This window comes from Sphingomonas sp. SL1004 (assembly GCF_057815015.1).
On sequence record NZ_JBYMUX010000001.1, the window covers coordinates 3,649,680 to 3,707,350 of the forward strand.

At 66.3% G+C, this 57,671-nt stretch carries 45 protein-coding genes (2 of these 45 cut by a window edge); 29 read left to right on the forward strand and 16 right to left on the reverse strand.

Going from position 1 to position 57,671, the window contains the following annotated elements; all coding sequences use genetic code 11:
- The 5 genes from AC3D24_RS16755 to AC3D24_RS16775 all read right to left on the reverse strand — a co-directional run.
- Window positions 1–1,086, reverse strand: partial view of a hybrid sensor histidine kinase/response regulator gene (locus tag AC3D24_RS16755; protein ID WP_489032273.1) — the 5' portion only. It extends 1,023 nt beyond the left edge of the window; the window shows 1,086 of its 2,109 coding nt (coding positions 1–1,086); the start codon lies at window positions 1,084–1,086; its stop codon lies off the left edge, out of view.
- Window positions 1,087–1,167: 81 nt separating this feature from the next.
- Entirely contained in the window at window positions 1,168–1,890 is a 723-nt protein-coding gene (locus AC3D24_RS16760; protein ID WP_489032274.1) for a haloacid dehalogenase type II, read from the reverse strand.
- A 665-nt stretch (window positions 1,891–2,555) separates the two neighbouring features.
- Window positions 2,556–5,198 carry an EAL domain-containing protein gene (locus AC3D24_RS16765; protein ID WP_489032275.1) on the reverse strand — a complete coding sequence of 881 codons (2,643 nt, stop codon included), beginning with the start codon at window positions 5,196–5,198 and terminating at the stop codon, window positions 2,556–2,558.
- A gap of 75 nt (window positions 5,199–5,273) precedes the next feature.
- Window positions 5,274–5,741 carry a group I truncated hemoglobin gene (locus AC3D24_RS16770; protein WP_489032276.1) on the reverse strand — a complete coding sequence of 156 codons (468 nt, stop codon included), beginning with the start codon at window positions 5,739–5,741 and terminating at the stop codon, window positions 5,274–5,276.
- A gap of 10 nt (window positions 5,742–5,751) precedes the next feature.
- A complete protein-coding gene (locus AC3D24_RS16775) occupies window positions 5,752–6,621 on the reverse strand; it encodes a DUF3034 family protein (RefSeq protein WP_489032277.1) in 870 nt (289 codons plus the stop codon).
- Window positions 6,622–6,782: 161 nt separating this feature from the next.
- Here AC3D24_RS16775 and AC3D24_RS16780 point away from each other — a divergent pair, with 161 nt between their 5' ends.
- The 4 genes from AC3D24_RS16780 to AC3D24_RS16795 all read left to right on the forward strand — a co-directional run bounded on the left by AC3D24_RS16780 (window position 6,783) and on the right by AC3D24_RS16795 (window position 11,467).
- A complete protein-coding gene (locus AC3D24_RS16780; RefSeq protein ID WP_489032278.1) occupies window positions 6,783–7,382 on the forward strand; it encodes a methylamine utilization protein in 600 nt (199 codons plus the stop codon).
- Window positions 7,379–9,751 carry a bifunctional diguanylate cyclase/phosphodiesterase gene (locus AC3D24_RS16785; RefSeq protein WP_489032279.1) on the forward strand — a complete coding sequence of 791 codons (2,373 nt, stop codon included), beginning with the start codon at window positions 7,379–7,381 and terminating at the stop codon, window positions 9,749–9,751. The genes AC3D24_RS16780 and AC3D24_RS16785 overlap by 4 nt, the downstream gene beginning before the upstream one ends.
- A gap of 67 nt (window positions 9,752–9,818) precedes the next feature.
- Window positions 9,819–10,955, forward strand: coding sequence for a Gfo/Idh/MocA family protein (locus tag AC3D24_RS16790; protein ID WP_489032280.1), 1,137 nt, complete (start codon window positions 9,819–9,821; stop codon window positions 10,953–10,955).
- A 5-nt stretch (window positions 10,956–10,960) separates the two neighbouring features.
- The gene (locus AC3D24_RS16795; RefSeq protein WP_489032281.1) at window positions 10,961–11,467 is read left to right on the forward strand and encodes a 3'-5' exonuclease; all 507 of its coding nucleotides are present in this window, start codon (window positions 10,961–10,963) and stop codon (window positions 11,465–11,467) included.
- Between the two features lie 349 nt (window positions 11,468–11,816).
- On the opposite strand, the gene AC3D24_RS16800 is transcribed toward AC3D24_RS16795, so the two are convergent.
- The 3 genes from AC3D24_RS16800 to AC3D24_RS16810 are packed head-to-tail and all read right to left on the reverse strand — an operon-like array spanning window position 11,817 to window position 17,917.
- On the reverse strand, window positions 11,817–13,400 hold the full coding sequence (locus tag AC3D24_RS16800) for an efflux transporter outer membrane subunit (protein ID WP_489032282.1): 1,584 nt from the start codon (window positions 13,398–13,400) through the stop codon (window positions 11,817–11,819).
- Window positions 13,397–16,690, reverse strand: a complete 3,294-nt coding sequence (locus AC3D24_RS16805) for a multidrug efflux RND transporter permease subunit (protein ID WP_489032283.1) — start codon at window positions 16,688–16,690, stop codon at window positions 13,397–13,399. The genes AC3D24_RS16800 and AC3D24_RS16805 overlap by 4 nt, the downstream gene beginning before the upstream one ends.
- A gap of 6 nt (window positions 16,691–16,696) precedes the next feature.
- Window positions 16,697–17,917, reverse strand: coding sequence for an efflux RND transporter periplasmic adaptor subunit (locus AC3D24_RS16810; RefSeq protein ID WP_489033194.1), 1,221 nt, complete (start codon window positions 17,915–17,917; stop codon window positions 16,697–16,699).
- Between the two features lie 496 nt (window positions 17,918–18,413).
- On the opposite strand from AC3D24_RS16810, the gene rpiA reads away from it, so the two are divergent.
- The 15 genes from rpiA to AC3D24_RS16885 all read left to right on the forward strand — a co-directional run bounded on the left by rpiA (window position 18,414) and on the right by AC3D24_RS16885 (window position 36,265).
- On the forward strand, window positions 18,414–19,094 hold the full coding sequence (rpiA, locus tag AC3D24_RS16815) for a ribose-5-phosphate isomerase RpiA (RefSeq protein ID WP_489032284.1): 681 nt from the start codon (window positions 18,414–18,416) through the stop codon (window positions 19,092–19,094).
- A 71-nt stretch (window positions 19,095–19,165) separates the two neighbouring features.
- Complete coding sequence (gene tkt, locus AC3D24_RS16820; RefSeq protein WP_489032285.1) at window positions 19,166–21,259, forward strand: transketolase; 2,094 nt, start codon at window positions 19,166–19,168, stop codon at window positions 21,257–21,259.
- Window positions 21,259–22,383 (forward strand): transaldolase, encoded by a 1,125-nt coding sequence (gene tal, locus AC3D24_RS16825; protein ID WP_133018639.1) that lies wholly within the window; start codon window positions 21,259–21,261, stop codon window positions 22,381–22,383. Before tkt ends, tal begins: the two co-directional genes overlap by 1 nt.
- 138 nt (window positions 22,384–22,521) lie before the next feature.
- The gene (gene gnd / locus AC3D24_RS16830; protein WP_056060803.1) at window positions 22,522–23,505 is read left to right on the forward strand and encodes a phosphogluconate dehydrogenase (NAD(+)-dependent, decarboxylating); all 984 of its coding nucleotides are present in this window, start codon (window positions 22,522–22,524) and stop codon (window positions 23,503–23,505) included.
- Window positions 23,502–24,314, forward strand: coding sequence for a Cof-type HAD-IIB family hydrolase (locus AC3D24_RS16835; protein WP_489032286.1), 813 nt, complete (start codon window positions 23,502–23,504; stop codon window positions 24,312–24,314). Before gnd ends, AC3D24_RS16835 begins: the two co-directional genes overlap by 4 nt.
- On the forward strand, window positions 24,311–25,054 hold the full coding sequence (locus AC3D24_RS16840) for an HAD-IIB family hydrolase (RefSeq protein WP_060527242.1): 744 nt from the start codon (window positions 24,311–24,313) through the stop codon (window positions 25,052–25,054). The genes AC3D24_RS16835 and AC3D24_RS16840 overlap by 4 nt, the downstream gene beginning before the upstream one ends.
- A gap of 4 nt (window positions 25,055–25,058) precedes the next feature.
- Complete coding sequence (locus AC3D24_RS16845) at window positions 25,059–25,526, forward strand: GreA/GreB family elongation factor (protein ID WP_489032287.1); 468 nt, start codon at window positions 25,059–25,061, stop codon at window positions 25,524–25,526.
- Window positions 25,526–25,708, forward strand: a complete 183-nt coding sequence (locus tag AC3D24_RS16850) for a hypothetical protein (RefSeq protein WP_333928656.1) — start codon at window positions 25,526–25,528, stop codon at window positions 25,706–25,708. Before AC3D24_RS16845 ends, AC3D24_RS16850 begins: the two co-directional genes overlap by 1 nt.
- Window positions 25,709–26,122: 414 nt before the next feature.
- Window positions 26,123–27,295, forward strand: coding sequence for a BaiN/RdsA family NAD(P)/FAD-dependent oxidoreductase (locus AC3D24_RS16855; RefSeq protein ID WP_489032288.1), 1,173 nt, complete (start codon window positions 26,123–26,125; stop codon window positions 27,293–27,295).
- A gap of 56 nt (window positions 27,296–27,351) precedes the next feature.
- Window positions 27,352–29,121 (forward strand): DEAD/DEAH box helicase, encoded by a 1,770-nt coding sequence (locus tag AC3D24_RS16860; RefSeq protein ID WP_056055171.1) that lies wholly within the window; start codon window positions 27,352–27,354, stop codon window positions 29,119–29,121.
- Between the two features lie 135 nt (window positions 29,122–29,256).
- On the forward strand, window positions 29,257–29,718 hold the full coding sequence (locus AC3D24_RS16865; protein ID WP_489032289.1) for a YaiI/YqxD family protein: 462 nt from the start codon (window positions 29,257–29,259) through the stop codon (window positions 29,716–29,718).
- A gap of 49 nt (window positions 29,719–29,767) precedes the next feature.
- A complete protein-coding gene (locus tag AC3D24_RS16870) occupies window positions 29,768–33,019 on the forward strand; it encodes a PAS domain-containing protein (RefSeq protein WP_489032290.1) in 3,252 nt (1,083 codons plus the stop codon).
- A gap of 233 nt (window positions 33,020–33,252) precedes the next feature.
- Complete coding sequence (locus tag AC3D24_RS16875) at window positions 33,253–34,551, forward strand: Hsp70 family protein (protein ID WP_489032291.1); 1,299 nt, start codon at window positions 33,253–33,255, stop codon at window positions 34,549–34,551.
- Entirely contained in the window at window positions 34,548–35,210 is a 663-nt protein-coding gene (locus tag AC3D24_RS16880) for a spermidine synthase (RefSeq protein ID WP_489032292.1), read from the forward strand. Before AC3D24_RS16875 ends, AC3D24_RS16880 begins: the two co-directional genes overlap by 4 nt.
- Window positions 35,207–36,265, forward strand: a complete 1,059-nt coding sequence (locus AC3D24_RS16885; RefSeq protein ID WP_489032293.1) for an AbrB family transcriptional regulator — start codon at window positions 35,207–35,209, stop codon at window positions 36,263–36,265. Before AC3D24_RS16880 ends, AC3D24_RS16885 begins: the two co-directional genes overlap by 4 nt.
- A gap of 170 nt (window positions 36,266–36,435) precedes the next feature.
- Here the strand turns inward: AC3D24_RS16885 and AC3D24_RS16890 are convergent, their stop codons facing one another.
- Both AC3D24_RS16890 and AC3D24_RS16895 read right to left on the reverse strand, forming a co-directional pair.
- Window positions 36,436–37,761 carry a sigma-54-dependent transcriptional regulator gene (locus tag AC3D24_RS16890; protein ID WP_489032294.1) on the reverse strand — a complete coding sequence of 442 codons (1,326 nt, stop codon included), beginning with the start codon at window positions 37,759–37,761 and terminating at the stop codon, window positions 36,436–36,438.
- On the reverse strand, window positions 37,758–39,542 hold the full coding sequence (locus AC3D24_RS16895) for a sensor histidine kinase (protein ID WP_489032295.1): 1,785 nt from the start codon (window positions 39,540–39,542) through the stop codon (window positions 37,758–37,760). Before AC3D24_RS16895 ends, AC3D24_RS16890 begins: the two co-directional genes overlap by 4 nt.
- A 211-nt stretch (window positions 39,543–39,753) precedes the next feature.
- On the opposite strand from AC3D24_RS16895, the gene AC3D24_RS16900 reads away from it, so the two are divergent.
- From AC3D24_RS16900 to AC3D24_RS16915, 4 genes are all read left to right on the forward strand, one after another.
- A complete protein-coding gene (locus AC3D24_RS16900; protein WP_489033196.1) occupies window positions 39,754–41,103 on the forward strand; it encodes a dicarboxylate/amino acid:cation symporter in 1,350 nt (449 codons plus the stop codon).
- 60 nt (window positions 41,104–41,163) lie between these two features.
- Window positions 41,164–42,693: an alginate export family protein gene (locus tag AC3D24_RS16905; RefSeq protein WP_489033198.1), complete on the forward strand. Its 1,530-nt coding sequence runs from the start codon at window positions 41,164–41,166 to the stop codon at window positions 42,691–42,693.
- A 165-nt stretch (window positions 42,694–42,858) separates the two neighbouring features.
- Window positions 42,859–44,055 carry an acyl-CoA dehydrogenase family protein gene (locus AC3D24_RS16910; protein ID WP_489033200.1) on the forward strand — a complete coding sequence of 399 codons (1,197 nt, stop codon included), beginning with the start codon at window positions 42,859–42,861 and terminating at the stop codon, window positions 44,053–44,055.
- A gap of 4 nt (window positions 44,056–44,059) precedes the next feature.
- On the forward strand, window positions 44,060–45,142 hold the full coding sequence (locus tag AC3D24_RS16915) for an acyl-CoA dehydrogenase family protein (protein WP_489032296.1): 1,083 nt from the start codon (window positions 44,060–44,062) through the stop codon (window positions 45,140–45,142).
- Window positions 45,143–45,285: 143 nt separating this feature from the next.
- Here the strand turns inward: AC3D24_RS16915 and AC3D24_RS16920 are convergent, their stop codons facing one another.
- Together AC3D24_RS16920 and AC3D24_RS16925 are read right to left on the reverse strand one after the other, a co-directional pair.
- Complete coding sequence (locus AC3D24_RS16920) at window positions 45,286–45,672, reverse strand: hypothetical protein (protein WP_489032297.1); 387 nt, start codon at window positions 45,670–45,672, stop codon at window positions 45,286–45,288.
- Window positions 45,673–45,724: 52 nt separating this feature from the next.
- Window positions 45,725–46,642, reverse strand: a complete 918-nt coding sequence (locus AC3D24_RS16925) for a LysR family transcriptional regulator (protein WP_489032298.1) — start codon at window positions 46,640–46,642, stop codon at window positions 45,725–45,727.
- Window positions 46,643–46,749: 107 nt separating this feature from the next.
- On the opposite strand from AC3D24_RS16925, the gene AC3D24_RS16930 reads away from it, so the two are divergent.
- The 6 genes from AC3D24_RS16930 (at window position 46,750) to mmsB (ending at window position 53,649) form a co-directional block, all read left to right on the forward strand.
- Window positions 46,750–48,276, forward strand: a complete 1,527-nt coding sequence (locus tag AC3D24_RS16930; protein WP_489032299.1) for a CoA-acylating methylmalonate-semialdehyde dehydrogenase — start codon at window positions 46,750–46,752, stop codon at window positions 48,274–48,276.
- Window positions 48,277–48,556: 280 nt separating this feature from the next.
- Window positions 48,557–49,402, forward strand: a complete 846-nt coding sequence (purU, locus tag AC3D24_RS16935; protein WP_489032300.1) for a formyltetrahydrofolate deformylase — start codon at window positions 48,557–48,559, stop codon at window positions 49,400–49,402.
- Window positions 49,403–49,454: 52 nt separating this feature from the next.
- Window positions 49,455–50,615 (forward strand): acyl-CoA dehydrogenase family protein, encoded by a 1,161-nt coding sequence (locus AC3D24_RS16940; protein ID WP_489032301.1) that lies wholly within the window; start codon window positions 49,455–49,457, stop codon window positions 50,613–50,615.
- A 114-nt stretch (window positions 50,616–50,729) separates the two neighbouring features.
- Window positions 50,730–51,773 carry an enoyl-CoA hydratase/isomerase family protein gene (locus AC3D24_RS16945; protein ID WP_489032302.1) on the forward strand — a complete coding sequence of 348 codons (1,044 nt, stop codon included), beginning with the start codon at window positions 50,730–50,732 and terminating at the stop codon, window positions 51,771–51,773.
- 93 nt (window positions 51,774–51,866) lie between these two features.
- A complete protein-coding gene (locus AC3D24_RS16950; protein WP_489032303.1) occupies window positions 51,867–52,643 on the forward strand; it encodes an enoyl-CoA hydratase in 777 nt (258 codons plus the stop codon).
- A gap of 130 nt (window positions 52,644–52,773) precedes the next feature.
- A complete protein-coding gene (gene mmsB, locus AC3D24_RS16955) occupies window positions 52,774–53,649 on the forward strand; it encodes a 3-hydroxyisobutyrate dehydrogenase (RefSeq protein ID WP_489032304.1) in 876 nt (291 codons plus the stop codon).
- A 135-nt stretch (window positions 53,650–53,784) separates the two neighbouring features.
- Here mmsB and AC3D24_RS16960 read toward each other — a convergent pair whose 3' ends face one another.
- The 4 genes from AC3D24_RS16960 to AC3D24_RS16975 all read right to left on the reverse strand — a co-directional run.
- Window positions 53,785–54,021: a hypothetical protein gene (locus tag AC3D24_RS16960; protein ID WP_489032305.1), complete on the reverse strand. Its 237-nt coding sequence runs from the start codon at window positions 54,019–54,021 to the stop codon at window positions 53,785–53,787.
- An 86-nt stretch (window positions 54,022–54,107) separates the two neighbouring features.
- Window positions 54,108–55,481 carry an MATE family efflux transporter gene (locus AC3D24_RS16965; RefSeq protein WP_489032306.1) on the reverse strand — a complete coding sequence of 458 codons (1,374 nt, stop codon included), beginning with the start codon at window positions 55,479–55,481 and terminating at the stop codon, window positions 54,108–54,110.
- A 323-nt stretch (window positions 55,482–55,804) separates the two neighbouring features.
- Window positions 55,805–56,923: an extracellular catalytic domain type 1 short-chain-length polyhydroxyalkanoate depolymerase gene (locus tag AC3D24_RS16970; RefSeq protein WP_489032307.1), complete on the reverse strand. Its 1,119-nt coding sequence runs from the start codon at window positions 56,921–56,923 to the stop codon at window positions 55,805–55,807.
- Between the two features lie 90 nt (window positions 56,924–57,013).
- Window positions 57,014–57,671, reverse strand: the 3' portion of a protein-coding gene (locus AC3D24_RS16975) for an adenosylmethionine--8-amino-7-oxononanoate transaminase (protein WP_489032308.1). 602 nt of this gene lie beyond the right edge of the window; the window shows 658 of its 1,260 coding nt (coding positions 603–1,260); its start codon lies beyond the right edge, outside the window; its stop codon occupies window positions 57,014–57,016.

A 57,671-nucleotide genomic window follows, 5' to 3' on the forward strand; every position in this document is an offset into this window, starting at 1 on the left:
CTGCGCGACACGGCGCTGGACGATCTCCAGGCTGCCGGTGATGCCTTGCAGCAGATTGTTGAAATCGTGCGCGATCCCGCCGGTCAGCTGGCCGACCGCCTCCATCTTCTGCGCCTGGCGCAGCGCTTCCTGCGCCTCGACGAGCTCCTCGGTGCGATCGCGGACGCGCTGTTCGAGGTCCGCGTTGAGCGCCTGCAGATCGCGTTCGAGCCGCTTGCGATCGGTGACGTCGGCACCCTCGACGAAGATCCCGACGACCGCGCCGGTCGCGTCGCGGATCGGCTGGTAGACGAAGTCGACATAGCGATCGTTGACCGGGCCGCCGGGCTGCGCCTGGACCGCGTAGAGCATACCGGACGCGGTAAACGGTTCGCCCGTCGCATAGACGTGGTCGAGCAAGTCGAGAAAACCCTGTTCGACCGCGTCGGGTAGCGCCTCGGCAACGGTGCGGCCCAGCACGGGGCGGTGGCCCACCAGCTTGCCATAGCCGGGGTTGCTCAACTCGAAGCGGTGGTCGGAGCCGCGCAGCATCGCCATGAAGGTCGGCGCCTGTGCGAACATCTGGCCCATCCGCTCGCGTTCGTCGCGGAGTGCGCGTTCGATGAGGACTCGCTCGGTACTTTCGTAGGTCGAGCAGAACATGCCGGCGACGGCACCGCTCTCGTCGCGCACCGGCGAGTAGGAGAAGGTGAACCAGGTCTGCTCGTCATAGCCCTTCCGGTTCGTGAGCAACGGCAGGTTTTCGAAGAACGACGCCTTGCCGGCGAGTGCGCGATCGGCCAGCGGGCCGATATCGGACCAGAGTTCCGACCATATGACATCGAGCCGCCCGCCGAGCGCGGCCGGATGCTTGTCATACAAGATCCGCGCATAATGATCATTGTAGAGGAAGCCGAGTTCCGGCCCCCATGCGACGCACATCGCGAATTCAGATGCGAGCATCAGCGAAACGATCGAGCGCAGCGACGGCGGCCAGCTCTCGATCGGACCAAGCGGCGAGTGCGACCAGTCGTGGGTTCGGATCATCGCGGCCATTTCACCGCCGCCGGTCAGAAAATCGGCGTTCGCCGCGCTCTCTGGTGTCATCTCAGGTCCTTGGGCGTGTGTCGGCGACCGGATAGCTACTCATGGCAGCGTGATCCATCGGCGAGATGCACATATTTGCGCTCATCCGCACAGTATGTCGGCGAGACCCGCAAGGCTGGTGACGCCGTGGTCCCAATCCTGTGCGGAATCGGCATCGGGCGCGGGACGGCCGCCATATTCCTGCGGGCGGTCGACATAGGCGGTCTGCAGCCCGGCGGCCCGCGCGGCGGCGAGGTCGCTATGGTGCGCGGCGACCAGGCAGAGTTCGGCAGGGTCGATGCTCAGGAACCGGGCTGTGGCGAGATAGGATTCGGGAAGTGGCTTGTAGACCCGGCTGACTTCGGCGCCGAGGATCGCATCCCAGGGGAGCCGCGCACGGCGGGCCATCTCCAGCATCAGCGCGATGTTGCCGTTGCTGAGCGTGACGATCGGGAAGCACGCCTTGAGACGGGTAAGGCCTTCGACGGAGTCGGGCCACGGATCGAGCCGGTGCCAAGCGCGTGTCAGGTCGGCGAGTGTCGCTTCGCCCAGCGTGGCGGGATCGATGGCGTGATGGCGGAGCAGATCTTCGAGGGCCTCGCGGTGCAGCGTGTCGAGGATCACGAACGGCCGCCGGCCACTGCGGACCTCCTCCAGCGCGGGCTGATAACGCTTGCGCCAGCCGTCCGCGAACCGATGCGGGTCGATGTCGGTGCGGCCGAGCCGCGCGAGCACGGGCGCTGCGTCGCGGGCGATGCCCGAGCGCCAGTCGACCACGGTGCCGAACACGTCGAAGGCGAGGGCTTTGATCGGGGGGTGAGGCATGGAGGAAAGACGGTGGTGGGGGCGGTTGGTTCCCGGGGGCGGGGTTGGGGTTTGTCGTCGTTGACGTTTCGCCTGGTTTTGGTCGCCGCGCCGCGCCGCGCTGCAACGTTGCCACCCTGCCACCCCGGCGGGGGCCGTGGCCCAATTGGGAGAGGTAGGTTGGCGGAAGGTCATCTTTCGTTTTCGCGACCTTTCCGATTGGGCCCCGGTCTTCGCCGGGGTGGAGGCTTCCAGGGTTTAGCTGGCGAGCAACGGGATGGGTTCGACGCGGACCGTGGCCTGACCCGCAGCCGTCCTCTCAAACGCTGTCCTTCCCTAAATCGCCGTTCTTCCGCAAATCGCCGTTACCGCCCAAATCGCCATAGCCTCTCACCGCCGTCACCCCAGCGGACGCTCGGGTATCTGGGTAAGGGAGCGCGTTCTTGCCGCGCGAGACCCCAGCTTTCGCTGGGGTGACGGGGTGGGGGTGACGGGTGGGGAGACGGGGTGGGGGTGACATTGCGGTGACGAGAGCGGGGAGGGGTGACGGGAGGGCGTGGCGGTGGGGATGAGGCGAGGCCCGCTTCATGTCCGTTCTGCCGCGGGGCGGGGCGTTCAGGAGCTGCGAGCGATGGCGCTGCTGGCGTCCGGGACCCCGCCACAAGTCGGAGCGCATTGCCCCCCGCTCAGCCAGCGCGGCGGGCGCGGTAGGTTTGGGTTTGGTTCAGGCGATCGAGGTTGAAGGCTTCGTGGAATTCGATCCCCGCCTTGCCGCCGCGCGCCCAGCGAATGCGCGCCGCGATCATCTGGTCTTCGAGCAGTTCGATCTGCATTTCCATGCCGTCGGGGTTGCCGTCGATTTTCAGGCCGTCGAGCATCGCGCCGGTCGTCGAGATGTCACGGATCCTGACGTCGCCGCGGACGCCGTCGATCATGATCCGGGCGGAGCGGAGCATCTTGGTGCGCGGCGCGCGGCTGACCTTGAAACCGCTGGCGGTGGCGGTGCCGTTCTCGACGCCCAACTGGCGCAGCGCTTCGTCGGCGCGGACCGGGCGGCCGTAGACATAGCCCTGGATATGGCTGCACCCGAGATCGCGGACGAGGTCGATCTCGTCCTGGATCTCGACACCTTCGGCGGTGGTCTCCATCCCGAGCGTGTCGGCGAGCGTGACGATCGCCTTGATGATCGCGGCGTTGCGGTTGCCCGGTTCGGCGGCGCCCTTCACGAACGACTGGTCGATCTTGATCTTGTCGAACGGGGCGTTGCGCAGATAGCCGAGCGACGAATAGCCGGTGCCGAAATCGTCGAGCGCAAGCCGCACGCCGACGCCTTTGAGCGCCTTGAACATCTGTTCGGACGAGCGCGTCTCGTCGAGGAACACGCCCTCCGTGATCTCGAGTTCGAGCCGGCCGGGCGCGATCCCCGACTGCGCGAGCGCGTTGGTGACGAGCGCGGGCAGGACCGGGTTGGCGAACTGGATCGGCGACACGTTGACGGCGACGCGGATGCTGTCGGGCCAGCGTGCAGCCTCGATACAGGCGGTCCGCAACACCCATTCGCCGATCGCCTCGATCAGCCCGCATTCCTCCGCCACCGGAATGAAATCGGCCGGCGAGACGAGCCCACGCGTTGGGTGTTCCCAACGGATCAGCGCCTCGTAGCCGACGATTCGGGTCGTCCTGGTGCTGACGACGGGCTGGTAGCAGAGGTGGAACGCGCCCTCCGACACGGCGGTGCGCAGATCGTCTTCGAGCAGTTTGCGCGTGCGGGCGCCGGTCAGCATGTCGTCCGAATAGAAGCGATGCACGCCGCGGCCATCGGCCTTGGCGGCGTAGAGCGCGAGATCGGCGTTGCGGACCAGCGTCTCCGAAGTCTCGCCGTCCTCGGGCGCGATCGCGACGCCGATCGAGCAGCCGATCGTGACTGCGGTGCCGCTGATGAAATAGGGTTGCGACAGCGAGGCGATCAGCTCGCGGGCGAGCGCGGACAGCGTGTCGCGGCTGTCGATGCCGGGAAGGACGACCTTGAACTCGTCGCCGCCCAGTCGTCCGACCAGCCCGGCGTCGCCGACCCCGCGCTGGAGGCGCTGGGCGACCTGTTTCAGGAGCGCGTCGCCGGCCTGATGGCCGAGCGTGTCGTTGACCGCCTTGAACCGATCGAGATCCATCAGGAACAGCGAAGTCGCGCGGTAGGGCCCGGCGTTCTGCGCGAGCGTCTTGTCGAGCGACAGCCGCATCCGCTGGCGATTGGCGAGCCCGGTCAGCGCGTCGAACAGTGCGAGGCGGGTGATCTCGGCCTCCGACTTGCGCTTTTCGGTCAGGTCGCTGCCCGAGCCGATAAAGCCCTGGAACCGGCCGAGATCGTCGACCACCGGGCGGCCCGAGATCGACCACCAGCGTTCGCAAGCGGGCGTGGCGGCGGCGCAGACCGAATAGTCGGAGAACGAGGTGCGCGACGAGATGTGGAAGGCAAGCGTGCGTTCGGTGCCGGGCGCGTCGCTGTCCATCCGGAACAAATCGGTCAGCGCCTGGCCGACCGCGGTACCCGACGGCACGAGTTCGCCGGCGACCTTGGCGGAGAGATAGGTGACGCGGCCCTGGCGATCGGCCTCCCAGAACCAGCCGGTACCGTGATCCTCGAACTCGGCGATCATCTTCGACGCGAGCCGGCCGTCGCTGGAGGCGGTGGCGCGATCGAGTTCGAGCGCGTGATCGATCCGCGCGAGGCTGAACGTGGCGACCGCGAGGCACCCGAGGAACACGACCGCGACGACGAACGGGATGCCGAGGCCGGACAGCACCGCCAGCATCAGGACGAGGCCGATGCCGAAGCCGAGCGTGGCGGCGCGGACCGCATGGACGCTGACCGCGGTAATGCCGATCGCGGCGGCGACCGCGACGAAGCCGCCAAGCTGCCAGGCGCCGCTCGGCATGAGCGTCGTGGTCCATAGCAGGGACAACAAGGCCGCCGACATCGCCGCCGCACACAGCGCGACGATGCGGTTGCGGTGAAAGGCGGGCCACGCGGTCATCGGCTGCAGGCGGACGGTCGCGAACACCAACAGCGATACAGCGGCCAAGATGCCGGCATGGACGGCGATGACCGGGACCAGCGCGGCGAGCCCGCCGACCGCCGCGATCCCGAGCAGCAGCGCGCAGGCGAGCAATTGCGTAGCCAGCGTGAACGGCCAGACCGCCGCCACCTGCGCGAGCTTCAGCGCGAACAGATCGGAGACCTCGTCGCGCTCGTCCTCGGTCAACCCGAACAGCCCGCGGACGGCCGGTCGGTTGCAGGCACGGCGATCGGCGGTGGGAAGCGGGGCGTACATCGGGGACATCCTAAAGGCTCAAGCCTTGCCAAACTGCACGGTGGGCGTGGTTAACCGCGGGGCACGTGACGGCGGTCAGCGGGTAACGATGGCGCGCTTCATCGGCGCGAGCTTGGCGAGCAGCGCGTTCTGGGCATGGAACGCGACATGCTCGCGGGACATCGCCGCCTGGAGATTCTCGACCAGCGCGTTCATGTCCTTGGCCTGGATGCCGAGATCCTTGTGCGCGGTCGTCATGTCGCGACCGGAATAGCCGCAGCCACCCGCCAGGAGGTAGCAGAACTGCTCCTTCAGCGTGCGGCGGAGGCGGACCATGTCCTGGCCCTTGAAGATGTCGCCGATCCGCGGGTCCGCCTGGTTGGTCGCGACGAGATCGTCGACGATCCGGTCGATCCCCGCGCGGCCGTGAAACGCGTCGAGCAGATTGGTCCCTTGGGCGGGACGCGCGCCGGCGTTGGCGTCGGTCATCGCATAGGGCGCGACCGGGTCTTCGCCGGGCATCGCAGGGGCGGTTTGCAGGAGAACCAGCAGGAGCGGGAGCATCGTCATGTCCTCAGAATGCCGCCTGGAGCGACAGGAAGCCGCCGCGCTGGCGATCGGCGGTGGCGATCGAGCCGAGATCGACATAGGCGGCGGTCGCGGTCAGGTTCCTGGTCAGCGCATAGGCGGCATAGGCGGTCGCCCAATCATCCTCCTTGGCAAAACCGAGATAGTCGGGCTTCGAGCGATATTCGCCGCCGACCAGCAGGCGGCGCGAGAATTGATAGCCGAGCGAGCCTTCGAACTGGAGCGTGCGGTTCTGTCCCGCATCGCCGCCGAAGCCGAGCAGGCCGTTCTGGTTCGCCTTGGTATAGCGCGCGGTCGCGCCGACCAGGATGCTCTGCCGCAGCAGGAGCTTGGTTGCGGCGACGTAAAAGTCGGTGCCGCTCGCGTGCCTGGCACCGACCGCTGCGGTGATCGGCGCGTCGAGATTGTGCTTGTACTGCAGGCCGATCGCGATCTGCGGCAGGTACGCGCTGCCATAGACCGCGTCGCTCGCCAGCCGGACCTTGGCGCCGAACACGTCCTGATCGAGCGTATAGCCGCGACCGATGCCGAGCTTTGCACCAACGCGGCGGGTGTCGAGCGACTGGCGGGCATAGCTCAGCTCCAGCCGGTCCTCGACGCCGATCGCCGCGCCGTAGCTGGCAAAGCGGAAGTCGGGGAGGGCTATGCCCGAGACGTGCAACGAGCCGCCGATGCCGTCCGCGGTCTCGTTGCCCGCGATCAGCGCCCAGGTGGAGATGCCACCGCCCGAGCTGCCCTCGATCGTCGAGACGCCGTTGGTCAGCATCAGCTTGCCCCCTGCGCGACCGTCCTGGGCAAGCACGGGGGTGGCCGAAACGGCTGCCAGCAGAAGAATACAAGCGATCGATCGGCGCATCGGCGGGTCTACATCATGGGGGGTCGGCGACCGGTTGTGGGACGACGAACGCGGGCGAGCCGGAACATCGGAATTGGACGCTTAATCCACCCGAAATGGTTTCTTCCGTGTAAACAACGTCTTCACGAGTTCGAAAGCGGCCGGCGTTAACTCCCGACGGTATGTCGTACCGCGTTTTCCCGCTTGCCTGTGTGCCGCTCGCCTTGAGCCTCTCGTCGATCGGCCAAGCCGCGACCGTGTCGATCGACCTGCGCGGGATCGATGGCCAGCCGCTCGCGGGCGCGGTCGTGACGATCGAAACGCCCAAGGCGCCGCCGGTAACCGTGCGCGGGCCCTATAGTGTCGAGCAGCGCGATATCGCGTTTCAGCCGCACGTCCTGATCGTGCCGGTCGGCGCGACGGTCGGTTTTCCGAATCGCGACAAGGTGCGGCACCATGTCTATTCCTTTTCCAAGGCGAAGAAGTTCGACCTGAAGCTGTACGGGCGCGAGGACGCACGGACGGTGACGTTCGACCGGCCCGGCGTGGTGCCGCTTGGCTGCAATATTCACGATTCGATGAACGGGTTCGTCTACGTCACTGCGACTCCGTTCGCGGCGCTGACCGATGGCGCCGGGCACGTCACGATCGATGGCGTACCGGCGGGCGGTGCGACCGTCCGCGTCTGGCACCCCTCGATCCGCGCGCCGGGCAGCCTCGCATCGCAGCCGGTGACGGTCGCCGTGTCGGGTCTCTCGACGACGTTCGCGTTGCATAGATGACGGGGGCTCGTCGCTTCCTGCTTCTGCGGCCCCGGTTCCGGCGGCTGCGGACCAAGCTGTCCGTGCTGTACGCAGGGCTGTTCGCGATCGCGCTCATCGTGCTGGCGGTCGTCGCGCAGGCGATGATCTGGACGCACGCGCGCGATTCGGTCCGCGCCGAACTGACCACCAGCGGCAGCGTATACGACCGGCTGTGGGCGTTGCGCGCGCAATCGCTGTCGAGTTCGGCCGACGTGCTGGCGCGCGATTTCGGCTTTCGCGCCGCGGTGGCGAGCGGCGACCGACCGACCATCGCCTCCGCACTCGCCAATCTCGCGACCCGCGCATCGGTATCGGCGGCGTATGTCGTCGATGGCGACGGACAGGTCACGGGACCGCCCGGGCCACTCGAATCCGCGATCGCGCCCTTCCCGTTCGCGCTTGCCGAAGGGCGCAACGACGCGGTGGTCGCGGTCGGCGGCCAGGTCTACCGCCTGGTGCTGTCGCCGGTGATGGCGCCGACGCGGATCGGCTGGGTGGTTTTCGCGGTCCGGCTCGACGCCGCCGAAATGGACGCGCTCGAACGGCTGTCGTCGATCCCGCTGGTCGCGACGATGATGCGGCGCGATCCGCAAGGGCATTGGCAGGCGCTCGATCGCTCGATCGACGCCTCCCCGGCCATCGACGCACTGGTCGCCCGATCGCGATCGACGCGCGCGCTGGCGACGCTCAACCTCCCCCAGGGGCGGGCGTTCGCGCTCGCCAAACCGCTGGCCGGTACCGGTGACACGCCGCAGGCGGCGATCCTGATCCGCTATCCGCTCGATGCCGCGCTCGCGCCGTATCTGCCATTGCAGGCCGGCATCGCGCTGGCGGGGCTGGCCGGGTTGCTGCTGGTGCTGTTCGGCAGCAGCCGGCTGGCGCGCAGCATCGCCAAGCCGATCGCCGCGCTCGATACCGCGGCCAAGGCGCTCGAACAGGGCAGCCGCGTGCCCGCGGTCGTCGAGGGAACCGACGAGATCGGGCGACTCGCCGCGAGCTTCAACCGGATGGCGGCGGGGATCGTCGACCGCGAACGGCGGATCAGTCATCTCGCCTTTCACGACCCGCTGACCAGCCTGCCCAACCGGATCTACTTTCGCCAGGCACTCGATCAGGCGATCTCGCAAGTCGGCCGGCACGGGGCGACGCGCGGTGGCGCGACGGTCGCGGTGCTGTGCCTCGATCTGGATCGGTTCAAGGGAATCAACGATACGCTTGGCCATCCGGTCGGCGATGCGCTGCTGGCCGCGGTCGGTCGGCGGCTTGCGGACACCGCGCCCGATGGTCTGGTCGCGCGGCTCGGCGGCGACGAATATGCGATCATCCTGTCGGGCGCGTTCGAGCCCGATCGACCGCGTGCGCTGGCACAAGCGTTGATCGATGCCCTGCGCGACCCGATCGAGGCCGCGGATCACCTGGTCGCGACCGGGATCAGCGTCGGCATCGCGATCGGCCCGGCCGACGGCGACACCGCCGACGAACTGCTCAAGAACGCCGACCTCGCGCTGTACCGCGCCAAGGAAGACGGGCGCGGCGTGTTCCGGTTCTTCGAGCCCGCACTGGACGCCGCCGCACGGAAGCGCCGCCAGATCGAGCTCGACCTGCGCGATGCGATCCAGGGCGGGCAGTTCGTCCTCAACTACCAGCCGGTGTTCGACCTGAAGGCGGACCGGATCGGCGGGTTCGAGGCGTTGCTGCGCTGGCATCATCCGACCCGCGGCCTGGTCCCGCCGCTGGAGTTCATTCCGGTCGCCGAGGAGACCGGGTTGATCGTCGCGATCGGCGAATGGGTGCTGCACGAGGCGTGTCGCCAGGCGGTGCACTGGCCCGAGCATGTCCGGGTTGCGGTGAACGTGTCGCCGCTCCAGTTCCGCAACACCGGCTTCCAGGCGATCGTCCTGCAGGCGCTCGCGAACAGCGGGCTGTCGGCGGATCGGTTGGAGATCGAGATCACCGAATCGGTGTTCCTCGAAGGCGAGGGGCCGGTCGTTGCGCTGCTCCACCGGCTGCGCGAGATGGGCATTCGCGTCGCGCTCGACGATTTCGGCACCGGCTATTCCTCGCTGAGCTATCTGCGCAGCTTCCCGTTCGACAAGATCAAGATCGACCGCTCGTTCGTGACCAGCATCGCCAGCGATCCGAGCGCAGCGGCGATCGTCCGCGCGATCGTCGACCTGGCCACCGCGCTGCACATGGAGACGACCGCCGAGGGGGTGGAGGACGTCGACCAGCTCGAGCGGCTGCGTGGTGAGGGCTGCGGCAATATCCAGGGCTATCTGTTCAGCCGGCCGGTCGAAAGCCGGCACATTGCCGGGTTGCTCGACAGCGTGATGATGAAGGCCGCCTGATCATCGAGGGATAGCTATCGATGCTGTCGCGTTGAGCGGGGGAATTCAGCATCACGAGGCATTTCCCATGAGCGTAGTTTCCACGGTGGCGTCCGCCCTCGGTCTCGGCAAGAAGGTCCGTTATGAGATCGTCGGGCTCGGCGACATTTCGCAGGCGTCGATGATGCCGGGCGTCGCGCATACCGGCAATTCGGAGATCACCGCGCTGGTCACCGACGATCCGGTCAAGGCGCGCGAGCTCGGCAAGATGTACGGCGTCGAGGCGACGTATCGTTACGATCAGTTCGACGATCTGCTCTCCTCCGGGCTGATCGATGCGATCTATCTCGCGACGCCGAACTGGCGCCATGCCGAGTTCGCGATTCCTGCGCTGAAGGCCGGGATCCACGTCCTGTCGGAGAAGCCGCTCGAGGTGTCGGTCGAGAAGGCCGAGGCGATCCGCGATGCCGAGCGTGCGTCGTCCGCCAAGCTGATGACCGCGTACCGCCTGCATTTCGAGCCGTCGACGCTCGACGCGATTCGCCGGATCCGGAGCGGCGAACTGGGCGAGCTGATCGCGTTCACCTCGTGCTTCACGCAGATGGTCGACCCCGCCAATCACCGCGCAAAGAACGGCCTGCTTGCCGGGCCGCTGTTCGACATGGGGCCGTACCCGATCAACGCGACCCGCTATCTGTTTGGCGAGGAACCGCTCGAGGTCGCCGCCGCGGTCGCATCGCGCCATCCCGAGGCGGGGCTCGGCGACCTGGACGACACCGTCGCCGTCACGCTGCGCTTTCCCGGCAACCGGCTCGCACAGTTCACGGTCTCCTATTACGCGAACGGCGTCGACAGCCTGACCGTCAGCGGCACCAAGGGGAGCATCCACATGGATCCGGCTTACGGCTTCGGCGACGCGATGGAGCAGGTCGTCACGATCGGCGAAACAAAGAGCACGGAAAGCTTCAAGCCGACCGACCAGTTCGGTGGCGAGATGCGCTATTTCTCCGACTGCATCCTGGAGGACCGCGATCCCGAACCCGACGCGGAGGAGGGGCTTGCCGATCTGCGCGTGATCGAGGGTATCGTCGAAGCCCTGAAGACCGGCCGCGCGGTGACGCTGCCGCCGTTCCAGCGATCGCGCCGGATCTCGGCGGACCAGGTGCAGACGCTGTCGCCGATCAAGGACTCCAGGCTCGTCCACGCCGCCAGCCCGACCGGCTGAGCGGCATGCTTGCCTTCCTCGATTTCGAAGCGTCGTCGCTGGGCAAGAAGAGCTATCCGATCGAGGTGGCGTGGGTGTTCGAGGATGGCAGCGCCGAGAGCCATCTGATCCGCCCCGCGCCCGACTGGACCGACTGGGAGGCGAGCGCGCAGGCGATCCACGGGATCGACCGGGCCGAACTGGAGGCAGACGGCGAGGATCACGTTATCGTCGCTGCGCGGATGGTCGAAATGCTGACGGGGCACGACCTGCTGGCGAGCGCGCCGTCCTGGGACGGGAAGTGGCTAAGCGCGTTGTTACGCGCGGGTGGCCAGCCGAAACGGGTGCTGCGGTTGCGGGACAGCGACGATGCGCAACTGGAGTCGGCTCGGGCGGGTCTGGCCGGAGTGGAACCCGCGGATGCATGCGAGACTCTGGCGCGGGAGGTCGTCGGCGAGGTTTCGGCACGGCGGAACGGGCGTGTGCCGGACCACCGTGCGCTCGCCGATGCGCGGGCGGAGCGCGAGCAGTAGCTGGAGGTGACGGCGGAGGCTTTGCGACGGGCTGCGATGTACGTGGCGAATGCAGAGTCGTCCCCGCCGTGACCCGAAGATTGTTTCCCCGCGAAGGCAGGGATCCAGACTGGGAGCATGGGGTCGGATCGTTTCCAGGACGATCCTTGTGCATGCGGGGCATGCACAACCCCACGCTCGCCTTCACGGGAGAACAAGGTTTCTGAGAAGCCGCTGCCAATCCGTCACCCCAGCTTTCGCGTCCCCCTTAATGCCGTCACCCCAGCGGAAGCTGGGGTATCCCGCTTGGGTCGCGACGCGTGCCTGACGGGGAGATCCCAGCTTTCGCTGGGATGACGGTCTTGGCGGATTAGTTCGTCTCGACCCGCGGTGCGCCGCTCGCCGTTACCGGTTGCGGACCGTTGGCCGTCGCTTCCAACGTCGAGTCCCCGCCGAGCACGCGGTACAGCGTCACGCGGTTGCTTGCGCCGACCAGCTGCGTCGCGACCAGGTTGCGTTGCGCGGTGTAGAGCGAGCGTTGCGCATCGAGCGAGTTCAGGAACGTGTCGATACCGCCGCGATAGCGCGCATCCGACAGCCGGAACGTATCCTGCGCCGCTTCGGCGAAATTGACGTTTGCCTGGAGCTGATCCGCGATCGTGCCCTGGCGCGCCAGGGCGTCGGCGGTTTCCTGGAACGCGGTCTGGATCGACTTCTCGTACGTCGCCAGCGCCGCATCGCGCTGCGCCTTGGTGTAGGCGACGTTGGCGACGCCAGCCCCTGCGCGGAAGATCGGGTAGCTGATCGACGGCGCGACCGAATAGTTGAACGCGCCGCCGGCGAACAGCGACGACAGCGCGCTGCTGGCGAAGCCGAGGATGCCGGTGAGCGAAATCTTCGGGAACAGTTCCGCGCGCGCCGCGCCGATCTCGGCATTGGTGGCGCGGAGTTCGTATTCGGCCTGCACGACATCCGGACGACGCAGCAGGATACTGCTGTCGAGCCCCGCCGGCAGCGTGGCGACGGTCGGCAGCGCCTGTTCGATCGAGGCGGGGAGCAGGGCGGGGTTTACCGGCGCACCGACGAGCAGTTGCAGCGCGTTGATATCCTGGGCGAGCGCGGTCTTCTGGGTCGCCAGATCGCTCTGTGCAGTGAACAGGATCTGCTGCGCCTGGCGGAGATCGGTGCGCGGCGCGACGCCGCCCCTGAGCCGGGCTTCGGTCAGCGTGACGCTGCGCCGCGAACTGGCGACGGTATCCTGCGCGATCTTCAGCAGGCTCTGGTCCGAGGCGTAGGTGAGCCAGGCATCGGCGATGTCGCCGACCAGCGTCAGACGGGTCGTGCGCGCCGCAGCCTCGGTCTCGAAATAGCGATCGAGCGCGGCGCCGGTCAGCGAGCGGATGCGGCCGAACAGGTCGAGTTCGAACGCGGTCGTGCCCAGGTCGACGGAGAAGGCGCTGTTCGAGCTGGACGTGCTGACGACCGATCCGGTCGTCCCGGTCCCGGTACCCGTCCCGGTTCCGCCAGTACCGGTGCCGGTGCCGGTGCCCGTGCCGGTGCCCGTTCCCGTTCCCGTTCCGGTGCCGCTGGTCGCGGTGCTGCTCGCACCATTGCCGCCGCCCGAATAGGTATAGCGGCCACTGGCGTCGATCTGCGGGAACAGGTCGCCGCGCTGGATGCGGTATTGCGCGCGGGCGGCGGCGATGTTGGCGGCGGCGACGCGGAGGTCGCGGTTGTTCGCCAAAGCCTGGACGATGATCTGCTGGAGGCGCGGATCCTTGAACACGTCGCGGTAGGTAAAGGCAGGCAGGGCCGCCTCCGACTGGCGGAGGTACGCATCGCCGACCGGCCATGACGGCGGCGTGGGGAGTTCGGTGCGCGCGTATTTCGGTGCGAGCGAACAGCCGGCGAGCGCGGTCGAAGCGGCGAGGATCAGGATTAGCGAACGCATCATGCGGGCTCCGGCCGGTAAGGGCCCTGTGGTTCGGGCGGGCCGAGCGGTTCGTTGTGATCGCCGTCAGATCCGTGGTCGTCATGGTTGTGGTCGTCATGACCCTGGAAGCCGGTCGGCTTGCCACGCAACTTGGCGATGCCGTCGCGCGCGCCGCGGCGGACGAGGACGAAGAACAGCGGGATGTAGAAGATCGCGAGGATCGTCGCGGTCAGCATGCCGCCGACCACTGCCGTCCCGATCGCGATGCGGCTGTTCGCGCCCGCACCGGTCGACAGCGCCAGCGGCAACACGCCGAGGATGAACGCGAACGACGTCATCAGGATCGGGCGCAACCGGATCTTCGCCGCGGACAGTGCCGCCTCGATGACGCGCTTGCCCTTCTTTTCCTCCTGCTCGGCGAACTCGATCATCAGGATCGCGTTTTTCGCGGCCAGACCCATCGTCGTCAGCAGGCCGATCTGGAGATAGACGTCGTTGATCAGCCCACGCAGAGTCACCGCGAGGATCGCACCGACTAGGCCGAGCGGGATCACCAGCAGCACCGCGATCGGGATCGTCCAGCTCTCGTACAGCGCGGCGAGGCACAAGAAGACGACCAGCAGCGACAGGCCGTAGAGGAACGGCGCCTGGCCCGAGGACAGGCGTTCCTGATACGACAGGCCCGACCATGCGACCGAGGTGCCGGGGATCTGGCCGGCAAGCTCGGCGATCCGGTTCATCGCGTCGCCCGAGCTGACGCCGGGCGCGCCCGAGCCCTGGATCTCGTACGAGGCGATGCCGTTGAAGCGCGACAGCGTCGTCGGTGCCTGGCCCCAGCTGGTCTTCGCGAACGACGAGAACGGCGCCATCTGGCCGTTCGATCCACGCACGAACCACTGGCTCAGGTCCGACGGCTGCGCGCGGAACTGCGCGTCGCCCTGGACATAGACGCGCTTGACGCGGCCGCGGTCGATGAAGTCGTTGACGTATTGGCCACCCCAAGCGGTCGACAGCGTCGAGTTCACGTTCGCCTGGGTCAGCCCGAGCGTCGACAATTTCTGCTGGTCGGCATCGACGCGCAGCGTGGCGACGTCGGGCAGTTCGGTCAGGCGGATCGCGGTCAGCGACGAGTCGGCGCGGGCGAGCGCGAGCAGCTTGTCGCGCGCGGCGTTGAACTCGATCTGCGTCAGGCCACCGGCGTTCTGCAATTCCATGGTGAAGCCGTTCGACGAGCCGAGACCGCGGACGGCCGGCGGTACCAGCGAATAGACCTGCGCGTCACGGAAGCCGGCAAAGGCCTTCGAGGCGCGACCGGTGATCGCGTCGGCGGTGTTTTCCTTGCCCTTGCGGTCGTCCCACGGTGCGAACGCGATAAAGCCTTGCCCCGTGTTCTGGCCGCTCGCGCCGCCACCGCCGCCACCGCTGACGGTGAACATCGTGCGGACGTTGGCCTTCTCGTTGGTGTAGTAATATTGCTCGATCTGCTTCTGCAGCGCGAAGGTGCGGCCTTGCGTGGCGCCCGCCGGAAGCTGGAACTGGACGATGCCCGAGCCCTGGTCCTCGGTCGGCAGGAAGCCGGTCGGCAGGCGCAGGAACAACACCGCCAGCAGCGCGACGACAACCGCATAGATCAGCAGGAACAGCCACTTGCGGTCGATCACCGACTGCACCGCGCTGGTGTATTTCTGCGTGCCCTTCTCGAACCCGCTGTTGAACTTGTCGCCTGCGCGCGTGAAAAAGTGCGCGACCTTGGGGAATTTGCGTTCGCCCCAGCTCTTCTCGTGATTGCCGTCGGCGTCCTTCTTCTTCTGCTTGAGCAAGGTCGCGGTGAGGGCGGGGGAGAGGATCAGCGCGACCAGCACCGACAGGATCATCGCCGACACCATCGTCAGCGAGAACTGGCGATAGATCACGCCGGTCGAGCCGCCGAAGAACGCCATCGGCAGGAACACCGCCGACAGCACCAACGCGATCGCGACCAGCGCGACGGTGATCTCGTTCATCGACTCGATCGTCGCCTCCCGAGGCGTCATCTCGGGATTTTCCTCCATCAGGCGCTCGACGTTCTCGACCACGACGATCGCGTCGTCGACCAGCAGGCCGATCGCGAGCACGAGCCCGAACAGCGTCAACGTGTTGATCGAGAAGCCGGCAAGATAGAACACGCCGAACGTGCCGAGCAGCACGACCGGCACCGCGATCGTCGGGATCAGCGTCGCGCGCCAGCTTTGCAGGAAAACGAACATGACGATGACGACGAGGATGACGGCCTCGATCAGCGTCTTTACGACCTCGTCGATCGACAGCTTGATGAAGTCGGTGGTGTCGTTGGCGTAGGCGAATTTCAGGCCTGGCGGGAAGCTCTTGGCGGATTTGGCGACGAACGCCTTGACCAGCTCGGCGGTCTTGAGCGCGTCGGCGCCCGGCGCGAGCAGCACCGCGATACCGGCGCCGGGATGCGCGTTGACGCGGCTGCGCGCGTTGTAGTTCTCCGCGCCCAGTTCGATCCGGGCAACGTCGCGCAGCTTGACCACGGCGCTGTCGTTGGTGGTCTTGAGAATGATGTTGGCGAACTGCTCGGGCGTCTGGAGGCGCGACTGTGCGGTGACGGTTGCGTTCAGCATCTGCGTGTCGGGCTGGGGTTGCCCGCCGAGTTCGCCGGCGGCGACTTCGGTGTTCTGCGCCTGGATCGCGGTGGTCACGTCGCTCGGGATCAGCTGATAGCTGGCGAGCTTGTTCGGGTTCAGCCAGATCCGCATCGCGTATTGCGCGCCGAACACGTTGCTGTCGCCGATCCCGGGAATACGGCCGAGTGGGTCCTGCAGGTTCGAGACGAGATAGTCCGAGACGTCCTGGTTGGTGAGCTTGTCGGTCTCGTCATAGACGCCGACGATCAGGAGGTTGTCCGGGTTCGATTTGCGGACGACGAGGCCCTGTTGCTGGACCTGCGAGGGGAGGCGGGACAGAGTCTGCTGGACCTGGTTCTGGACCTGGACCTGCGCGATGTCGGGATCGGTGCCCTTTTCGAACGTCACGGTGATCGTCACCGAGCCGCGCGACGACGAGGACGAGCTGAAATAAATTAGCCCGTCGATGCCCGTCAGCGATTGCTCGACGACCTGCGTGACGCTGTTCTGGATGGTCTGCGCGTTGGCACCCGGGAAGGTGGCGCGGACGGTCACCTGTGGCGGGGCGACGTCGGGGTACTGCGCGATCGGCAGGCTCATGATCGCGCCGATGCCGCCGAGCATCACGATGATCGCGAGCACCCAGGCGAAGATCGGGCGATCGATGAAGACACGGGACAACATAAGGGCTTAGCCGGCCTTTTTCTGGCTGGAGTCACCACCCGAGGAGTCATTCTTGGGCGCTTCGATCTTTTGCGCGGTGTTTTCCGGCACCGGCTTCACGCCCTGGTTCGGCGCGATCTTCGACAGGCCCTGCGTGATGATCTTGTCGCCGGGGTTGAGCCCGCTGGTGACCACCCAGAACGCACCCTGCGTGCGGTCGGCCTTGATCTTCTTCTGCACCGCCTTGTTGTTCGCATCGACGACATAGACCGTGGCATTGCCCTTCGCGTCGCGCGAAACGCCCGCCTGCGGCACGAGGAACGCACGCTGGTTGATCGCCTGCGCGAACTTCGCCTGGACGAACATGCCGGGGAGCAGCAGCCCCTGCGGATTGGGGAAGCGTGCGCGCATCGTCACGGTGCCGGTCTCGGTATTGACCAGCGCTTCGGCGAACTCGACGCTGCCGGTCGCGCCATATTCGCTGCCGTCCTCGAGCGTCAGTCGGACTTCGGCGCGGGTCGCGACGATGCCGTTCTGGCCGGGCGAGCGACGCAGCGCGAGCAGGTCGCCCGAGGATTGCTGGATGTCGACGAACATCGGGTCGAGTCGCTGGATCTGCGCGAGCGGATCGGTCTGCGTCGCAGACACGAGCGCACCGACGGTGAACAGCGAGCGGCCGATACGCCCGGTGATCGGCGCGGGGACGGTCGTGAACTTGAGGTTGATCTGCGCCGTCTCCAACGCCGCGCGCGTCTGCGCGACCGAGGCGGTGGCCTGGCGCGAGGTGGCGACCGCGTTGGTGTAATCCTGCTTGCTGATCGCCTCCATCTCGGCGAGCGGCTTGTAGCGTTGCGCGAGGATGGTCTGCGCCTGCTGGTTGGCGCGCGCGCTTTGCAAGTTGGCCTGCGCCTCGTTGGCGGCGGCGCGATAGAGACGCGGGTCGATCTCGTAGAGCGGCTGGCCCTTCTTGACGAGCGTACCCTCGGTGAAGAAGCGGCGGCGGATGATGCCGGTGACCTGGGGCCGCACGTCCGAGCTTTCGAACGCGGTGGTGCGGCCGCTGAGCTCGGTGGTCATCGCGACGCTGGTCGGCTGGACGACGACATAGCCGACGGTCGGCGTGCCCTGGCCCGGCTGGCCGGCCTTGCCCTTGCTCTGAGCTTTGTCACCGCCGCCGGAACAGGCGGCGAGCGCCAGTGCGGGTGCGAGCAGGAGGGCGCACTGCCGCGTGGAAAATCGTGTGGCTATCAAGTTTGGTATCCGCTCGCGATCGGTGTGGGCAGCTGTTGGTCGGGCTAAACCACGAGGATGTACCAGAAGTATGTCAGTTGAAAAGCGGGGGCGAGAAATAGGGAAGAGAGAGTAACCTGGTTTGTTGATTGGGGGGGAGCGCGTCAAACAAGGAGGATTGTTTCCCCGCGAAGGCGGGGATCCAGACTGGGCTCCCGCCTTCGCGGGAGACCAAGGAAGGGGCGCTCCCTTATCCACGCGCACTACCATGCAGTCACGGCATTCGAGAACCACCGCACCGCCCCTGGGCCACTGCACCACCCCGGCGGAGGCCGGGGCCCAATTGGAGAGGTCGTGGTAACGAGGGACTGCGCACCGTTGGCAACGTTCCCCAATTGGGCCCCGGCCTTCGCCGGGGTGGTGCTTCTTGTGCGAGTCCTCCAAACCAAAATCTCTCGAGCGCGTTAAGCGGTGGATGCCGGAACAAGCCCGGCATGACGGATGGGGTGGGGTGATGGATTTGATCAATGATGACAAGAAGGCGGCTGCCGTTGCGGCTGTGGCCGAGGTGCAGGACGGGATGCTCGTCGGGCTCGGGACCGGCTCGACTGCGGCATTCGCGATCCAGGCGCTCGGCGATCGTGTCGCTCAAGGCCTGCAAATCCGCGCGGTCGTCACCTCCGAAGCCTCAGGCAAGCTCGCCCGCGAAGTCGGCATCGAGATCCTCGACTTCGCCGCCATCGCCCATGTCGACCTCACGATCGACGGCGCGGACGAGATCGACCCGCGGTGCTTCGCGATCAAGGGCGCAGGCGGGGCGATGCTGCGGGAGAAGATCGTCGCCGCAAGCTCGGCACGGATGGTCGTGATCGCCGACGGCTCCAAGCGGGTCGACCGGATCGGCGCAGCCAAGCTGCCGGTCGAGGTGCTTCCCTTCGCCGGCGCCTACGTCATGCGCGTCCTCACCGACATCGGCGCCGCGCCCGTCATCCGCGCCAACTACCGGACGGACCAAGGCAATCTCGTCATTGACTGCCACTTCGCGACCCTCGAAGACCCCCGCGCAACCGCCGCCACGCTCGCCGCGATCCCCGGCATTCTCGGCCATGGGCTGTTCCTCGACGAGGTCGATGCCGCGTATATTGCAACGAACGGCCTCGTTACGCGACTGGAACGGATGGGTGCATCCGCCTAAAGGCTCCCTATCTTGGCAACCAGATCGGATGCGCGGCGTTCGGTCACAGTCTAGAGCGAGGCTTTTCTTCCATGACCGATACCGCAACCGCCCCTGCCACGAAGGCGGACCCGAACCTCCACGAGGACGGTTCGCCCGAACGCCTCGCGATCGACACCATTCGCACGTTGTCGATGGACGCGGTGCAGAAGGCCAATTCGGGCCATCCCGGCACCCCGATGGCGCTCGCGCCGGTCGGCTACACGCTCTGGTCGAAGTTCCTGCGCTATGATCCGAAGCACGCCGACTGGCCCAATCGCGACCGTTTCGTGCTGTCGGTCGGCCATGCGTCGATGCTGCTCTATTCGCTGATTCACCTCGCCAAGATCGAAGAGATCGACGCGGACGGTAACAAGACCGGCAAGGAGGCCGTCAGCCTCGCCGATATCGAGCAATTCCGTCAGCTGTCGTCCAAGACGCCCGGCCACCCGGAATACCGCCACACCACCGGCGTAGAGACCACGACCGGGCCGCTCGGCCAGGGTTGCGGCAACTCGGTCGGGATGGCGATCGCCGAGCGCTGGCTCGCGGCGCGCTACAACAAGGACGGCTTCACGCTATTCGACCATGACGTCTACACGATCTGTGGCGACGGCGACATGATGGAGGGCGTTTCGGCCGAGGCCGCAAGCCTCGCCGGCCACCTCAAGCTCAGCAACCTGTGCTGGATCTACGACAGCAACCACATCTCGATCGAGGGCGCGACCGATCTCGCGTTCGACGAGGATGTCGGCCTGCGCTTCGACGCCTATGGCTGGAACGTCATCCACATCGACGACGCGAACGACACCGCGGCGCTCAGCCGCGCGATTGAGACGTTCAAGGCGACCAATGACAAGCCGACCTTCATCGTCGTGCATTCGGTGATCGGTTACGGCAGCCCCAAGGCGGGCAGCGAGAAGGCGCACGGCGAACCGCTCGGCGAGGAGAATATCCGCCTCACCAAGCAGGCGTATGGCTGGCCCGAGGACAAGTCGTTCTACGTGCCCGACGGCGTGATCGAGCATTTCAATGGTGCGATCGCCGAGCGTGGTGCCAAGCTGCGCGATGAGTGGGTCGCGCTGACCGACAAGTATCGCGGTGCCTATCCCGAGCTTTCCGCCGAGCTCGACCTGCTGCTCAAGGATGAACTGCCCGAGGGCTGGGACGCCGACATCCCGACCTTCGAGGCGGATGCCAAGGGCGTCGCCAGCCGTGATTCGGGTGGCAAGGTGCTCAACGCGATCGCGGCGAAGGTGCCATGGCTGATCGGTGGTTCGGCCGATCTCGCGCCTTCGACCAAGACCGACATCAAGGGCCAGCCCTCGTTCGAGGCGGAGAATTACGCCGGCCGGAACTTCCACTTCGGCATCCGCGAACACGGCATGGGCGCGATCGTCAACGGCATGGCGCTGTCGCACCTGCGTTCGTACGGCTCCACCTTCCTGGTGTTCGCGGACTATATGCGCGCGCCGGTGCGCTTGTCGGCGATCATGGAGGTCGGCGCGATCTGGGTGTTCACGCACGACTCGATCGGTGTCGGCGAGGACGGCCCGACGCACCAGCCGATCGAGCATCTCGCCACGCTGCGCGCGATTCCCGGTCTCGACACGATCCGTCCGAGCGACGCGAACGAAGTCGTCGCGGCGTGGAAGGCGGTTCTCAAGGACGCCAGCACGCCCGCCGCGCTGATCATGTCGCGCCAGGCGCTGCCGACGCTCGACCGGACCAAGTACGCAAGCGCCGATGGGCTCGAGAAGGGCGGCTATGTGCTCGCGGATAGCGACGGCACGCCCGACGTGATCCTGATCGCGACCGGCAGCGAAGTGTCGCTGGTCGTCGAGGCACACGAGAAGCTGACCGCGGACGGCGTGAAGAGCCGGGTCGTGTCGATGCCGAGCTGGTATCGCTACGAACTGCAGGACCCAGCTTACAAGGAAAGCGTGCTGCCGCGCGAAGTGCGCGCGCGCGTTGCGGTCGAGATGGCTGGTTCGATCGGTTGGGACCGCTATGTCGGGCTCGACGGCGCGACCGTGACGATGTCGACCTTCGGCGCTTCGGCACCGCTCGCCAAGCTGCAGGACAAGTTCGGGTTCACCGTCGACAATGTCGTCAAGGTCGCCCGCCAAGTGATGGAGACCAAGTGATGGGTGCGCTCAACGATCTCGAAGGCTTCGGCCAGGCGGTATGGCTAGATTTCGTCGATCGGAAGTTCCTGGAGGCCGGTGGTCTCCAGAAGCTGGTCGACGAGGACGGCCTGACCGGTGTCACGTCGAACCCGTCGATCTTCGAAAAGGCCATGGGTCACGGCGATGCCTATGACTCGACGCTGGCCGAATACGACAAGCAGCATGCCGGCGCGGCGACGATCGACCGCTACGAGCATCTGGCGATCCAGGACATCAAGGCGGCGGCGGAGACGCTGAAGCCGGTCTACGACAAGCTCGACGCGAAGGACGGCTATGTCAGCCTGGAGGTGTCGCCCTACATTTCGGACGATACCGACGCGACGATCGCCGAGGCCAAGAAGCTGTGGGGGATGGTTGACCGGCCGAACCTGATGATCAAGATCCCGGGTACGCTCGCGGGCGGCCCCGCGATCTCGTCGACGATCGCGAGCGGGATCAATGTCAACGTCACGCTGCTGTTCGCGCTCGACGCGTACATTCGCGTTGCCGAGGCGTATGCGGCGGGGCTCGAGGAGCGCGTCAAGCAGGGGCAGCCGATCGACAAGATCGCCAGCGTGGCCAGCTTCTTCGTCAGCCGGATCGACTCGTCGATCGACAAGGAGATCGATGCGCGTCTGGAGAAGGGCGATGCCGAGGCCGATGCGCTGAAGGCGGTGCGCGGCAAGGTCGCGATCGCCAACGCGAAGATGGCGTATCAATGGTATCTCGACTTCCTGAAGTCGGATCGCTGGCAGGCGCTTGCCGCCAAGGGTGCGCAGCCGCAGCGTCTGCTGTGGGCGTCGACCGGCGTGAAGGATCCGAGCTATCCCGACACGCTCTACATCGACACGCTGATCGGCAAGGATACGGTCAACACGATGCCGCCGAAGACGATGGATGCGTTTCGCGACCACGGCACCGCGGCGGAGACGATCACGCAGGACGTCGAGGGCGCGAAGCATACGCTCGCCGAAGCCGAGCGTCTGGGTCTCGACCTGAACGGCGTGACCGGCAAGCTGGTCGAAGAAGGCGTCGCATCGTTCGTGAAGGCGTTCGACGACCTGCTTGGCTCGATCGCCAAGAAACAGCCCGCGACGGCTTAGTTTTTACGTCATGCCGGGCTTGTTCCGGCATCCACCGCTCCGCGAACTCGATAGATTCGATTGTGCGGAACGGTGGACCCCGGAACAAGTCCGGGGTGACGGACCTTGGTGCCCCATCACCTACACAAGGAATTCCCCATGAAGATCGGACTGATCGGCCTCGGCCGGATGGGCGGCAACATCGCGCGCCGGTTGATGAAGAACGGCCACGAAGTCGTCGCGTTCGACCGCGATGCCGAAGCCGTGAAGAAGCTCGCCGCCGATGGCGCGATCGGGGCGGACTCGCTCGACGACATGCACGCCAAGCTCGACACCCCGGCGATCTGGTGGGTTATGGTCCCGGCGGGCGAGCCGACCGAGAGCACCGTCCAGGCGATCGCCGCGAAATCGAACTCGGGCGACATCATCATCGATGGCGGCAACAGCTTCTACAAGGACGATGTCCGCCGCGCGAAGGAACTGGCCGAGAAGGGTATCCACTATGTCGACGTCGGCACGTCGGGCGGCGTGTGGGGCCTCGAGCGCGGCTATTGCATGATGATCGGCGGCGACAAGGAAACGGTCGACCTGCTCGATCCGATCTTCGAGACGCTCGCGCCGGGCATGGGGACGATAGTCCGCACGCCGGGCCGCGTCGAAGGCCAGGCCGATCCGCGCGCCGAGAAGGGCTATATCCATGCAGGCCCCTCGGGCGCCGGCCACTTCGTCAAGATGGTCCATAACGGCATCGAATACGGCCTGATGCAGGCCTATGCCGAGGGCTTCGACATCCTCAAGGGCAAGTCCGGCGAGCATGTCGTCGAGGAGGAGCGCTTCGACATCAACCTGACCGACGTCGCCGAAGTCTGGCGTCGCGGCAGCGTGATCTCGTCGTGGCTGCTCGACCTGTCGGCGATCGCGCTGGCGAAGGACGGCACGCTCGAAGGATTCAGCGGCAGCGTCGCGGACTCGGGCGAGGGCCAGTGGACGATCGACGCGGCGATGGAGGAGAAGGTGCCCGCCAACGTGCTGAGCGCCGCGCTGTATGCGCGCTATCGCAGCCGCGTGGACCACACGTTCGGCGACAAGCTGTTGTCGGCGATGCGCTATGGCTTTGGCGGGCATGTCGAGATGCCCCAGTGAGCGCGATCAAACTCCTCGTCTCCGATGTCGACGGCACGCTCGTCGACAAGGAGAAGAAGGTCACGCCCGCGACCGTCGATGCGGTCAAGCGGCTGAAGGCGGCTGGCCTCGGCTTCACAATCATCAGCGCACGGCCGCGGTCGGGGATGATGCCGATCGCGGACCTGCTCGGCATCGACGAGCCGATGGGCGCGTTCAACGGCGGGATCGTCTTCAAGCGCGACGGTACCGTGATCGAGCACCACATGATCGACGTCGACGTCGTTCGCGGCGCGATGGAGATCATCGGTGACGCGCCGGTCGACACGTGGTTCTTCGCGGACGACGTCTGGTATGCCAGCACCGACCAGGGCGGGCATGTCGGCAGTGAGAAGAAGGCCTCCGCGCAGGACCCGGTGATCGTCTCCGACTTCACTGACCTGCTCGCCAAGGCTGACAAGGTGACCTTCGTCAGCGATGACGAAGACCTGTTGCGCGACCTGCACGCGAAGGTCGCCGCAAAGTTCGATACGCAGGCGACGATCGTACAGTCGCAGACCTATTATCTCGACATCACGCCGGTGGCCGGGAACAAGGGCAGCGGGATCGAGGAACTGGCGGACGCGTTCGGCATCAGCTTGACGCAGACCGCGGCGATCGGCGATCAGGCCAACGATATCGCGATGCTCAAGCGCGCCAAGTTGGCGATCGCTATGGGCAATGCGCCACAGACTGTCCGCGACGTCGCGCACGAGATTACCAGCGCGAACGATGCCGACGGCGTCGCGCACGCGATCGACAATTTTATCCTTACTGGAGTTTCCGCATGAAAGAGTTGGTTGCCTTCGACCTCGATGGAACGCTGGCCGAGAGCAAGCAGCCCTTGCAGGAGCCGATGGGCGAGGCGCTGGCGAACCTGCTCGACGTCGCGCATGTCGCGGTGATCTCGGGTGGCGACTGGCCGCAGTTCGAGAAGCAGGTCGCGTCGCGGCTGCCCGAGCGCGCGGATCGCACAAAGCTGTGGCTGATGCCGACGACGGGGACCAAGCTGTACCGGTTCGATGGCGAATGGCGCGCGGTGTATGCCGAGCTGTTCGAGGACGACGAGAAGCAGAAGATTCTCAAGGCGTTCGACGAGTCTTTGGAAGCGACCGGCTTCGTCCCGGAGAAGACCTGGGGCGAGCGGATCGAGGATCGTGGTAGCCAGATCACGTTCTCTGCCTTGGGGCAGGAAGCGCCGATCGATGCCAAGCACAGCTGGGATCCCGATTTCGCCAAGCGCAAGGTGATCCAGGCGGACTTGCAGAAGCGCCTGCCGGGGTTGTCGATCAACATGGGCGGCGCGACCTCGATCGACATCACGCGTGAGGGTGTTGACAAGGCGTATGGGTTGAAGAAGCTCAACGAGGCGAGCGGCATCGCGCTCGACAAGATGATGTTCATCGGCGACGCGATCTTCCCGGGCGGGAATGATTATCCGGCGGAGCAGCTTGGGCTGGACGTCGTGAAGGTGAAGAACGTCGACGGCACGCTGGCGGCGATCGCCGGAATCGTCGCGTGCCTGAAGTAAGGGCATGAGCGTCGCTTTCCGTCGCGAGAGTGACGAGGAACATCTCGAGCCGAAGTTCGAACAGCCGATCGCGCCGGGGCCTAATCTCGTCACGCCGCGCGGGTTGCGGTTGATCGGCGAGCGGGTGGTCGCGATCGAGGCTGCGGTCGCGGCGGAGACGGACGAGGAGGCTCGGAAGGTTTTGCTGCGGGATTTGCGGTATTGGCATACGCGGCAGACGACCGCCGAGATTGCGCCTGAGCCTGAAGAGGATGAGGTCGGGATCGGATCGCGCGTTCGTGTTCGAATGAACGGGGCCGAGCGGGTTATCGCGATCGTGGGTGGTGACGAGGCCGAGCCCGGCGAGGACCGGCTGGCGTTCTCGGCACCGTTGGCGCGTGCGCTGATGGGCGCGGCGGTTGGCGAGACGGTTGCGTTTGCGGACAAGCCGGACGCGATCGAGGTTTTGGCGATCGACAAGGATGACGGCTGATGGCTGACGCGAAATTCGAACGGCACCGGCAGGCATGGACGCAGGACGAGATCCAGAAGCTGCATACGCTGGCCAAGAAGGGCATGGCGTTGAAGGCGATCGCGAAAGCGCTGACCCGGAGCGAGGAGTCGGTGAAGGTTCGAGCGAAGGAGGATTCGCTGAATATCGCCAAGCTGCGATGAGGTGAAGAAGAGCCATCTCCCCTCCGGGGAGAGGGTTGGGAGAGGGGCTGTTCTGGGCAGCGCGCCGTGGTGCTCTCGAAACCATTGCAGCCTCCGCTTCCACACCACCACTCCGAAATGCCACCACCCCGGCGAAGGCCGGGGCCCAATTGGAAAGGTCGGAGTAACTGCGCGCAACCTGCGTCATTGCCGTCCCCCAATTGGGCCCCGGCCTTCGCCGGGGGGGTGCTTTCTGGCGTGTCGGGACGATATCTCTGACAGCAGATCACCACCTTTGTGGCGCACCCCGAACACGCTAAAGCGACCATCCCTTCTTGTTCTCCCGCGAAGGCGGGAGCCCAGTCTGGGTCCCCGCCTTCGCGGGGAAACATTCTTGACTAGCGGCGCGCCCAACCAAGCCGCACGGAGCCACACTTGTCCGAATACGACGCGATAATCCTCGGGGCAGGCGCCGCCGGCCTCATGTGCGCCGCCGTCGCAGGCCAGCGTGGCCGAAAAATTCTGCTCGTTGATCACGCCGACCAGGCTGGCAAGAAGATACTGATCTCCGGCGGCGGGCGGTGCAATTTCACCAACGTCCACACCGCCGCCGACCGCTACATCTCCGCCAACCCCCATTTCGCCAAGTCCGCACTCGGCCGGTACACCGCGCAGGACTTTATCGCGCTCGTCGAATCCTACGGCATCGCCTGGCACGAGAAGACGCTTGGGCAACTCTTCTGCGACGGGTCCGCAAAGCAGATCGTCGAGATGCTGCTCGACGAATGCGACAAGGGGCGGGTCGACCTTTCGCTCGGCCGGGCAGTCACCGGAGTCGAACACGGAGACGGCCGCTATCGCGTGTCGCTGGACGGCCGCATCGTCACCGCGCCTGCGCTGGTCATCGCGACCGGTGGCCCATCGATCCCCAAGATGGGCGCAACCGGGTTCGCCTATGATCTCGCGCGGCAGTTCGGTTTGAAGGTCGTCGAACCACGCCCCGCCCTCGTCCCGCTGACGCTGGGCGGCGACGAAACGCTGTTCCGCGAACTCTCCGGAGTCGCTGCCGAAGTCGTCGCCACCGCCGGCAAGACCACATTCCGCGAGGCTGCGCTGTTCACGCACCGCGGCCTGTCGGGCCCCGCGATCCTGCAAGTCTCGTCCTATTGGCGCAACGGCCAGCCCGTCGGGATCGATTTCCTCCCCGATCGCGAGTCCGGCTGGCTCCCCGCCGCCAAGCGTACCACGCCGCGCGCGACTCTTCGAAAACTGCTCGGCAGCACGCTCCCGGACCGACTCGCCGAGACTTTGAGCGACCGTTTGGGCATGACGAGCGAGATTTCCACGCTCACCGACCGGAAACTCCAGGACGCCGAGCGCGCGCTAAGCCATTGGCAATTCACGCCAAACGGCTCCGAAGGCTATGCCAAGGCCGAGGTCACCGCAGGCGGAATCAGCACCGCGGAACTGTCATCGCAAACAATGCAAGCCAAACGCGTACCAATGCTGTATGCAGTCGGCGAAGCGGTCGATGTCACAGGGTGGCTCGGCGGCTACAACTTCCAATGGGCATGGGCGAGCGGGTGGGCCGCGGGTCAAGTCCTGTAGGGACCACCACGCCAGTGCCTTGCCGTTGCGTAAGCCGGCCACCAATTAGGACGTACATGCCTTTTACAAATATTCCGTCGCTTCTTTCCGAGGCGCTCGAAGCGCGCGGCTATACCGCGCTCACCCCCGTCCAGGCTCATGTGATCGAGGACAATGCGATCGGTCGCGATCTCGTCGTGTCGGCGCAGACTGGCTCGGGCAAGACCGTGGCGTTCGGCCTGGCGATGGCCGGCGAACTGCTCGGTGAAGCCGGCGAGGACGGCGTCCAGCGCCTGCCCGCGCCGCACAAGCCGCTCGTGCTCTGCATCGCGCCGACTCGCGAGCTCGCGCTTCAGGTCAGCCGCGAGCTGATGTGGCTCTATGCCAAGGCCGGTGCGCGGATTTCGACCTGCGTCGGCGGGATGGACGCCTCGAAGGAGCGTCGTTCGCTCGCCCACGGTGCGCATATCGTCGTCGGCACGCCGGGCCGACTGCGCGATCACCTCGAGCGTGGCGCGCTCGACCTGTCGGCGCTCAAGGTCGCGGTTCTCGACGAGGCCGACGAGATGCTCGACATGGGCTTCCGCGAGGACCTCGAGCAGATCCTCGACGCGTCGCCTGAAGCGCGCCGCACGCTGTTGTTCTCGGCGACGATGCCGCGGCCGATCGTCGCGCTCGCCAAGCGCTACCAGAAGGACGCGCTGCGGATCTCGACCGTCGGCGAGGATCGCGGTCATGGCGATATCTCGTACCAGGCCGTCACGGTCTCGCCGTCCGAGATCGAGCATGCGGTGATCAACCTGCTGCGCTTCCACGAGGCGGAGACGGCGATGCTGTTCTGCGCGACTCGCGATAACGTGCGTCATCTGCATGCGAGCCTGGTCGAGCGTGGCTTTGCCGCCGTCGCGCTGTCGGGCGAGCATTCGCAGAACGAGCGTAACGCCGCGCTTCAGGCTTTGCGTGATCGTCGTGCGCGTGTCTGCGTCGCGACCGACGTTGCCGCACGCGGTATCGATCTGCCGACGCTGTCGCTGGTCGTGCACGTCGAGTTGCCGCGCGATGCCGAGACGCTTCAGCATCGCTCGGGTCGTACCGGTCGTGCGGGCAAGAAGGGCACCGCCGTCCTGATCGTGCCGTTCCCGCGTCGCCGTCGCGTCGAGATGATGCTTCGTGGCGCGAAGATCAACGCGGAGTGGGTCAACGCCCCGACCGCGGAGGACATTCGCAAGAACGATCACGAGCGGCTGATCGGCATGCTGTTGCAGCCGGTCGAGGTCGAGGAGGAGGATCGCGCACTCGCCGTCCGCCTGATGGCCGAGAAGACGCCGGAGGATATCGCCGCGGCGCTGGTGCACATGCACCGCGCGACGATGCCGCAGGCTGAGGATCTGATCGACCAGAGCAAGCAGCCGACTCAGGACGAGCGTTCGCAGGGGCCGCGCGCCGGCTTCGAGGACACCGTCTGGTTCCGGATGGATATCGGTCGTCGCCAGAACGCCGATCCGCGCTGGATCCTGCCGCTGATCTGCCGTCGCGGGCACATCACCAAGTCCGAGATCGGTGCGATCCGCATCGGGCCGAACGAGACCGCGTTCGAGATTCCGCGCGCTGTAGCGTCGCGGTTCTCGGCGGCGATCCAGCGGACGGCACAGGCTGGCGAAGAAGAGAGCGGCGTGGCGATCGAGGCGATGCAGGGCGCGCCCGAGAGCGGCGCTCGGCATGATGGCGGCGGCGGTGGTCGCAGCAATGCGAGCGGCCCCCGCTCGACGCTGCACCGTGCGGCCCCGCGTGGCGGCCCCGCTCCTGCGCGCAAGCCCCCGTATCGCGGCAACCGCGAGCGTAGCTGAACTAGCACGATCCTCCCCCGCAAGGGGGAGGTGTCGCCGAAGGTGACGGAGGGGGAGGATGCGTAGCAGATGTGGCGGATGCCTCCCCCTCCGTCAGGCTGTGCCTGCCACCTCCCCCTGGCGGGGCAGGATTGAATGACCGACACCACCATCCGCATCCTGGTTGACGCCGACGCGTGCCCGGTGAAGGACGAGATCTACAAGGTGGCGTGGCGCCACGAAGTGCCCGTGACGATCGTCGCGAACAGCCATTTCCGTATCCCCGTCCACCCGCTGATCTCCCGCGTCGTCGTCAGCGACGGGTTCGACGCGGCCGACGATTGGATCGCCGAACAGGCCGATGCGAAGTCGGTCGTGATTACCGCCGACATCCTCCTCGCCGATCGCTGCGTGAAGGCCGGCGCGACGGTGCTCGCCAACACCGGCAAACCCTTCACCACCAGTTCGATCGGCGGCGCGATCGCGACGCGCGCGATCATGGCCGACCTGCGCGCGGGCGGCGACATCATCGGCGGCCCGGCGCCGTTCTCCAAGACTGACCGATCGAGCTTCCTGTCGGCGCTCGACACGGCACTGGTTCGCCTTAAACGAGGTTAAGTCCCGAGCACGTCTCGACTTCCTTACCGCCGCGAGGCACACACCTTGCATGCGCTCCCATCTGCTCGACCGTGACGAATTGCTGGCACGCCAGGCGTTCCAGCTAGCCTTGGTCGACCTGTTGCGGGCCTTGGAGCGGCCGGAGGATATCATGGCCGCTGCTGCCGCGGCGCTCGGATCGCATCTCGGGGTTGCGCGCTGCGGGTATGGCGAGGTCGCGGCAGACGGGACTGCGCTGCACGGTGGCGGCGACTGGATCAGTGGCGCCCTGGTGAGCCTGGCCGGCGGTTCCTGTACGCTCGGCACGTTGGGAACCGGATTGCTCGACGATCTGCGCGCGGGTCGCACCGTGATCGTCGACGATTGCCATGCGGATCCTCGCTCGGGCGATCCGGATTACGGCACCACCTGGACGCGGATCGGTGCCTGCGCGCTGATCGTGTTTCCGCTGATTCACGATGATCGACTGACCGCGATCTTCTATCTTCACGAGCCCGAGCCGCGGCACTGGACGCACGCCGACATCGCGCTGGTCGAGGATGTCGCGCTCCGTACCGCCGATGCGGTGGAGCGCGCGCGCGCCGAGACCGCGCTCAGGGCGAGCGAGGAACGCTATCGCTCGCTATTCGAATCGGTCGATGCGGGGTTCTGCGTGATCGAGATGCTGTTCGCCGACGGCCAGCCGTTCGATTACCGCTTCCTGGAGATCAACGCGGCGTTCGGGCGCAACACCGGGCTCGACGACGTGATCGGCCGGACGATGCGCGATTTTGCGCCCGACATGGAACAGCGCTGGTTCGATCTCTACGGCAGGGTCGCGATCACCGGCGAATCGATGCGGTTCGAGGATCCGGCGGCGGCGCTCGATGATCGCTGGTACGAGGTCTATGCCTACCGCGTCGACGCACCCGAACTGCATCACGTCGCGGTGCTGTTCAACGACATCACCGAACGCCGTCGCAACGATATCGCGCTGGCCGAAAGCCGTGAGGAACTGGAGCTCGCGACGCGTGTCGCCCGCCTTGGACGGTTCGATTACCATCCTTCGTCCGATCGGCTGACCTGGGACGATCGGTGCCGCGAGCTGTTCGGCCTGCCGGTCGACGCGACGGTGACGTACGCGACGTTTCAGGCCGGCGTTCACCCGGACGATCGCGCGCGGATGGACGCGGTCGTCGCCGAGGCCCTCGATCCGGACGGTCCGCGCGGCTTCGACGCGGATTACCGCGCGGTCGGGCGCGACGATGGGGTGGAGCGGTATATTGCCGCCCACGGGCTCACTTTCTTCGAGGGACGCGAGCCGATCCGGCTGATCGGGACGGTGCTCGACGTTACCGAAGATCGCAAGGCACAGGCCGTGCTTCGCGAGACGAGCGAGCGGCTGCGACTGGCGGGACGTGCGACCAACGATGCGATCTGGGACTGGGACCTGCGCCGCAACCATGTGCTGTGGAACGACGCGCTGACCGCGGCTTACGGACACGACCTTACCGACGTCGAACCGACCGGCGATTGGTGGATCGGCCACATTCACGCCGACGACCGCAACCGGATCGATCACAGCATTCACGCGGTGATCGATGGTGGGGGAAGCGACTGGAGCGACGAGTATCGCTTCCTGCGCGCCGACGGCAGCTATGCCGACGTGCTCGATCGCGGGTATCTAATCCGTGACGAGGACGGTCAGCCGCTGCGGATGATCGGCGCGATGCTCGACCAGTCTGCGCGCAAAGCGATCGAGCGGCAGTTGCGCGCCGTCAACGAAGGGCTGGAGGAGGCCGTGGTCGCGTCGAAGGCGGACCGCGACCGGCTCTGGGATCTGTCGACGGACATCATGCTGCGTGCAAAATTCGACGGCACGATCGTCGCGGTGAACCCGGCCTGGACCGAGACGCTTGGCTGGGACATGGACGAGATCGTCGGGCGTCCGCTGTTCGGGCTGCTCCATCCCGACGACCTGACGCATACGACCCAAGGCGCGGCGGGGATCGCACGCGGCGAGGTGATCACGCGGATCGACAACCGCTATCGCTGCAAGGACGGCAGCTATCGCTGGATCAGCTGGGCCGCGCAGCCGGGCGACGGGATGATCAACGCGGTCGGCCGCGACATCACCGAGGAGAAGGAGAGCGAGGCTCGGCTCGCGCGCGTCGAGGATGCGCTGCGCCAGGCGCAGAAGATGGAGGCGGTCGGCCAGCTCACCGGCGGGATCGCCCATGATTTCAACAACATGCTGACGGGGATCATCGGGGGGCTCGACATGGTCAGACGCTATCTGCCCGAGATGCGGCACGAGCGGGTCGATCGCTATATCGAGGCGGCGACCGTGTCCGCCAACCGCGCGGCGGGGCTGACGCAGCGGCTGCTGGCCTTCTCGCGTCGGCAGTCGCTCGATGTGAAGGCGGTCGATGTCGGCGGACTGGTCGACGGTATCGAGGATCTGCTGCGGCGGACGCTCGGCGAGAATGCCGGGCTCGAGGTCCGGCGGCAGGCGGGGATCTGGCCGGCGTACACCGACGCGAACCAGCTCGAAAGCGCGCTCCTCAACCTCGCGATCAACGCGCGCGATGCGATGCCCGATGGAGGCCTGCTGACGATCGAGACCGAGAACGCGCATCTCGACGCGCATTATACCGAGACGATCGATGATCTGGAGCCCGGTGATTTCGTCGTCATCGGCGTGTTGGATACCGGCACGGGCATGAGCGCGGCGGTGATCGCCAAGGCGTTCGACCCGTTCTTCACCACCAAGCCGATCGGGCAGGGGACCGGGCTCGGCCTGTCGATGATCTACGGCTTCGCGCGGCAATCGGGCGGGCATGTGCGGATCTATTCGGAGGAGGGGCGCGGCACGACCGTCAAGCTGTACCTCCCGCGGTTCAGGGGCGACGTTGAGGTCGCGGCGGAGATTGCGGATGCCGACCTGCCGCGTGCGGACGGCGAGCGCGTACTGGTGGTCGAGGACGATCCTGCCGTCCGCATGCTGATCGTCGATGTACTGCAGGGCTTGGGCTACGGCGTGCTGGAGGCGGCGGACGGGCGTGCCGCGCTGCCGTTCCTGGAGGGCGAGCACAGGATCGACCTGCTCGTCAGCGACGTCGGGTTGCCCGGGCTGAACGGGCGGCAGGTCGCGGAGATCGCGCGCCAGCATCGGCCCGGGCTAAGGGTGCTGTTCGTCACCGGCTATGCCGAAAAGGCAGCGGTGCGTGGCGATTTCCTCGCCGAGGGGATGGACATGATCACCAAGCCGTTTTCGCTGGATGTGCTGGCTAACCGGATCAGGGCGATGATCGGAGGGTAGTGGGCGCGTTCACGATCCTCCCCCGCCAGGGGGAGGTGGCAGGCGCAGCCTGACGGAGGGGGAGGAACGCGATGACCCCTGTTTCGTATCCTCCCCCTCCGTCGCTTCGCGCCACCTCCCCCTGGCGGGGGAGGATCGTCCTGACCTGACAAACCCGTCGGTCCGTGCACGCACGGGGTTGCCATCCCGCCTCCCGCATCGGCATAGGCGCGCGTTCACACGAGGACGACGCGATGCAGACGGACGCTGGCGGCCCCGCCTTGGGGCTGGATTTCGGCACGACCAACAGCGTCGTGGCGCTCGGAACCAAAGACGGCACGCCAGAGCTGGTGACATTTGCCGCTCCCGCAGAGACAAGCCCGGTATTCCGCTCGGCACTCTGTTTCTGGCAGGACGACAGCGGCAAGGGTCTCGCGTCGGATGCGGGGCCGTGGGCGATCGCCGAATATATGGAATACCCGCTCGACAGCCGGTTCATCCAGTCGTTCAAGTCGGTGGCGGCGATGAAGACGTTCGAGCAGGCCTCGGTCTTCGACAAGCGCTATCGCTTCGAAGAGATGGGCCAACTATTTCTCGAAAAGCTGATCGCGCATGCGGGTGGCAAGCTCGACACGCGGCCGCATCGGATCGTCGTCGGCCGTCCGGTCGAATATGCCGGGGCACGGCCCGACGAGGCGCTCGCGCGCACCCGCTATGATGCGATGTTCAAGGGCTTCGGCGCGGAGATCCACTATGTCTACGAACCGCTCGGTGCCGCCTATAGCTACGCGACACGGCTAACCGAACCGGCGACGATCCTGGTGGCGGATTTCGGCGGCGGTACGAGCGACTTTTCGGTGGTGCGCGTCGCTGAGCCGGGTGCGGCGCGGCGGTGTACCCCGCTCGGGCATGCGGGCGTCGGGATCGCCGGCGATCGGTTCGATTACCGGATCCTCGACCGGCTGGTGCTGCCTATGCTGGGCAAGGGCGGCGCGTACAAGTCGTTCGGCAAGGAACTGGAGATTCCGCGCGCGTATTTCGCCGATTTCGCGGACTGGTCGCGGCTCGCGCTGATGCGCAACCGCAAGACGATGACTGAACTGGAGCGGTTGCAGAAGACCGCCGTGGACCCGGACTCGATCGGCCGGATGATCGCGGTGATCGAGAACGAACTGGGCTATCCGCTGTACGATGCGGTCGGGTCGCTCAAGCGTGCGCTGTCGAGCGGCAAGGACGCGCATTTCCATTTTGCGGGCGCGGGGCTGGAGATCGAGGCGGACGTGACGCGGGCGCAGTTCGAGGGCTGGATCGCCGACGACGTGGTGCGGATCGAGGCGGCGGTCGATCGCGCATTGGAAGTGGCCAACGTCAGTGGCGGAGAGATCGACCGAGTGTTCCTAACCGGCGGGTCGTCGCTGATCCCGCGCATCCGGCAAATCTTCGTCGAGCGGTTCGGCGAGGCGGCGATCATGAGCGGCGGCGAGCTTACCTCGATCGCGCACGGGCTCGCGCTGATCGGCGAGCAGGACGATATCGTGGCGTGGTCGGCATGATCCCTCGCGTGCTTCTGGGTACGGCGCAGGTGCCGGGTGGGGGTGAACTTCGGTTGCTCCAGCGTGGTGCGGAGTTCTCGATCATGCTCGGCGCGAACGAGTTGATGAACAGCCGGCTGAGCGGTTCGGAAGAGGCACTGGCGGAACAGGCTTGCGACCGGATCGGCGCGCGGCCTTCGGTGCGGATGCTGATCGGCGGGCTCGGCATGGGCTTTACGTTACGCGCGGCGCTTGGCCGGCTTCGGGCCGATGCCGAGGTAGCCGTCGCCGAGATTGTGCCCGCCGTGATCGAGTGGGCGAACGGGCCGATGGGGGCGCTGCATGGGGACAGCCTGACCGATCCGCGGACCCGCATCTTCGAAGGCGACGTCGCAGCGGCGATTGCCGAAGGGGAGTGGGACGCGATCCTGCTCGATGTCGACAATGGGCCCGACGGGATTGCACGGCCGGGCAATGACCGGCTTTACGGCGCGCGGGGCTTGGCCTTGGCGCGTGCATCTTTGCGACCGGGGGGCGTGCTGGCGGTGTGGTCTTCGGCGCCGAGCAAGCCGTTTGCCACACGCCTTGCCGAAGCGGGGTTCTCGGTCGACGAGGTGATCGCACGGGCGACGCGGAAGGGCGGGGCGCGGCACACGATCTGGTTCGCTACCAGGGCATGATCTGGCGGTGGGCCGTCTTGATCGCGCTGTCGGTGGTGATCGCGGGGCTGCTGGAGGTCGTCGGGCTGCCGGCCGGGTTGCTGCTCGGGCCGATGATCGCCGCCGTCGTGCTGGCGGTGCGCGGCTGGTCGCTGACCGTGCCGACGTCGGCGTTTCGCGGCGCGCAGGCAGCGGTCGGGACGCTGATCGCGGGCTCGATCACGACCGGGATCGTTGCAACAGTCGCAGATCATTGGCCGGTCTTTCTCGCGGTCAATTTCGTGACGCTCGCGGCCAGCAGCGTGCTCGGGTACCTGCTGAGCCGGTGGCAGGTGTTGCCAGGCACCGTCGCGGTGTGGGGATCGACGCCGGGCGCGGCGAGCGCGATGGTGTTGATGGCGCAGGCGTATGGCGCGGACTCGCGGCTGGTTGCGGTGATGACGTACACGCGGGTGGTTTGTGTTGCGGTAGTCGCATCGGTGCTGGCGGCGGTGATGGTCGGCGGTGGGAGTGGGCATCATGTTGCGGCCACTTGGTTCGCATCCGTAGACCCGGTTGCCGTGCTGCGGACGATCGCGATTGCTGGTGTGGGGGCTGGCGTGGGCGTCGTGCTGAAGCTTCCTGCCGGCGCCCTGCTCGGGTCGCTGGTGGCGGGGGCGGCGCTCAACGTCACCGGCGTTGCGCAGCCGGTGTTGCCGCAGTGGCTGTTGGCGATCAGCTATGCCGTGGTCGGGTGGCGGATCGGGCTGTCGTTCACGCGTGATACGCTGCGCATCGCGGGGAAGGCGATGCCGCGGATCCTGTTGTCGGTGGCGTTGCTGATCGCGTTCTGCGGCGGCATCGCGGCGGCGTTGACGCGGTGGTGGGGGATCGATCCGGTTACCGCGTATCTGGCGACCAGCCCCGGCGGGATGGACTCGGTCGCGATCATCGCTGCGTCGAGCCCGGTGGATGTGCCGTTCGTGATGGCGCTTCAGGTGCTGCGATTTCTGGGCGTGTTGCTGATCGGGCCGCCGCTCGCGAAGTTCGTGGCGACGCGGCAGGGCGGTGTGCCGCCGCCGGTCATTCCGACTTAGGTCCAATCGAGACAACCCAACCCCCAACCCGTTCGCCCTGAGCGAAGTCGAAGGGTGGGTACCGCGCGCAGGTGCTTCGACTTCGCTCAGCACGAACGGTTGAGGGGGTGCGACCTCCCCTCGGAGCGAACGAGTGGGGCATGGGACCAGGTTCCACCAGCAACGGGGCGTCAGCCCTTCGTCGGCCGATACGCCTCGACGTCGATCTCGTGGCGCTTCAGCTTATCATAGAACGTCTTTCTCGGGATGCCGAGCGCGGCCAAGGCCGAGCGGACGTCGCCGCTGACCTGTTGCAGCACGGCGCGGATCGTGGCTTCCTCGAACTTGTCGACTCGGGCGGGGAGGGGGATTTCGCTATCTTCGTCGACCGCGTCCTCCGCCTCAACGCGGAGAACCAGGCGCTTGGCGAGGTTGTCGAGTTCGCGGACGTTGCCGGGCCAGTCGTGCTGGCCGAGATAGGCGAGCGTGGCGGTGTCGATCGTCGGGACCTCGCGGCCGAACCGTTCTGCCGCCTGGTGGAGCAGGTGCCCGAACAGCAGCGGAATGTCGTCGCGGCGTTCTCTGAGCGGTGGGATGCGCAGGCGTACTGCGTCGAGGCGGAAGAGGAGGTCGGCGCGGAACCGGCCTTCGTCGACCGCCTGTTCGAGGCCGGGTTTGGCGGCGGCGATCACACGGAGGTCGAGCGCGCGGGGGAGGTCACCGCCGACCGGCATCACCTCGCGTTCCTCCAGTACCCGGAGCAGTTTCGCCTGGAAGGCCGGTAGCGTGCTCTCGATCTCGTCGAGGAACAGCGTGCCGCGGTTCGACGCCTCGATCCGGCCGGTGCGCGGGAGACGGGAGTCGCCGTCGTGGCCGAACAGCTCGATCTCCGCGACCGCCTCGGGCAGCGCGGCACAGTTGACCGCTACGAAGGGCCGCGACCGGCGGTTGCTCCAGCGGTGGAGCAGGACGGCGACGAGCTCCTTGCCGGTGCCGGTCTCGCCCTCGACCAGCACGTCGATATCGGCCTGCGCGATCTGGCGCATCGTTTCGCGGAGGCGGACCATCACCGGGGTCTCGCCGATCAGCGGTTCGGCGCCGATCGTTTCCTCGGCGGCCGCTCTCAGCCGACGGTTGTCGAGGACGAGGCGGCGCATTTCGAGCGCCCGGCGCGCGCCGGCGATCAAATGGTCGGTCGCAAACGGTTTCGGGATGAAATCGAAAGCGCCGTTCTTCAGCGCCGCGACCGCCATCGCGACGTCGCCGTGGCCGGTCATCAGCAGCACCGGGATCTCGTGGTCGATCGCGGCGATCCGGCGGAAGAGTTCGAGGCCGTCCATCTTCGGCATGCGGATGTCGGACACTACCGCGCCGTCGAACCCGGCGGTCACGCGGGCGAGCGCGACGGTCGGATCGCGCTCGGCGATCACCGCGATGCCGGCGAGCTCGAACGATTGCTCCAGCGCCCCGCGTAACACGTCGTCGTCGTCGACGAGCAGAACGCTCTGCTCGGTCATGCCTTCACCAGGATCATACGGAAGATGGCGCCTTCTGGAGCGGGGACGAGGTCGAGCGTGCCGCCGAACTCGGTCATGATGTCGCGCGCGATGCCGAGGCCGAGGCCGAGGCCGTCCTTCTTGCTCGTCGCGAACGGGGTGAAGAGGTGGTCGGCGATGTCGGCCTCGATGCCGGGACCGTTGTCGGCGACGGTCAACACGACGTCGCGGCCTTTGCGTCCGACGGTGACGCTCACGCGGGCATCGCGGCGATCGGCGACCGCGTCGAGCGCGTTCTGGAGGAGGTTGACCAGGACCTGCTCCAGGCGGACGCGGCCGGCGATGACGGTCAGGCGTGCCTCCGGGCCGGTCGGCAGCTCCAGCGTCACGCTTTTTGCGCGGAAACGGTCGCCGATCAACAGGCGAACGCCGTCGATCGCTTCGTCGAGCGCGACCGGGCCGATCGAGCCCGCCCCGCGCCGCGCATAGCGGCGCAACCCCGCCGTGATGGTGCCGATCCGGCTGGTGAGGTCGACGATCGACTGGAGATTGGTCGCCGCCCGCGCCGGTTCGCCGCGTTCGAGGAAGGCGGCGGCATTGTCGGCGAAGGTACGGATCGCGGCGACGGGCTGGTTGATCTCGTGCGCGACGCTGGCGGTGATCGTGCCGATCGAGCCGACGCGGTTGGCATGCGCCAGTTCCTCGCGTGCCTGGCGGAAGCGCTGGTCGGACGCCTCGCGCTGCTCAACTTCGATCTGGAGGCGGTCGGCAGTGGCGCGAAGCTCGGCGGTGCGGCGCGCGACTTCCGCTTCCAGTTCGGCCCGCGCGCCGGCGTTGCGCTTGCGGCGCTCGTGCAGCCACCACGCGCCCAGCATCGCGCCGATCGTCAGCAGCGCCGCGAGCGTGGTCGCCCAGCGCGTACGTGCGGCCGCTGTGCGCAAGGCAACGTCGAGCGGTTCCATGTGGATCAGCCGCCAGCCTGCGATCGGCACGGGGAGCGACACCGCGACTGCAGGCGTGCCATCGGGCAGGCGCGATCCGCCCTCGACGATCGTCAGCGGTGCGGGTGCGAGCGACGATCCTCCGAACTGGCGCGTTCGAGCGAGTACGGCGCGTCTTGCGGCCAACAGCGGGCGCGTGGTCTTGAATTGGAGACGGGGATCGCTGGAGATCAGGATGATGCCGTCGGGATCGGTGACGAAGGTTGCCATCCGATCCTGAATCCATGCGCGTGCGATCTTGGCGAACTCGACTTTCACCACGACCACGCCGAGCGGTTGGCCCGCGCGGTCGATGCGTCGCGACAGATAAAGCCCGGGGCGTCCACTGACGCTGCCGAGCGCGAAGAACTCGGTCGCGCCGGACGCCATCGCCTTGGTGAAATAGTCGCGGAAGCGATAGTCGTGGCCGAGGAAGCTGTCGGGCTGGCCGGCATTGGACGCGGCGATCGTCATGCCCTGCGTATCGAGCGCGTAGATCACTGGCGCCCCGGTTCGTCGCGCCAGCATCGCCAGCTTTTCGTTGAGCGCGGGATCGACCGCGCCCGACGCCAGCGCGGCGCGCACGTCGGGGTATTCGCCGAGCATCAGCGGAAGCAGGCGATACGTCTGCAACTCGGATTCCAGCAGTCGCAGATTGCTGCGGGTTTGCTGGATGGATCGCAGCCGCACGGTCGCGGTGGCATCCGCAATGGCGCGCGGACCGTAGATCGAGGCGACCCCTGCGACGATCAAACCCAGTGCCGCAAATGCGAGCAGGACGATTATCGCAGTGGTGAAAAGGGAAGAACGCGACCAGTTCATTTGTGCGGATTATCACACACACCCGGCCCATGCTACGCTGCAATACATACAAATTCCGCACATCCGAATGGGCGGTATGCTGGCAAACCAAGCAAATACAGATGCTTAAGGGAGTGCATCAGCTCGCTTGTAGTCTGCGGTTCGGACCGCCATTACCGTCCCAGATAACGTCCCACGTCAGCGGACGAGGTTGCAGGAGGCGATGTTGACCATTCCATCCCAGACATATGGCGTCGCGGAAACGCCTCGGCGCAAGCGCTGGACGGGCCAATTGTATCTGCAGGTGCTGGTCGCGATCGTGCTCGGCGCGGCGCTCGGGCATTTCTACCCGACATATGGCGCGGCGCTGAAGCCGCTCGGCGACGCGTTCATCAAGCTGGTGAAGATGATCATCGCACCGGTGATCTTCCTGACGCTCGTCACGGGTATCGCGGGCATGAAGGAACTCGGTTCGGTCGGCCGGGTCGCGGGCAAAGCGTTCGCGTACTTCCTGTTCTTCTCGACGCTGGCGCTGATCGTCGGGCTGATCGTCGCGAACGTGATCCAGCCGGGCGCAGGCATGAACGTCGACGTCGCCTCGCTCGATGCCGCGTCGATCGCCGAATATTCCCACAAGGCGCACGAGACGACGATCACCGGGTTCCTGATGAGCATCATCCCGGACACGATGGTCAGCGCGTTCACCGACGGTAACATCCTCCAGATCCTGCTGATCGCGATCCTGTTCGGCATATCGTTGAGCCTGGTCGGCGAGCCTGCCAAGCCGGTTCTCGCCTTTCTCGAACGCCTGAGCCTGGTCGTGTTCCGCCTGGTCGGCATCCTGATGCGGGCGGCGCCGATCGGCGCGTTCGGTGCGATCGCGTTCACGATCGGCAAATACGGGATCGGCAGCCTTGCCAATCTCGGCGCGCTGGTCGCGACCTTCTATCTCACCGCGGCGCTGTTCGTGGTGGTGGTGCTCGGCACCGTCGCGCGGCTGACCGGTTTCTCGATCTTCAAGCTGATCCGCTACCTGAAGGCAGAACTGCTGCTGGTGCTCGGTACGTCGTCGTCGGAAGCCGCGTTGCCGAACCTGATCCAGAAGATGGAAGCGGCAGGCTGCGAGAAGTCGGTCGTCGGGCTGGTCGTGCCGACCGGCTATTCGTTCAACCTCGACGGCACCAACATCTACATGACGCTGGCGGCGCTGTTCATCGCGCAGGCGACCAACACGCACCTGACGCTCGGCCAGGAATTGCTGCTGCTGGTCGTCGCGATGATCTCGTCCAAGGGCGCCGCGGGCGTTACCGGCGCGGGCTTCATTACGCTGGCCGCGACGCTGTCGATCGTGCCGACCGTGCCGATCGCGGGCATGGCGCTGATCCTCGGCGTCGATCGCTTCATGAGCGAGTGCCGCAGCCTGACCAACTTCATCGGCAACGCGGTCGCGACGATCGTCGTGGCCCGCTGGGAAGGTGGTTTGGACCGCGAAAAGCTCGACGCGGCGCTGTCGGGCAAGCTTCCCGAGTTCGTGCCCGCGGCAATCCCGGCGGCAATGCCCGCCGCAGCCACCGCCCACTGACGCGTACGGGGCCGGCTCGCCGGTCCCGCGTCCTGTACCGGATATTTGTTTATGACCTCGATGACGATGCGCCGCTTGCGGCTCGCGGCTGGCCTTGCCACGTCCGCACTCTCGATCTTCGCGTTCGCGAACGTTGCCACTGCCCAGGCCGAATCGCCGCCGTCACGGCAGGCCAATGTCGGCGCCAAGGACGTGGCGAGCACTGCCGAAGCGTCGCCGATCGCAGAGAGCTATCCCAACGCCGCGATCGGCGACGGGACGACGTCGGGCGGCTACAACCAGTCGCGCTGGGCGGAGGATTGGTCGAAGCTGCGCGATCCGAAGAAGCGCAAGGATATCGTCGACCAGCTCAAGTTCATTTCCCTTGCCGGCGACGGCGACGTCTATCTGACGCTGTCGGGCGAGGCGCGGTTGCGCGTCAACCAGACCACCAACCCCAATCTCCGCGACTCGGAAGCGCAGCGGCAGGATATTCTCCGCCTGTTCGGGGGTGCCGATCTGCATGTCGGCGAGCATCTTCGCTTCTATGGCGAACTCGCGCACGGTACGCTGGAGGGGCAGAATCTCGGCACCGCGCTGCCGAACCTGCGCAACAAGCTAGCGGTGCAGCAGGCGTTCGTCGATCTGACCGGGACGGTCGCCGATGTCGATGTCGGCGTCCGCTATGGCCGCCAGACGTTCGCCGACGGTCCGAACCTGCTGGTCGTGCCGCGCGACAACAACACGCTGTTCTTCGGGTTCAACGGCTTCCGGGCCTGGGCGCGCACGGCCGGCGTCCGTGCCGACGTGTTCGACTTCAAGCCCACCGCATACGGCAATGGCGGTACTCAGGATGACAATGCCGAGAGCGCGCGGCGCTTCTCGGGCATCTCGACGGGCATCGTCGTGCCGGAGACGCTGTTCGGCGGCTCGAAGCTGTACGTCGATCCTTTCCTCTGGCGGCTGCGCAATCGCGCGGCGGTATGGGGCACCGATACCGCGCGCGAAGTGCGTAACTTCTACGGCCTTCACGTCTGGGGCGATGCCGGGCCGGTCAACCTCGACTGGACGATCAACTATCAGGGCGGCAGCTACGACAACCGCTCGATCAAGGCATGGCTGATACTCCTCGCACAGACCTACAAGCTGGGCGAGGGCAAGAACGCGCCGCGCGTGGGTTTCCACGCCGACTATGCCAGCGGCGGCGGTGCCTATGGCAATGGCACGCTGCGCACGGCGCTCGCGCCGTTCGGCAACAACATCTATTACAGCTATCAGCTGTTCGCGACGCCGACCAACCTAGTCGCGCTGGCGCCGAACGTGACGTTCAGCGTGTTCGACAAGCTGCGGCTGACCGCGGAATATCAGCGTTCCTGGCGCGATACGACGAGCGATGCGGTGTACCGCGCGAACGGCTCCGCGTTTGCCGGCACGCAGAACGTTTCGGGCAGCAGGATCGCTGATACGTTGCGGTTCCAGGCGGTTTACCCGTTCACCTCGCGACTGTCGTTCACGGGGCGCTACGAGCATCTGATCGCCGGGCCTGCGCTCAGCAATGCGGGGTATAAGAACTCCGACTTCCTGGCCGGGTGGATCAGCTACCGGTTCTGAGGCCCCATTGATCCTTCCCTGTCAGGGGAGGATCAAGGCGCGGCGATACCGTTCGGATTAACCTGCGTCGCTGCGGGCAACAAATTCGGCAATTCAGACCATACCGGTCCTTCAATTCGTCGATCGACTGTGGCACATGGGCTCCAACATCAGGAGCATATGGCCATGGATCTCAGCTTCACGCCCGAGGAAGAATCGTTCCGCGACGAAGTCCGCGCGTTCTTCCGCGACAAACTCCCCGCACGGCTCTCGACCTTGGTCCGCGAAGGCAAACGCCTGCGCAAGTCGGACATGGAGGAATGGCATGCGATCCTCAACGAGCGCGGCTGGCTGGCCAACCATTGGCCCGAGGAGTGGGGCGGCCCAGGTTGGAGCGTGATCCAGCGCTTCATCTTCGACAATGAATCCGCGCTCGCGCATGCCCCCCGTGTCGTCCCGTTCGGGGTGAACATGCTCGGGCCGGTGCTGATCAAATATGGCTCGGAAGAGCAGAAGAAGCAGTGGCTGCCGCGAATCCTCGACGGTTCTGACTGGTGGTGCCAGGGGTATTCCGAGCCCGGCGCCGGTTCCGATCTTGCGGGCCTCAAGACCACCGCGGTCCGGAAGGGCAACGTCTATGTCGTCAACGGCCAGAAGACCTGGACGACGCTCGGCCAGCATGCCGACATGATCTTCTGCCTCGTTCGCACCGACGCGACCGCCAAGAAGCAGGAGGGCATCTCGTTCCTGCTGATCGACATGAAGTCGCCTGGCATCGAAGTCCGCCCGATCACGCTGATCGACGGCGAGCAGGAGGTGAACGAGGTGTTCTTCACCGATGTCGAGGTGCCGGTGGCCAACCTCGTCGGCGAGGAGAACCTCGGCTGGACCTACGCCAAGTACCTGCTGACCTATGAGCGCACCAACATCGCCGGCGTCGGCTTCTCGATCGCGTCGTTCGAGCGGCTGAAGGAAGTCGCGCAGATGCAGAAGAAGGGCGGGCGCGCACTCGCCGACGATCCGCTGTTCGCGGCGCGGATGGCGCGCGTCGAGATTGACCTCGCCAACATGCAGACGACCAACCTTCGTGTGCTTGCGGCGGTCGCGGGTGGCGGTGCGCCGGGTGCGGAGAGTTCGATGCTCAAGATCAAGGGTACCGAGATCCGCCAGGAGATCACCTCGCTGACCCGCCGCGCCTATGGCTCGTACGCGGCGCCGTACATACCCGAGGCTCTGGAGGCCGGGTGGAACGGCGAGGACGTCGGGCCGGAGGACGCGGCGATGGCGGCGCCGAGCTATTTCAACAATCGGAAACTGTCGATCTTCGGCGGGTCGAACGAGATCCAGAAGAACATCATCTCCAAAGCCATTCTGGGTCTCTGATACCATGAACTTCGAACACACCGACGACCGCCGCATGCTCGCCGACACGCTCGTTCGAGCGCTACGTGACGGCTATGCGATCGATACGCGCAATGCGGGCGCGTACAGCGAGGCCGGGTACGACCCGGCGGTCTGGCAGCAGTTGAACGAGCTCGGGATCGTCTCGGCCTTGTTCGACGAGGCGGCGGGCGGCTTCGGCGGCAGCGGGTTCGACATCATGGTGGTGTTCGAGGCGCTCGGCCGGGCGCTGGTGGTCGAGCCGTTTCTGGGCGCACTGATGGCGGGGCGTGCGCTGGCGGCTGGCGGCGGGCATGATGAAACGCTCACCGGGATCGTGTCCGGCGAGACGATCGCCGCGTTTGCACAGGACGACGGTGCGACGCCGGTGACCGCGACGAAGAGTGGCGATGGCTGGACGTTAAGCGGGACGAAGGCGGTCGTGGCGCAGGCCGGCGCGGCGTCGGTGTTCGTGGTGGTGATCGAGCAGGACGGTGATCCGCTAGTGTTGCTCGTGCCCGCGGATACCGCCGGCGTGTCGGTACGGAGCTACAACATAGTCGAGGGCGGTGCTGCCGGTGACGTGACGTTCGATGGCGTGACGCTCGGTGCCGATGCGCGCGTCGGCGGGGAAGGGCAGGGGCAGGCGATCGTCGACGCGGCGGTCGGTGCGGGCCTGCTCGCGCTGTCGGCCGAAGCGGTCGGCGCGATGGAGTTCGTCAAGGAAGCTACGCTCGGTTACCTCCGCGACCGGAAACAGTTCGGCGTGCCGATCGGCAAGTTCCAGGCGCTCCAGCACCGTATGGCGACGGTTCTCCTGGAGATCGAGCAGGCGCAGTCCGCGGTGATCAACGCGGCGTCGGCGTTCGACGGCGACGATGCCAAGGCGCGCGAGCGGGCCTTGTCCGCGGCGAAATACACGACCGGGCGGACTGGGGCACTGGTCGCCGAGGAGTCGATCCAGCTCCACGGCGGGATTGGCATGACGTGGGAATATGCGGTGTCGCATTACGCCAAGCGACTGGTGATGATCGACCACCAGCTCGGCGACGAGGATTATCACCTGCAGCGGTATATCGCTTTGGGATAAGACTGGTTTGGAGGCGCTAAGCTTGCTTGCGCAGTATGCGTTATCCCCGCACAGGTGGGGATCCATACTGGCGACTCTGGGTAACTATCGCCCGAGGCGGCGTTTATGTATCCCAGCCAGCCCGGGGATGAATTGTGCGTTCGTCAGGTTGCTGAGTGCTCACCCTCCGCCACCGTACGATCCGCCAGATTCCGTTCCGCCACTTCGCGCTCGATACTCGTCCGCGACCGGATCATCGGCCGCAACCGCACGCCCAGGCAAATCACCGTCGGCCAAAGCAGCGTGTTGACGATATCCAACGAGGTATCCTCCCAGCGCCACGACCCGAAGTTCATCCGGTCCATGATCTCGTTGAACGCTTCGCCGGCGGCAACGACATACCAGGGAATGAACGTCCCGAACGAGCGCCGCGTGATCAGCCGCGCGATCATCAGCAGTGCCATGCCCGCATGGACGTGCAGGATCGTGTCGGGCAGGCCGGTGCCGTCGCCGATCCAGTCGATCATATCGTGATAGAGTTTGGGGATCAACGTGGCGCTCCGGGCACGGCGATGTTGCCGTGCACCATCCGCTATACGGCGCTCAATCCGGAGCGGCAATCCGGGCCGACCGTGCGCCCAGCATGAGCGGCTTCAGGTCGCCGATGGTCGCGTCCAGCCAGGCGATAAACCGGTCGATCCGTGCGATCCGGCGGACGTCGCGGTGGACGACGAGCCAGAACGAGCGTTGGATATCGACGGCTTCGGGGAGGACGCGGACTAGTCCCGGCACGCGGTCGCCGATGAAACAGGGCAGGATGCCGCATCCGGCCCCCGCAGCGATCAGTTCGGCCTGCGCGACGATGCTCGAACTGCGGATCGATGCGTCCAGGCGCCCGTCGATCTCCGCAAGATAACGGAGTTCCGGGGCATAGATCATGTCGGGCACGTACCCAATCAGGCGGTGGCGCATCAGGTCCGCTGTCGTCGCGATCGGGGCCGTCCGCGTGAGGTGCTCGGTATGCGCGTAGAGCCCAAGATGATAGTCCGTGAGCTTCCGCGCCACCAACGGGCCGCTTTTCGGGCGCGCGAGCATCACCGCGATGTCAGCCTCGCGTCGTGACGGGTTGAGGAAGCCGGTCGAGGCGATCAGGTCGACGGCGATCCGCGGATGCTGGTTGGTGAACGACGCGAGGCGCGGGGCCAGGATGCGGCTGCCGAACCCTTCCGAGACGCTCAGCCGGATCGGCCCCGCGAGCACGCCGGCGTCGTTGCCGACGACTTCCTGGATACCGAGCGCGGACGCCTCCATCGTCTCGGCGTGTTCGAGCAGCGCCGCGCCGCGTTCGGTCAGCGCGTAGCCGGCGACGGTCTGCTCGAACAACGTCGTCTGGAGTCGCCGCTCCAGACGTTGCAGCCGACGCGAGACCGTCGTCGCGTCCTGTCCGAGCAATTTTGCCGCCGGGCCGAGCCTGTGGGTACGCGCCAAAGCGAGGAAATACCGGACGTCGTCCCAATCCATGAACGCCTTACCTTATGCTGCATATCTGCAGAGCGAATCTGCAAACAGCCCCACTTGGCTGCGAAACGCTTATGGCGGACGATGTGCTTAACAAGAAGAGGATGCTCATGCGGACGATCGAGAATTTCGTGAGCGGTGCGGCCAGCACGGCAGAGCGCTTCGGCGACGTGTTCGACCCGAATTCCGGTGACGTGCAGGCGCGCGTGCGGCTGTCAGGCGCGGTGGACCTGGATACCGCCGTTGCTGCTGCACAGAAGGCGCAACCCGGTTGGGCCGCGACCAACCCGCAGCGCCGCGCCCGCGTCATGTTCGAGTTCAAGCGGCTCGTCGAGGCGAACATGGACGAACTCGCGCGGCTGCTGTCGTCCGAGCACGGCAAGGTGATCGCGGATTCGAAGGGCGATCTCCAGCGCGGGCTCGAGGTGATCGAGTTCTGCTGCGGCATCCCGCACATCCTCAAGGGCGAATTTACGCAGGGCGCGGGGCCTGGGATCGACGTCTATTCGATGCGCCAGCCGCTGGGCATCGGTGCGGGCATCACGCCGTTCAACTTCCCGGCGATGATCCCGCTGTGGATGTCGGGCGTCGCGATCGCGACCGGCAACGCCTTCATCCTGAAGCCGTCCGAGCGCGATCCGTCGGTGCCGGTGCGGCTCGGCGAATTGTTCGTCGAGGCTGGGCTGCCCGAGGGCATCTTCCAGGTCGTTCACGGCGACAAGGAGATGGTCGACGCGATCCTCGATCACCCGGCAATCTCGGCGGTGAGCTTCGTCGGGTCGTCCGACATCGCACATTACGTGTACCGCCGCGGTGTCGAGGCGGGCAAGCGCGTCCAGGCGATGGGCGGTGCGAAGAACCACGGCATCGTCATGCCCGACGCGGACCTCGACCAGGTGGTCGCCGATCTGTCGGGCGCGGCGTTCGGCTCGGCGGGCGAGCGCTGCATGGCGCTGCCGGTGGTGGTGCCGGTCGGCGAGAAGACCGCGATTGCGCTGCGCGAGAAGTTGATCCCGGCGATCGCGGCGCTGCGCGTCGGCGTGTCGACCGACAACGACGCGCATTACGGCCCGGTCGTGAATGCGGCGCATCGTACCCGGATCGAGAACTGGATCCAGACCGGGGTCGACGAGGGCGCGGAACTGGTCGTCGACGGGCGCGGGTTTGCGTTGCAGGGGCATGAGAAGGGCTTCTTCATCGGGCCGTCGCTGTTCGATCACGTGACCACCGAAATGTCGGCGTACAAGGAGGAAATCTTCGGACCGGTCCTCCAGATCGTCCGCGCCGCCGATTTCGAGGAGGCGGTGCGCCTGCCGAGCGAGCATCAATACGGCAACGGCGTCGCGATCTTTACGCGCAACGGGCATGCGGCGCGCGAGTTCGCGGCGCGGGTGAACGTCGGGATGGTGGGCATCAACGTGCCGATCCCGGTGCCGGTGGCGTATCATACGTTCGGCGGGTGGAAGCGCTCGGCGTTCGGCGACACCAACCAGCACGGCATGGAGGGCGTGAAGTTCTGGACCAAGGTCAAGACGATCACGCAACGCTGGCCGGATGGTTCCGCGCTACCGGCGATGGCCGAGGATGGCGGGCCGGCGCGCAACAACGACGCGTTCGTCATTCCGACGATGGGGTGATGCGGCTCGCATCGGTTGCCTTCGTTCCGCGAGTATCTCGCTGCCGATCCTCGAAGGTCTGTGCTGCGCGATCCTCCCCCGCCAGGGGGAGGTGGCAGGCGCAGCCTGACGGAGGGGGCGGTACGCGACCACCTATGCTGCGTGTCCTCCCCCTCCGTCACCTTCGGCGACACCTCCCCCTGGCGGGGGAGGATCGTTCGGGGCGGCAAACTCGCATTTGGGTCGCCGTGTTCGCCGATCTATACGGCAACCGATGGGACCTGATCGAGCCGAGCGTGGCATGAGCGCGCAGATACTCACCTTCACGTGCGAGGACCGGGTCGGCATCGTTGCCGCCGTTACCGGCGAGCTTGCTGCGGCGGGCGGGTTCATTCTCGACAGCCAGCAATATGCCGATCTGGAAACAGGGCGGTTTTTCATGCGCGTCGTGTTTCAGGCGGCGGACGACGGGGAGGCGGATTTGCGCGCGCGGCTTGGCAAGGTCGGTGATGCGTTTGCGCTCGACTGGACGCTGGTTGCCGCGGACGCCCGCCCTCGCGTGCTGATCGCGGTATCGACGACCTCGCATTGTCTGAACGACCTGCTGCATCGCTGGTCCACTGGCGCGCTGCCGATCGAGCCGGTCGGGGTGGTGTCGAACCACGAGACTCTCCGTGGGCTGACCGAGTGGCATGGGGTGCCGTTCCATCATCTCCCGGTCGATACGAACAATCGCGCCGCGCAGGAGGCCGCGCTGCTCGACCTGTTCGAGATGAGCGGGGCCGAGTTGCTAGTGCTGGCGCGGTATATGCAGGTGCTGAGCGCGGATCTGGTCGAGCGGCTGGCGGGGCGGTGCATCAATATCCACCATAGTTTCCTGCCGAGTTTCAAGGGCGCCAAGCCGTATCATCAGGCTCATGCGCGCGGCGTGAAACTGATCGGTGCCACCGCGCATTTCGTGACCAGCGATCTCGACGAGGGACCGATCATCGAACAGGCCGCCGAGCGTGTCGATCACCGCGCCACCGTGGGCGATCTGATCGCGATCGGGCGCGACAGCGAGGCGCAGGTGCTTGCGCGGGCGGTCGGGTGGATCGCCGAGCGGCGCGTGTTGTTGAACGGCAAGCGGACCGTGGTGTTTCGCTGAATTGAGAGGAACTGAGTGGACGACCGGAACGGCGCCGCTCGCTGAAGGACAGATGATGAACCAGTTCGACCTTACCCAATTTGATCTAACGGGCGACCAGCGCGAGATCCAGGAGCTGGCGCGGCGTTTCACCGCCGACCGCATCACCCCGCATGCGGCGGAGTGGGACGAGAAACACATCTTTCCGCGCGAGACGATCAAGGCGGCGGCCGAACTCGGGTTCGCGTCGATCTACGTCAGCGAGGAAAGCGGCGGGATCGCGCTCGGGCGGCTCGAGGCGGCGCTGATCATGGAGGCGATGTCGTACGGCTGCCCGTCGACGTCGGCGTTCATCAGCATCCACAACATGGCGTCGTGGATGATCGACCGGTTCGGATCGCAGGGCGTGAAGGACAAGTATCTCCCTGATCTGGTGACGATGGACCGGCTGGCGAGCTATTGCCTGACCGAGCCGGGTTCGGGATCGGATGCGGCGGCACTGAAGACGCGCGCGGTGCGGGACGGCGACGACTGGATCGTGACGGGGTCGAAGCAGTTCATCTCGGGCGCGGGCGAGAACGAGGTGTACGTGACGATGGTCCGCACCGGCGAGGAGGGGCCAAAGGGCATCTCGTGCCTCGTGATCGAGAAGGACATGCCGGGCGTGTCGTTCGGCGCGAACGAGAAGAAGCTCGGCTGGCATTCGCAGCCGACGCGGCAGGTGATCTTCGACGGCGTCCGCGTGCCGGGCGCGAACATGGTCGGCGGCGAGGGCGAGGGCTTCCGGATCGCGATGATGGGGCTTGATGGCGGGCGGCTGAACATCGGTGCGTGCTCGCTCGGTGGGGCGCAGCGGTGTCTCGACGAGGCGATCGCGTATACCAAGGACCGGAAGCAGTTCGGCAAGGCGATCGCGGATTTCCAGAATACGCAGTTCATGCTGGCGGACATGGCGACCGAGTTGGAGGCGGCGCGGGCGCTGCTGTATATCGCCGCCGCGAAAGTGACGGCGAACGCGCCCGACAAGACCAAGTTCGCGGCGATGGCGAAGCGGCTGGCGACGGACACAGGCTCGTCGGTGGTCGACCGGGCGTTGCAGCTGCATGGTGGCTACGGGTATCTGCAGGACTATCCGATCGAACGCTTCTGGCGTGACCTGCGCGTGCATTCGATCCTCGAGGGGACGAACCAGGTCATGCGCATGATTGTCGGTCGTGAACTGACCCGGCAGTGAGTCCGCGCAGCCGTAATCTTGATCTTCGCGCCTTTGCGCCTTCGCGTGAACAAGAAGGTTTTGATCACGCGGAGGCACAAAGGCGCGAAGAGCTTATGCAGTGGAGCAATCGTTGTGACCGATGATCTGATCGTCGAGAATGAAGGGCCTGTTGGCCGGATTCGGTTGAACCGTCCGAAAGCCCTTAACGCGCTCAATCTCGGCATGTGCGAGGGCGTGCTCGAAGCGCTTGAGACATGGCGGGGCGATCCTTCCGTCGAGGCGATCTTGGTCGATCATGCCGAAGGGCGTGGGTTCTGCGCCGGCGGCGATATCCGAATGCTCGCCGCGTCGGGTGCGACCGACGGTGTCGAGGCGCGGGCGTTCTTTCATGCCGAGTATCGGATGAACCACCGCCTGTTCACCTATGCCAAGCCGATCGTCGCGGTCATGGACGGGATTACGATGGGCGGCGGCGTCGGGCTCGCGCTGCCGTGCCGGTATCGGGTCGCGACGGAGAACACCAAGTTCGCGATGCCGGAGACGGGGATCGGATTGTTCCCGGATGTCGGCGGTGGCTGGTATCTGTCGCGGCTGCCGGGGCGGATCGGGCAGTATCTGGCGCTGACCGGGCACCGGCTCGATGGCGCGGAGTGCCTCGCGCTGGGGTTGGCGACGCACTATCTGGCGAGCGACGCGCTTGATGCTGCAAAGGCGCGGATTGCGGAGGCGCCGCAGGATATCGCGGGCGTGCTGGACGCGTTGGCGACATCGGTTCCCGAAGCGAGGATTCTCGGGCGGAAGGACGACATCGACCGCCTGTTCGCGTCGGATGTGCTGGAAGACATCTACGCCGCGCTCGACGCCGATGGCGGCGAATGGGCTGCGCAGACGCTGGCCACGCTCAAGACCAAGTCGCCGCAGACGATGAAAGTGTCGTTGCGCCTGCTCCACGAGGGCGCGGGGATGGCGAGTTTCGCGGACGAGATGCGGCAGGAATATGCGGTCGGCGCGCATGTCGTGCAGCGGCATGATTTCATCGAGGGTGTGCGCGCGGTGATCGTCGACAAGGACAATGCGCCGCGCTGGGATCCGGCGACGCCCGCGGACGTCACCGACCACGTGATCGACCAGATCTTTGCGCCGTTGCCGGAGAGCGAGGCGTGGACGCCGGGCTAAATAACAGAAACACGTCACCCCAGCGGACGCTGGGGTCTCCCGGTGATGATGAGACCCCAGCTATCGCTAGGGTGACGGAATTGGAGAGTTGGAATGGCCGAATACGAAACGATCCTGGTCGAGCAGCGCGGTGGCGTCACGCTCGTCACGCTGAACCGGCCTCAGGCGCTCAACGCGCTTAATTCGCAGGTGCTCGCCGACCTGATCGCCGCGTTTGCCGCGTTCGATGCGGATGCTTCGCAGGGGTGTGCGGTGCTTACCGGTAGCGCCAAGGCTTTCGCGGCGGGGGCGGACATCAAGGAGATGCAGTCGCAGGGGTTCGCGGAGATGTACGCGAGCAACTTCTTCGCGGGCTGGGAGAGTTTCACGCAGACGCGCAAACCCGTCATCGCAGCGGTCGCGGGGTATGCGCTCGGCGGCGGGTGCGAGCTGGCGATGATGTGCGACTTCATCCTTGCCGCCGATACCGCGAAGTTCGGCCAGCCGGAGATCAAGCTGGCGGTGTCGCCGGGCATGGGCGGATCGCAGCGTCTCACGCGCGCGGTCGGCAAGGCCAAGGCGATGGAGATGTGCCTAACCGGGCGGATGATGGACGCCGCCGAGGCCGAGCGCGCGGGGCTCGTCTCGCGGATCGTGGCCGCCGACGATCTGGTGGAGGAAGCGGTGAAGACCGCCGCCACCATCGCCGCGATGGCACCGCTGGCGGTGCTGGCGAACAAGGAAATGGTCAACGCGGCGTTCGAGACGGGACTCGCGATGGGTGTCCAGTTCGAGCGGCGACTGTTCCACGGGTTGTTCGGGACGGCGGACCAGAGCGAGGGGATGGCCGCATTCGTGGAGAAGCGCGCCGGGACCTGGACGGGAAAATGATCTGCTCCCCCTCCCGCGTGCGGGAGGGGGCCGGGGGGTGGGCTCCCGGCCGGCAGCGTAGTGCAACATAACAGGCCGGGCGCCCACCCCCGGCCCCTCCCGCATACGGGAGGGGAGACAGGAGCAGGCAATGGCACGGATCGGTTTCATCGGGCTCGGCAACATGGGCGGCGGGATGGCCGCCAATCTGGCCAAGAAGGGGCATGACGTCCGCGCGTTCGATTTGAGCGCGGACGCCCTGGCGAAGGCGAAGGCTGCGGGATGCCTGCCGGTCACATCCGCTGCCGAAGCAGTCGACGGCGCCGAGGCGATCGTGACGATGCTCCCGGCCGGCAAGCATGTCGCCGAGGTCTATGACGCGCTGTTCGGCGTCGCCTCGCCGTCTGCGATCCTGATCGACTGTTCGACGATCGACGTCGCCACCGCCAAGCAGGTCGCCGCCGCCGCGCAGGCAAAGGGGCTCGCCGCGGTCGATGCACCCGTTTCCGGCGGGATCGGTGCGGCCAATGCCGGTACGCTCACCTTCATGGTCGGCGGCTCGGCGGAGGCATTCGACCGGGCGCAGGCCATCCTCGCCGACATGGGCAAGGCGGTCATCCACGCTGGCGCGAACGGTGCGGGGCAGGCGGCGAAGATCTGCAACAACATGATCCTCGGCGCGACGATGATCGCGACTTGCGAGGCGTTCGTGCTGGCGGAGAAGCTCGGGCTCGACGCGCAGGCGTTCTACGATATCGCCAGCGTGTCGTCGGGGCAGAGTTGGTCGATGACCACCTACGCGCCGCTCCCCGGGATCGGTCCCGATACGCCCGCCGATCACGACTATCAGGGCGGCTTCGCGGCCGCGCTGATGTTGAAGGATCTGCGGCTGGCAATGGCGGCGGCGAACGATGTCGGTGTGGATACGCCGATGGGCGCGAAGGCCGCCGAGCGTTACGAGGCGTTCGCCGAGGCCGGGCAGGGTGGCCTCGACTTCTCGGCAATCATTCGCACGTTGCGCGACTGAGCTTCGGCAAACCTAGGATCGACACCGTCCGGCATTGGCGGCGGATGTAGCAAGTCCCGGCGATCAACCGCGTAGCGTCGGGTGTCAGTGGCGGAACGATGTTTTCCGTTAGGGTCGGCGAGCCTCGAACGGCGTTTACGCTGGCGAGGTCACGCCTTGCTGAGCGATGATGGCACGCGTCTGGCCGGCATCGCGTTCGCGGCGAAATGCTCGGTCGGCCTCGTCGATCGCGCCCAGCAGCGTCCCGAAACACGGCACCTCGTCGATCGGATAGACACGCGACAAATCATGACCAAGCGCGAACACATCACGCTGGGTCAACAACCCGATCGCGACGATGCGGTCTAGATCGGGTCGGTCTAGATCAGGCATATGTCAGTCTCCAGGTGTGTAACGCATGTTAACACGTTGAAACGACTAACCTATCACTAATATGGTAAAACGCGGTGGGACGAGCTTCAGCCAACGCTCAGTCGTTCACGCGCATGCCAACGTAGCATCATAAGTACCGCGACGATCGCCAATCCGGTCGCGAGCCCGGTCCAGATGCCGACCCCGCCCCAGCCTCGACCGAACGCCAGCCATGCGCCGACGCCGATCCCGATTCCCCAATAGCCGATCGCGGCGAAGATCATCGGCACGGTCGTGTCGCCCAAGCCGCGCAACATGCCGGCGCCGATCACCTGCGCGCCGTCGACGACTTGAAATATGGCCGCCACCGCGAGCAGCGAGACGGCGAGTGCGACGACCGGAGCATTGGCAGGTGCATCGACGTCCAGGATGATGCCGATCAGCAGTTGTGGCGCGAGCACGAGCAACGCAGCGGTCAGCACCATGAAGCCTTCGCCGATCGCAAATGCGGCCCAGCCCGCGCGCCCGATCCCGGCGCGGTCGCCGCGGCCCGAGGCCAGCCCGACGCGGATCGTTGCCGCCTGCGCGATGCCGAGCGGCACCATGAACGTGACGCTGGCGATCTGGATCGCGATCGCATGTGCGGCGAGCGGTACGGTGCCGAGCAGTCCCATCAGGAAGACGGCGGCGATGAACACGGTCGATTCGAACCCGAGCGTGACCGCGATCGGCAGGCCCAGTTTCCACACCGCGCGGTATCGTGGCCAGTCGGCGCGCCAGAACCTGCCGAGCAGGCGGTAGCGGCGGAACGGCTTGGCGTAGAGGATGACGACCGCCATCGCGACGAAGCTCAGGCCGTTGGCGATGCTGCTCGCGGTGCCTGAGCCGAGCAGGCCGAGGGCTGGCAATCCGGCATGGCCGAAGATCAGCAACCAGTTGAGCCCGGCGTTGACGGCCAGCAATCCGATCATCACCACCAGCGACCAGCCCGGTCGCTCGAGCGCGGCGACGAACGCGCGCAGCACGAGGAAGGCGAGGCTCGGCAGCATCCCCCACATCACGGCGCGCACGAACCGCGCCGCCTCGTGCGCGAGCAACGGGTCCTGGTCGAGCAGGTGCACGAGGATCGCCTCGGCATTCCAGAGGACGATCCACGAGGGCACGCAGAGCGTCGCGGCGACCCAGATCGTCTGGCGCACGGTTCGCCGGATATCGCGTACCGCATGCGGCCGCGCGCCGCGTTCGCGGGCGATCATCGGGACCGCGGCGGTCGTCAGTCCCATGCCGAAGACGAGGAACACGAGGTAGAGGTTCAGCCCCAGCGTCGCCGCCGCCAGCGTATCGGGGCCAAGCCGTCCGAGCATCGCGACGTCGGTGGCGCCGACCAGCGCCTGGGCCAGGTTCGTCGCGACCAGCGGCCAAGCGAGTTTCAGCGTGGCTGCGAATTCGGTGCGCCAGGGGCGGGGCGGGGTGGACGTCATGCGCTGGCTTTAGCCGGGTTGACGGCCAAGTCGATGATCGCGACGTGGCGTCGTGTAGTCGTCGATGCGGAAACCCCTTGTTTGTTAAAGGGCGGACGTTTGGATTGACGAGCGACCGACCGGATCGTCGACGGGCGTGCCGCTCCGTGCTCCGTCATCCCAGCGAAAGCTGGGATATCATCGTTGGGCATGCGTCATTTGCCTCGTGAGATACCTCAGCTTTCGCTGGGATGACGATTGTATTTGGGCCGCGGCGCAGGCGCGGCGGCCGTGTATTCAGCGTTCCAGGGGTATTGAACGAGCCGTAGTTCTCCGACGGAACGCTAGCGCATCAGCCCGGCAGCGCGGAGGGCGTTTTCGATCGTCGCCTGGATACCGGCAGGTGCTTCGGTACGTGGCTTCGGCGCCGGTTTCGTCGCCACGGGGATGGCGATCTTGGCGACGCGGTCGACCGGCGCGGGCTTTGCTGCGGTCTCAGTCCTGGCAACCGGAACCAGGCCCCATGACTTGGCGATCACCGCCGTGCTCGAGATCCCGACATCGAGCATGAATGGCCCCGCCGCACCCAGCCGTTCGCCGCGTGACGGATCGATCGGCGTGCCGTGGCCCATGCCCGGTACGATCCAGTCTTCGACCACATCGCGCCCTTCCGCGTCCGACCAGATCCGGTGGACGGCGCTGCCTAGCCGCTCCGTGCGCACGGCTTTCGCGTCGACGCCGTGGACGCCGCGCCACTGTCGTGCGATCGTGTCCGCATTCGCCACGCTCACCGTCGCGTCCGCGCCGCCATGCCAGATTGCGAGCGTTGGCCAGCGCCCGTCATGCCCGCGCGAGCCGCTGCGGACCGCGTCGACCAGCGCGACATCGCTGGTATCGCCGTGCCCGCGCATCCGGTCGAGCGCCTGCGATACGCCGGTCGCGGTGCCGTAGGCCAGCCCGCCGATCACCGCGCCGCCCGCGAACAGGTCCGGCCGGGTCGCCAGCATCGCCATCGTCATCGCGCCGCCCGCCGACAGCCCGGTAACGTACACGCGGCTGCAGTCGAGGCCGTGGCGGGCGATCATGGTCTCGGTCATCTGCGCGATCGATTCGGCCTCGCCGCCGGCCTGCGCGGTGTCCTCCGACGCGAACCAGTTAAAGCAGAGATTGGGATTGTTAGCGCGCGTCTGCTCGGGAAACAGGAGCGCGAAGCCTGCGCGATCGGCGAGTTGCGACCAGCCAGAGCCGTGGTCATAGCCTGCCGCGGTCTGCGTGCAGCCGTGCAGAACGACGACCAGCGGCGCTCTGGCTGGCAGGTCCTTGGGGACGTAGCTGTAGCCGAGCAGCGCGCCCGGATTGGTGCCGAACGCGGTCAGCGCGGCCAGTCGGCTCGGCCCGGCATAGGACTGCGCAGGGGCTCCCGCGCGCGCCATGCGGGCGATGGTATCGGCGATGTTTCTCAAGACTCGAGCCTTTCATCGCTAGGCGTAACGGCCGCGACCTTATCTCAACGCTGTCCCTAGATCATTTGTTGCTGCACTGCAGCAGAAACGTCAGGAGTCATGGCTGAGTGTGTCGCACGCTTCGCCGATCGCCGCGTAGATCCGGTTGAGATCGGCATCGTCGACGCAATAGGGCGGCATCACGTAGACGGTGTTGCCGAGTGGGCGGAGCAGCAGGTCGCGCTCGCCGAAGAACGCGAGCAGGCGTGGGCCGATCTGCGACAGATAGCCGTCTTCGCCGCGCAGTTCGACCGCGGTGATGGTGCCGATCGCGCGGGCGTTGGCGATGCGCGGGTGTTTGGCGAGTGCCTCCAGTCGCGAGGTCTGGCGGGCGGCGAGGTCGGCGATCCGGTCGCGGACCGGCTCGTCGCGCCATATGGCCAGGTTCGCGTTGGCGGCGGCGCAGGCGATCGGGTTGGCGGTGTAGCTCGACGAGTGGAAGAACATCCGTGCACGGTCGGTGCCGTAATGCGCCTGGTAGATCGCCTCGGTCGCCATCGTGACCGCAAGCGGGATCGCGCCGCCGGTCAGGCCCTTCGACAGGCACAGGATGTCGGGCACCACGCCGGCCTGTTCGCAAGCGAGCAACGTGCCGGTGCGGCCCCAGCCGGTCATCACCTCGTCGGCGATGAACAGCACGTCGTGCGCAGCGCAGATCCGCCGCATCTCGGCGAGGATGTGCGGCGCATAGATGTGCATGCCGCCCGCG

Coding starts and splice junctions, on each gene's coding strand:
- AC3D24_RS16845 (WP_489032287.1), top strand. CDS start 25,059: ATGAGCGTCGCTTTCCGTCGCGAGAGTGACGAGGAACATCTCGAGCCG.
- AC3D24_RS16800 (WP_489032282.1), bottom strand. CDS start 13,400: ATGATGCGTTCGCTAATCCTGATCCTCGCCGCTTCGACCGCGCTCGCC.
- AC3D24_RS16925 (WP_489032298.1), bottom strand. CDS start 46,642: ATGGATTGGGACGACGTCCGGTATTTCCTCGCTTTGGCGCGTACCCAC.
- AC3D24_RS16765 (WP_489032275.1), bottom strand. CDS start 5,198: ATGTACGCCCCGCTTCCCACCGCCGATCGCCGTGCCTGCAACCGACCG.
- AC3D24_RS16865 (WP_489032289.1), top strand. CDS start 29,257: ATGACCGACACCACCATCCGCATCCTGGTTGACGCCGACGCGTGCCCG.
- AC3D24_RS16850 (WP_333928656.1), top strand. CDS start 25,526: ATGGCTGACGCGAAATTCGAACGGCACCGGCAGGCATGGACGCAGGAC.
- AC3D24_RS16950 (WP_489032303.1), top strand. CDS start 51,867: ATGGCCGAATACGAAACGATCCTGGTCGAGCAGCGCGGTGGCGTCACG.
- AC3D24_RS16875 (WP_489032291.1), top strand. CDS start 33,253: ATGCAGACGGACGCTGGCGGCCCCGCCTTGGGGCTGGATTTCGGCACG.
- tkt (WP_489032285.1), top strand. CDS start 19,166: ATGACCGATACCGCAACCGCCCCTGCCACGAAGGCGGACCCGAACCTC.
- AC3D24_RS16840 (WP_060527242.1), top strand. CDS start 24,311: ATGAAAGAGTTGGTTGCCTTCGACCTCGATGGAACGCTGGCCGAGAGC.
- mmsB (WP_489032304.1), top strand. CDS start 52,774: ATGGCACGGATCGGTTTCATCGGGCTCGGCAACATGGGCGGCGGGATG.
- AC3D24_RS16795 (WP_489032281.1), top strand. CDS start 10,961: ATGCTTGCCTTCCTCGATTTCGAAGCGTCGTCGCTGGGCAAGAAGAGC.
- AC3D24_RS16880 (WP_489032292.1), top strand. CDS start 34,548: ATGATCCCTCGCGTGCTTCTGGGTACGGCGCAGGTGCCGGGTGGGGGT.
- rpiA (WP_489032284.1), top strand. CDS start 18,414: ATGGATTTGATCAATGATGACAAGAAGGCGGCTGCCGTTGCGGCTGTG.
- AC3D24_RS16930 (WP_489032299.1), top strand. CDS start 46,750: ATGCGGACGATCGAGAATTTCGTGAGCGGTGCGGCCAGCACGGCAGAG.
- AC3D24_RS16780 (WP_489032278.1), top strand. CDS start 6,783: ATGTCGTACCGCGTTTTCCCGCTTGCCTGTGTGCCGCTCGCCTTGAGC.
- AC3D24_RS16905 (WP_489033198.1), top strand. CDS start 41,164: ATGACGATGCGCCGCTTGCGGCTCGCGGCTGGCCTTGCCACGTCCGCA.
- AC3D24_RS16965 (WP_489032306.1), bottom strand. CDS start 55,481: ATGACGTCCACCCCGCCCCGCCCCTGGCGCACCGAATTCGCAGCCACG.
- AC3D24_RS16885 (WP_489032293.1), top strand. CDS start 35,207: ATGATCTGGCGGTGGGCCGTCTTGATCGCGCTGTCGGTGGTGATCGCG.
- AC3D24_RS16770 (WP_489032276.1), bottom strand. CDS start 5,741: ATGCTCCCGCTCCTGCTGGTTCTCCTGCAAACCGCCCCTGCGATGCCC.
- AC3D24_RS16890 (WP_489032294.1), bottom strand. CDS start 37,761: ATGACCGAGCAGAGCGTTCTGCTCGTCGACGACGACGACGTGTTACGC.
- AC3D24_RS16895 (WP_489032295.1), bottom strand. CDS start 39,542: ATGAACTGGTCGCGTTCTTCCCTTTTCACCACTGCGATAATCGTCCTG.
- gnd (WP_056060803.1), top strand. CDS start 22,522: ATGAAGATCGGACTGATCGGCCTCGGCCGGATGGGCGGCAACATCGCG.
- tal (WP_133018639.1), top strand. CDS start 21,259: ATGGGTGCGCTCAACGATCTCGAAGGCTTCGGCCAGGCGGTATGGCTA.
- AC3D24_RS16775 (WP_489032277.1), bottom strand. CDS start 6,621: ATGCGCCGATCGATCGCTTGTATTCTTCTGCTGGCAGCCGTTTCGGCC.
- AC3D24_RS16860 (WP_056055171.1), top strand. CDS start 27,352: ATGCCTTTTACAAATATTCCGTCGCTTCTTTCCGAGGCGCTCGAAGCG.
- AC3D24_RS16805 (WP_489032283.1), bottom strand. CDS start 16,690: ATGTTGTCCCGTGTCTTCATCGATCGCCCGATCTTCGCCTGGGTGCTC.
- AC3D24_RS16870 (WP_489032290.1), top strand. CDS start 29,768: ATGCGCTCCCATCTGCTCGACCGTGACGAATTGCTGGCACGCCAGGCG.
- AC3D24_RS16785 (WP_489032279.1), top strand. CDS start 7,379: ATGACGGGGGCTCGTCGCTTCCTGCTTCTGCGGCCCCGGTTCCGGCGG.
- AC3D24_RS16760 (WP_489032274.1), bottom strand. CDS start 1,890: ATGCCTCACCCCCCGATCAAAGCCCTCGCCTTCGACGTGTTCGGCACC.
- AC3D24_RS16790 (WP_489032280.1), top strand. CDS start 9,819: ATGAGCGTAGTTTCCACGGTGGCGTCCGCCCTCGGTCTCGGCAAGAAG.
- AC3D24_RS16910 (WP_489033200.1), top strand. CDS start 42,859: ATGGATCTCAGCTTCACGCCCGAGGAAGAATCGTTCCGCGACGAAGTC.
- AC3D24_RS16940 (WP_489032301.1), top strand. CDS start 49,455: ATGATGAACCAGTTCGACCTTACCCAATTTGATCTAACGGGCGACCAG.
- AC3D24_RS16915 (WP_489032296.1), top strand. CDS start 44,060: ATGAACTTCGAACACACCGACGACCGCCGCATGCTCGCCGACACGCTC.
- purU (WP_489032300.1), top strand. CDS start 48,557: ATGAGCGCGCAGATACTCACCTTCACGTGCGAGGACCGGGTCGGCATC.
- AC3D24_RS16960 (WP_489032305.1), bottom strand. CDS start 54,021: ATGCCTGATCTAGACCGACCCGATCTAGACCGCATCGTCGCGATCGGG.